Origin of the sequence: Herbaspirillum huttiense, from assembly GCF_047300815.1 — a bacterium.
GTDB lineage: Bacteria > Pseudomonadota > Gammaproteobacteria > Burkholderiales > Burkholderiaceae_D > Herbaspirillum > Herbaspirillum huttiense_A.
The window spans coordinates 4,724,220-4,780,444 of the sequence record NZ_CP178608.1 but is presented as its reverse complement, the minus strand read 5'-3'; the positions used below and the strand labels follow the sequence as shown (position 1 = coordinate 4,780,444).

The 56,225-nt window shown below is 63.4% G+C and carries 51 protein-coding genes and 1 tRNA gene (1 of these 52 only partly in view); 28 read left to right on the top strand and 24 right to left on the bottom strand.

What is annotated here, in order from left to right; genetic code table 11:
- The first annotated feature begins 198 nt into the window (after nt 1-198).
- From ACLRDN_RS21910 to otnI, 6 genes are all read left to right on the top strand, one after another.
- Nucleotides 199-900, top strand: a complete 702-nt coding sequence (locus ACLRDN_RS21910; protein ID WP_413457987.1) for a FadR/GntR family transcriptional regulator — start codon at nt 199-201, stop codon at nt 898-900.
- 180 nt (nt 901-1,080) lie between these two features.
- The gene (gene ltnD / locus ACLRDN_RS21905) at nt 1,081-1,977 is read left to right on the top strand and encodes an L-threonate dehydrogenase (RefSeq protein WP_039783726.1); all 897 of its coding nucleotides are present in this window, start codon (nt 1,081-1,083) and stop codon (nt 1,975-1,977) included.
- Between the two features lie 37 nt (nt 1,978-2,014).
- Nucleotides 2,015-3,301 (top strand): 3-oxo-tetronate kinase, encoded by a 1,287-nt coding sequence (otnK, locus tag ACLRDN_RS21900; RefSeq protein ID WP_413457986.1) that lies wholly within the window; start codon nt 2,015-2,017, stop codon nt 3,299-3,301.
- Nucleotides 3,298-3,945 carry an aldolase gene (locus ACLRDN_RS21895; protein ID WP_413457985.1) on the top strand — a complete coding sequence of 216 codons (648 nt, stop codon included), beginning with the start codon at nt 3,298-3,300 and terminating at the stop codon, nt 3,943-3,945. The genes otnK and ACLRDN_RS21895 overlap by 4 nt, the downstream gene beginning before the upstream one ends.
- A 285-nt stretch (nt 3,946-4,230) precedes the next feature.
- The gene (locus ACLRDN_RS21890) at nt 4,231-5,544 is read left to right on the top strand and encodes an MFS transporter (RefSeq protein WP_413457984.1); all 1,314 of its coding nucleotides are present in this window, start codon (nt 4,231-4,233) and stop codon (nt 5,542-5,544) included.
- A 129-nt stretch (nt 5,545-5,673) separates the two neighbouring features.
- A complete protein-coding gene (gene otnI / locus ACLRDN_RS21885; protein WP_413457983.1) occupies nt 5,674-6,477 on the top strand; it encodes a 2-oxo-tetronate isomerase in 804 nt (267 codons plus the stop codon).
- Here otnI and ACLRDN_RS21880 read toward each other — a convergent pair.
- Together ACLRDN_RS21880 and cheD are read right to left on the bottom strand one after the other, a co-directional pair.
- Nucleotides 6,369-7,052, bottom strand: coding sequence for an addiction module antidote protein (locus ACLRDN_RS21880; protein ID WP_413457982.1), 684 nt, complete (start codon nt 7,050-7,052; stop codon nt 6,369-6,371). The two genes, otnI and ACLRDN_RS21880, sit on opposite strands and share 109 nt — an antisense overlap.
- 132 nt (nt 7,053-7,184) lie before the next feature.
- The gene (gene cheD, locus ACLRDN_RS21875; RefSeq protein ID WP_413457981.1) at nt 7,185-7,796 is read right to left on the bottom strand and encodes a chemoreceptor glutamine deamidase CheD; all 612 of its coding nucleotides are present in this window, start codon (nt 7,794-7,796) and stop codon (nt 7,185-7,187) included.
- 502 nt (nt 7,797-8,298) lie between these two features.
- On the opposite strand from cheD, the gene mqo reads away from it, so the two are divergent.
- The gene (mqo, locus tag ACLRDN_RS21870; protein WP_413457980.1) at nt 8,299-9,948 is read left to right on the top strand and encodes a malate dehydrogenase (quinone); all 1,650 of its coding nucleotides are present in this window, start codon (nt 8,299-8,301) and stop codon (nt 9,946-9,948) included.
- 101 nt (nt 9,949-10,049) lie between these two features.
- Here the strand turns inward: mqo and ACLRDN_RS21865 are convergent, their stop codons facing one another.
- Complete coding sequence (locus ACLRDN_RS21865; RefSeq protein WP_413457979.1) at nt 10,050-10,898, bottom strand: alpha/beta hydrolase; 849 nt, start codon at nt 10,896-10,898, stop codon at nt 10,050-10,052.
- Between the two features lie 73 nt (nt 10,899-10,971).
- Nucleotides 10,972-14,328 (bottom strand): autotransporter domain-containing protein, encoded by a 3,357-nt coding sequence (locus tag ACLRDN_RS21860; protein WP_413457978.1) that lies wholly within the window; start codon nt 14,326-14,328, stop codon nt 10,972-10,974.
- A 204-nt stretch (nt 14,329-14,532) separates the two neighbouring features.
- Between ACLRDN_RS21860 and ACLRDN_RS21855 the strand changes: the two genes are divergently transcribed.
- Nucleotides 14,533-15,228, top strand: coding sequence for a hypothetical protein (locus tag ACLRDN_RS21855; RefSeq protein ID WP_413457977.1), 696 nt, complete (start codon nt 14,533-14,535; stop codon nt 15,226-15,228).
- A 7-nt stretch (nt 15,229-15,235) separates the two neighbouring features.
- Nucleotides 15,236-16,000 carry a flagellar motor protein MotB gene (locus tag ACLRDN_RS21850; protein ID WP_413457976.1) on the top strand — a complete coding sequence of 255 codons (765 nt, stop codon included), beginning with the start codon at nt 15,236-15,238 and terminating at the stop codon, nt 15,998-16,000.
- Nucleotides 16,001-16,090: 90 nt separating this feature from the next.
- Here ACLRDN_RS21850 and ACLRDN_RS21845 read toward each other — a convergent pair whose 3' ends face one another.
- On the bottom strand, nt 16,091-16,435 hold the full coding sequence (locus ACLRDN_RS21845; RefSeq protein ID WP_413457975.1) for a DUF1493 family protein: 345 nt from the start codon (nt 16,433-16,435) through the stop codon (nt 16,091-16,093).
- Nucleotides 16,436-16,458: 23 nt separating this feature from the next.
- The gene (locus ACLRDN_RS21840; protein ID WP_413457974.1) at nt 16,459-17,262 is read right to left on the bottom strand and encodes an STM2901 family protein; all 804 of its coding nucleotides are present in this window, start codon (nt 17,260-17,262) and stop codon (nt 16,459-16,461) included.
- A 55-nt stretch (nt 17,263-17,317) separates the two neighbouring features.
- Between ACLRDN_RS21840 and ACLRDN_RS21835 the strand changes: the two genes are divergently transcribed.
- Nucleotides 17,318-17,848 carry a type I restriction endonuclease subunit R, EcoR124 family gene (locus tag ACLRDN_RS21835; RefSeq protein WP_413457973.1) on the top strand — a complete coding sequence of 177 codons (531 nt, stop codon included), beginning with the start codon at nt 17,318-17,320 and terminating at the stop codon, nt 17,846-17,848.
- A gap of 367 nt (nt 17,849-18,215) precedes the next feature.
- Here the strand turns inward: ACLRDN_RS21835 and ACLRDN_RS21830 are convergent.
- Nucleotides 18,216-18,291, bottom strand: a tRNA-Phe gene (locus ACLRDN_RS21830).
- A gap of 85 nt (nt 18,292-18,376) precedes the next feature.
- On the opposite strand from ACLRDN_RS21830, the gene ACLRDN_RS21825 reads away from it, so the two are divergent.
- The gene (locus ACLRDN_RS21825; RefSeq protein WP_413457972.1) at nt 18,377-19,609 is read left to right on the top strand and encodes a UbiH/UbiF family hydroxylase; all 1,233 of its coding nucleotides are present in this window, start codon (nt 18,377-18,379) and stop codon (nt 19,607-19,609) included.
- Nucleotides 19,610-19,791: 182 nt separating this feature from the next.
- Nucleotides 19,792-20,559, top strand: a complete 768-nt coding sequence (locus ACLRDN_RS21820) for a DsbC family protein (RefSeq protein ID WP_413457971.1) — start codon at nt 19,792-19,794, stop codon at nt 20,557-20,559.
- Nucleotides 20,560-20,633: 74 nt separating this feature from the next.
- On the opposite strand, the gene pth is transcribed toward ACLRDN_RS21820, so the two are convergent.
- On the bottom strand, nt 20,634-21,212 hold the full coding sequence (pth, locus tag ACLRDN_RS21815; RefSeq protein WP_413457970.1) for an aminoacyl-tRNA hydrolase: 579 nt from the start codon (nt 21,210-21,212) through the stop codon (nt 20,634-20,636).
- 242 nt (nt 21,213-21,454) lie between these two features.
- On the opposite strand from pth, the gene ACLRDN_RS21810 reads away from it, so the two are divergent.
- The 3 genes from ACLRDN_RS21810 to ACLRDN_RS21800 all read left to right on the top strand — a co-directional run bounded on the left by ACLRDN_RS21810 (nt 21,455) and on the right by ACLRDN_RS21800 (nt 25,086).
- Nucleotides 21,455-23,806, top strand: coding sequence for a Tex family protein (locus ACLRDN_RS21810; RefSeq protein ID WP_413457969.1), 2,352 nt, complete (start codon nt 21,455-21,457; stop codon nt 23,804-23,806).
- A 443-nt stretch (nt 23,807-24,249) separates the two neighbouring features.
- On the top strand, nt 24,250-24,606 hold the full coding sequence (locus tag ACLRDN_RS21805) for a hypothetical protein (protein WP_413457968.1): 357 nt from the start codon (nt 24,250-24,252) through the stop codon (nt 24,604-24,606).
- Between the two features lie 36 nt (nt 24,607-24,642).
- The gene (locus ACLRDN_RS21800) at nt 24,643-25,086 is read left to right on the top strand and encodes a hypothetical protein (RefSeq protein WP_413457967.1); all 444 of its coding nucleotides are present in this window, start codon (nt 24,643-24,645) and stop codon (nt 25,084-25,086) included.
- 66 nt (nt 25,087-25,152) lie between these two features.
- Here ACLRDN_RS21800 and ACLRDN_RS21795 read toward each other — a convergent pair whose 3' ends face one another.
- From ACLRDN_RS21795 to ACLRDN_RS21760, 8 genes are all read right to left on the bottom strand, one after another.
- Nucleotides 25,153-25,908: a DUF5610 domain-containing protein gene (locus tag ACLRDN_RS21795; RefSeq protein WP_413457966.1), complete on the bottom strand. Its 756-nt coding sequence runs from the start codon at nt 25,906-25,908 to the stop codon at nt 25,153-25,155.
- Between the two features lie 460 nt (nt 25,909-26,368).
- The gene (locus ACLRDN_RS21790) at nt 26,369-27,520 is read right to left on the bottom strand and encodes a deoxyguanosinetriphosphate triphosphohydrolase (protein ID WP_413457965.1); all 1,152 of its coding nucleotides are present in this window, start codon (nt 27,518-27,520) and stop codon (nt 26,369-26,371) included.
- Between the two features lies 1 nt (nt 27,521).
- The gene (gene aroKB / locus ACLRDN_RS21785; RefSeq protein ID WP_413457964.1) at nt 27,522-29,321 is read right to left on the bottom strand and encodes a bifunctional shikimate kinase/3-dehydroquinate synthase AroKB; all 1,800 of its coding nucleotides are present in this window, start codon (nt 29,319-29,321) and stop codon (nt 27,522-27,524) included.
- A gap of 199 nt (nt 29,322-29,520) precedes the next feature.
- Complete coding sequence (gene pilQ, locus ACLRDN_RS21780; RefSeq protein ID WP_413457963.1) at nt 29,521-31,560, bottom strand: type IV pilus secretin PilQ; 2,040 nt, start codon at nt 31,558-31,560, stop codon at nt 29,521-29,523.
- Nucleotides 31,557-32,204, bottom strand: a complete 648-nt coding sequence (locus tag ACLRDN_RS21775; RefSeq protein ID WP_413457962.1) for a hypothetical protein — start codon at nt 32,202-32,204, stop codon at nt 31,557-31,559. Before ACLRDN_RS21775 ends, pilQ begins: the two co-directional genes overlap by 4 nt.
- A complete protein-coding gene (gene pilO, locus ACLRDN_RS21770) occupies nt 32,201-32,788 on the bottom strand; it encodes a type 4a pilus biogenesis protein PilO (RefSeq protein ID WP_413457961.1) in 588 nt (195 codons plus the stop codon). Before pilO ends, ACLRDN_RS21775 begins: the two co-directional genes overlap by 4 nt.
- Entirely contained in the window at nt 32,785-33,363 is a 579-nt protein-coding gene (locus ACLRDN_RS21765) for a pilus assembly protein (RefSeq protein ID WP_413457960.1), read from the bottom strand. The genes pilO and ACLRDN_RS21765 overlap by 4 nt, the downstream gene beginning before the upstream one ends.
- Nucleotides 33,364-33,371: 8 nt before the next feature.
- The gene (locus ACLRDN_RS21760) at nt 33,372-34,166 is read right to left on the bottom strand and encodes a pilus assembly protein PilM (RefSeq protein ID WP_413457959.1); all 795 of its coding nucleotides are present in this window, start codon (nt 34,164-34,166) and stop codon (nt 33,372-33,374) included.
- Between the two features lie 338 nt (nt 34,167-34,504).
- Here ACLRDN_RS21760 and ACLRDN_RS21755 point away from each other — a divergent pair, with 338 nt between their 5' ends.
- Nucleotides 34,505-36,820 (top strand): penicillin-binding protein 1A, encoded by a 2,316-nt coding sequence (locus ACLRDN_RS21755; RefSeq protein ID WP_413460433.1) that lies wholly within the window; start codon nt 34,505-34,507, stop codon nt 36,818-36,820.
- Nucleotides 36,821-36,967: 147 nt separating this feature from the next.
- Here ACLRDN_RS21755 and ACLRDN_RS21750 read toward each other — a convergent pair whose 3' ends face one another.
- The 4 genes from ACLRDN_RS21750 to ACLRDN_RS21735 all read right to left on the bottom strand — a co-directional run bounded on the left by ACLRDN_RS21750 (nt 36,968) and on the right by ACLRDN_RS21735 (nt 41,134).
- Nucleotides 36,968-38,155, bottom strand: coding sequence for a serine hydrolase domain-containing protein (locus ACLRDN_RS21750; protein ID WP_413457958.1), 1,188 nt, complete (start codon nt 38,153-38,155; stop codon nt 36,968-36,970).
- Nucleotides 38,156-38,193: 38 nt separating this feature from the next.
- On the bottom strand, nt 38,194-38,943 hold the full coding sequence (queC, locus tag ACLRDN_RS21745) for a 7-cyano-7-deazaguanine synthase QueC (RefSeq protein WP_413457957.1): 750 nt from the start codon (nt 38,941-38,943) through the stop codon (nt 38,194-38,196).
- A 119-nt stretch (nt 38,944-39,062) separates the two neighbouring features.
- Nucleotides 39,063-39,833, bottom strand: coding sequence for a DUF3108 domain-containing protein (locus ACLRDN_RS21740; RefSeq protein ID WP_413457956.1), 771 nt, complete (start codon nt 39,831-39,833; stop codon nt 39,063-39,065).
- A gap of 158 nt (nt 39,834-39,991) precedes the next feature.
- Nucleotides 39,992-41,134, bottom strand: coding sequence for a DUF3108 domain-containing protein (locus ACLRDN_RS21735; protein ID WP_413457955.1), 1,143 nt, complete (start codon nt 41,132-41,134; stop codon nt 39,992-39,994).
- A 110-nt stretch (nt 41,135-41,244) separates the two neighbouring features.
- Here ACLRDN_RS21735 and ACLRDN_RS21730 point away from each other — a divergent pair, with 110 nt between their 5' ends.
- The 4 genes from ACLRDN_RS21730 (at nt 41,245) to rfaE2 (ending at nt 45,050) form a co-directional block, all read left to right on the top strand.
- Complete coding sequence (locus ACLRDN_RS21730; protein ID WP_413457954.1) at nt 41,245-42,549, top strand: branched-chain amino acid ABC transporter substrate-binding protein; 1,305 nt, start codon at nt 41,245-41,247, stop codon at nt 42,547-42,549.
- Between the two features lie 29 nt (nt 42,550-42,578).
- Nucleotides 42,579-43,451: a PhaM family polyhydroxyalkanoate granule multifunctional regulatory protein gene (locus tag ACLRDN_RS21725; RefSeq protein WP_413457953.1), complete on the top strand. Its 873-nt coding sequence runs from the start codon at nt 42,579-42,581 to the stop codon at nt 43,449-43,451.
- Nucleotides 43,452-43,588: 137 nt separating this feature from the next.
- Nucleotides 43,589-44,443 (top strand): ferritin-like domain-containing protein, encoded by an 855-nt coding sequence (locus ACLRDN_RS21720; RefSeq protein ID WP_209584517.1) that lies wholly within the window; start codon nt 43,589-43,591, stop codon nt 44,441-44,443.
- Between the two features lie 124 nt (nt 44,444-44,567).
- Entirely contained in the window at nt 44,568-45,050 is a 483-nt protein-coding gene (gene rfaE2 / locus ACLRDN_RS21715) for a D-glycero-beta-D-manno-heptose 1-phosphate adenylyltransferase (protein ID WP_034331294.1), read from the top strand.
- Between the two features lie 78 nt (nt 45,051-45,128).
- Here rfaE2 and ACLRDN_RS21710 read toward each other — a convergent pair whose 3' ends face one another.
- On the bottom strand, nt 45,129-45,647 hold the full coding sequence (locus ACLRDN_RS21710; protein WP_413457952.1) for a copper chaperone PCu(A)C: 519 nt from the start codon (nt 45,645-45,647) through the stop codon (nt 45,129-45,131).
- Between the two features lie 88 nt (nt 45,648-45,735).
- Nucleotides 45,736-46,122, bottom strand: coding sequence for a DUF2946 family protein (locus ACLRDN_RS21705; protein WP_413457951.1), 387 nt, complete (start codon nt 46,120-46,122; stop codon nt 45,736-45,738).
- Between the two features lie 211 nt (nt 46,123-46,333).
- On the opposite strand from ACLRDN_RS21705, the gene ACLRDN_RS21700 reads away from it, so the two are divergent.
- The 4 genes from ACLRDN_RS21700 (at nt 46,334) to ACLRDN_RS21685 (ending at nt 50,268) form a co-directional block, all read left to right on the top strand.
- Nucleotides 46,334-47,314 (top strand): ABC transporter substrate-binding protein, encoded by a 981-nt coding sequence (locus tag ACLRDN_RS21700; protein ID WP_034331297.1) that lies wholly within the window; start codon nt 46,334-46,336, stop codon nt 47,312-47,314.
- Between the two features lie 150 nt (nt 47,315-47,464).
- Entirely contained in the window at nt 47,465-48,436 is a 972-nt protein-coding gene (locus tag ACLRDN_RS21695; RefSeq protein WP_187697720.1) for an ABC transporter substrate-binding protein, read from the top strand.
- Between the two features lie 142 nt (nt 48,437-48,578).
- Nucleotides 48,579-49,472, top strand: a complete 894-nt coding sequence (locus ACLRDN_RS21690) for an ABC transporter permease (RefSeq protein ID WP_413457950.1) — start codon at nt 48,579-48,581, stop codon at nt 49,470-49,472.
- 1 nt (nt 49,473) lies between these two features.
- Nucleotides 49,474-50,268 carry an ABC transporter ATP-binding protein gene (locus ACLRDN_RS21685; protein ID WP_034331301.1) on the top strand — a complete coding sequence of 265 codons (795 nt, stop codon included), beginning with the start codon at nt 49,474-49,476 and terminating at the stop codon, nt 50,266-50,268.
- Between the two features lie 61 nt (nt 50,269-50,329).
- On the opposite strand, the gene ACLRDN_RS21680 is transcribed toward ACLRDN_RS21685, so the two are convergent.
- Nucleotides 50,330-50,812 (bottom strand): tRNA (cytidine(34)-2'-O)-methyltransferase, encoded by a 483-nt coding sequence (locus ACLRDN_RS21680; RefSeq protein WP_088756819.1) that lies wholly within the window; start codon nt 50,810-50,812, stop codon nt 50,330-50,332.
- Between the two features lie 37 nt (nt 50,813-50,849).
- Nucleotides 50,850-51,701, bottom strand: coding sequence for a ComF family protein (locus ACLRDN_RS21675; RefSeq protein WP_286865193.1), 852 nt, complete (start codon nt 51,699-51,701; stop codon nt 50,850-50,852).
- Between the two features lie 136 nt (nt 51,702-51,837).
- Between ACLRDN_RS21675 and ACLRDN_RS21670 the strand changes: the two genes are divergently transcribed.
- From ACLRDN_RS21670 to ctaD, 4 genes are all read left to right on the top strand, one after another.
- Complete coding sequence (locus tag ACLRDN_RS21670) at nt 51,838-52,782, top strand: methyltransferase domain-containing protein (RefSeq protein ID WP_413457949.1); 945 nt, start codon at nt 51,838-51,840, stop codon at nt 52,780-52,782.
- Between the two features lie 426 nt (nt 52,783-53,208).
- Nucleotides 53,209-53,679, top strand: a complete 471-nt coding sequence (locus tag ACLRDN_RS21665; protein ID WP_413457948.1) for a DUF2244 domain-containing protein — start codon at nt 53,209-53,211, stop codon at nt 53,677-53,679.
- Nucleotides 53,680-53,701: 22 nt separating this feature from the next.
- Nucleotides 53,702-54,862 carry a cytochrome c oxidase subunit II gene (coxB, locus tag ACLRDN_RS21660; RefSeq protein WP_413457947.1) on the top strand — a complete coding sequence of 387 codons (1,161 nt, stop codon included), beginning with the start codon at nt 53,702-53,704 and terminating at the stop codon, nt 54,860-54,862.
- An 18-nt stretch (nt 54,863-54,880) separates the two neighbouring features.
- Nucleotides 54,881-56,225 carry the 5' portion of a cytochrome c oxidase subunit I gene (gene ctaD, locus ACLRDN_RS21655; protein WP_034332709.1) on the top strand. It continues 275 nt past the right edge of the window, so only the first 1,345 of its 1,620 coding nucleotides appear in the window; the start codon lies at nt 54,881-54,883; its stop codon lies off the right edge, out of view.

Here is a 56,225-nt window from a genome sequence, read left to right as displayed (position 1 = left end):
CGCAGCCTTTGCTGAGATATTCGTATTCTTGATGTCTGGAGCGAACTGCTGCATATATCACGCCAAGTTCTGCCAAATGCGCATATTGTTTGCCAAAAGTGGGTGTTACTCCGCGTAAAGAGAAAAAATCGGATTGCCCCGTTCAAAATAAATTTGTATGATGACCGGATAACCTTACGATAACGACCGCGAGACAGCATGTTTCAGAAGATCCCCGCACAGGCGCTCAGCGACACTGTGGCCAGGCAATTGCTGGAAAACATCGACGCCGGTGCCTTCCCCCGGGGCAGCAAGCTGCCCACCGAGGCGGTGCTGGCGCAGCAGTTCGGTGTGAGCCGCACGGTGGTGCGCGAAGCGATTTCGCGCCTGAAGCATGAAGGCGTGGTCGAGCCGCGCCAGGGTAGCGGTGTGTTCGTGACCGAGCAGGCCGGCATCAAGCCGCTGCGCATCGATTACACCGAGGTCAGTTCGCCCGATGCGGTGCTGCAGATCGTCGAGCTGCGCCGCGCCATCGAGGCCGAAGTCGCCGCACAGGCCGCCAAGCGCCGCAGTGCGGAAGACCTGCAGGCCATTGACGCGGCCCTGGTGCAGATCGGGGTCGATGTGGCTGCAGGCGGTGATGGCGTGGCCGCCGATGTGGCCTTCCATCGCGCACTGGCGCAGGCCACGCGCAATCCGTACTTCATCAAGACGCTGGAGTTCCTGTCCCAGTATCTGGAAGCGGCCACGGCGGTGACGCGTGGCAATGAAGCGCGCTATGAGGATTTCTCGCGCCAGGTGCGCGAAGAACATGAGGCCATCGTCGCAGCCATTCGCGCCGGTGATGAAATGGCGGCCCGCAATGCCGCCCAGACCCACATGTTCAACGCGGCACGGCGCTTGAGCCAGGGACAGTCCTGAACAGGGTGTCCCGGCTTGAATGGCAGCAAATGATTTGAATGTTTTAAACGATTTAAACGATTTATAAGTTTTACGAAATTTCAAATTCTGACGCCGGCCTTGGCCGGCGTTGCATCATCAACCCGGCGCAATGTCCTGCCCGTCGAGAGCGGCAGCGGCGTCATCAATGCGGAGGCAATTATGTCCAAGAATGTAGGTGTGATCGGTTTGGGTGCCATGGGTTATGGCGTGGCCAGCTCGCTGTTGCGTGCCGGTTTCAACGTGCATGCCTGCGACGTGCGCAAGGAAGTCCTGGACAAGTTCGCCGCCGCCGGTGGCGTGGCCTGTGCCAATCCGGCCGAGCTGGCCGCGAAAGTCGATGTGGTCATCACCCTGGTGGTCAATGCCGCCCAGACCGAGATGGTGCTCTTCGGTGAGAACGGTGCCGTCTCCGCCATGAAGCCGGGCAGCGTCGTCATCTCCAGCGCGACTGTCGCGCCCGACTTCGCCGTCGAACTGGGCAAGCGCCTGGCCGAGAAGGACCTGCTGCTGCTGGACGCACCGGTCTCCGGTGGTGCCGCACGCGCCGCTTCCGGCGAGATGACCATGATGACTTCGGGCCCCGCCGAGGTCTACGCCAAGATCGAAGACGTGCTGGCCGGCATGGCCGGCAAGGTCTATCGCCTGGGCGACACCCACGGCATCGGCTCCAAGGTCAAGATCATCAACCAGCTGCTGGCGGGCGTACACATCGCTGCCTCCGCTGAAGCCATGGCCCTGGGCCTGCGCGAAGGCGTCAATCCGGATGCGCTGTATGACGTCATCACCCACAGCGCCGGCAATTCGTGGATGTTCGAAAACCGCGTGCCGCACATCCTCAATGGTGACTACACCCCGCTGTCGGCCGTGGACATCTTCGTCAAGGACCTGGGCCTGGTGCTCGATACCGCCCGCCGCAGCAAATTCCCGCTGCCGCTGTCGGCTGCTGCGCACCAGATGTTCATGATGGCGTCCACCGCCGGCCATGGCGGCGAGGATGATTCGGCCGTCATCAAGATCTTCCCCGGCATCGACCTGCCGCCGGCCAAGGCCAAGTAATCCAGCGTCGTCCCTGCATCTGATTCGAGGAGTTTTCATGTCCACATCCCGTCCCTTGCTCGGTTGTATCGCCGACGATTTCACCGGCGCCACCGACCTGGCCAACATGCTGGTGCGCGGCGGCATGCGCACCGTGCAGACCATCGGCGTGCCCAGCGAAATGCCGGCCGTGGCGGCCGACGCGCTGGTGATCGCACTGAAGTCGCGCACCATTCCCGCTGCCGAAGCCATCGAACAATCGCTGGCCGCACTGCGCTGGCTGCAGCAGCAGGGCTGCACGCAGTTCTTCTTCAAGTACTGCTCCACTTTCGATTCCACCGATGAAGGCAACATCGGTCCGGTGACCGATGCGCTGATGAAGGAACTGGGCGAGGACTTCACCATCGCCTGCCCGGCCTTCCCGGAAAACGGCCGCACCATCTATCGCGGCTACCTGTTCGTGGCCGATGCGCTGTTGAATGAATCGGGCATGGAAAACCATCCGCTGACCCCGATGACCGATGCCAACCTGGTGCGTGTCCTGCAGCGCCAGACCGAATCCAAGGTCGGCCTGGTGCGCTACGACACCGTGGCACGCGGCGCGGCCGCCACCCAGGAGCGCTTCACCGCCCTGCGCGCCGACGGCGTCAAGATGGCCATCGCCGATGCGGTCTCCGACAAGGACCTGTTCACGCTGGGCGAAGCCTGCGCTGAACTCAAGCTCATTACCGGTGGTTCCGGCGTGGCCCTGGGCCTGCCCGAGAACTTCCGCCGCGCCGGCCTGCTCACTGCTGCTGGTGAAGCCGCGCAACTGCCCAAGGTCGATGGCCTGTCGGTAGTGCTGGCCGGTTCCGCCTCCAAGGCGACCAATGCGCAAGTGGCTGAATGGAAGGCCAAGCGTCCCGCCTTCCGCATCGACCCGCTGGCCCTGGCCCGTGGCGAAGACGTGGTGGCCCAGGCGCTGGCCTTTGCCGATGAACGCATCAAGAACGAGCCGGTGTTGATCTACGCGACGGCTACCCCCGATGAAGTCAAGGCCGTGCAGAAAGAACTGGGCGTGGCCAAGGCCGGTCACCTGGTCGAGCAGGCGCTGGCAGCGATCGCCGCTGGCCTGAAGCAACGTGGCGTGCGCCAGTTCGTGGTGGCCGGTGGCGAGACCTCCGGTGCGGTGGTGCAGGCGCTGGATGTGCGTGCGCTGCGCATCGGCCCGCAGATCGATCCGGGCGTACCGGCCACTGCCACCCTGGATGAGCAACCGGTTGCGCTGGCCCTGAAGTCGGGCAATTTCGGCAGCGTCGATTTCTTCGAGAAGGCATTGCGTTATCTCGACGGGAAGACGGCATGAGCCGCAATACCAACGAAAGCGCGCTGCGCGAAGAGATTTGCCGCATCGGTGCCTCGCTGTACCAGCGCGGCTATACCGTCGGTTCGGCCGGCAACATCAGCGCGCGCCTGGATGACGGCTGGCTGATCACGCCGACCGATGCCTGCCTCGGTTTCCTCGATCCGGCGGCCATCGCCAAGGTCAATGCGGCCGGCGAATGGGTCTCGGGCGACAAGCCGTCCAAGACCCTGGTCCTGCATCGCGCCATCTACGACAACAACCCCGAGATGCATGCGGTGGTGCATACGCACTCCACGCATCTGGTGTCGCTGACCCTCAATGGCGTCTACAGCGAGCAGGATGTCTTGCCGCCCATCACCCCGTATTACGTGATGAAGGTCGGCCACATCCCGCTGATCCGCTATGCCCGTCCGGGTGCGCCGGAAGTGGCCGAGCAGGTGGCGAAGATCGCCACGCAAGTGCGTGGCGTGCTGCTGGAGCGGCTCGGTCCGGTGGTGTGGGAAAGCTCGGTCTCCAAGGCCGCCTTTGCCCTGGAAGAACTGGAAGAAACCGCCAAGCTGTGGCACCTGGCCGGTGGCCGTGCCACGCCGCTGGAAGAGCCCGCGCTGCAGGACTTGCGCGACACCTTCAAGGCGCGCTGGTAGCAGTAACGGTAGCGCTCAGGCAGCTTCAGCAACCCATAGCAACAACGCGTCATGGCGGCCGATTTCGGCACCGCCGTGCCCCGCTTGCGCCCAACGGAAGGTGGTGGGTGTGAGCAGCAGCCAAGCCGGCACAAGACCGGCCAATCAATGCCGGCCTGCGTGCCGTTCCCCAAGGGACGGCACGCGGGTCCGATTGAATCCATAAATTGCCCGTCAGACCACGGGCACCAAGCAACCAGCGGCCGTGCATAGACAGCCGCGACACTCTTAGGGAGATGTAACACCATGACCACCGCAAGCACTTCCGGCGTCGGACTCGACGTCAACGACAAATCCAAGGACGGACTGTACAAGAAAGTCTTCTGGCGCATCATGCCGTTCCTGATGCTGTGCTACGTGATCGCTTATCTGGATCGCGTCAACGTCGGCTTTGCCAAGCTGCAGATGTCGCAGGACCTGGGTTTTTCCGAGACCGTCTTCGGTCTGGGCGCTGGCCTGTTCTTCATCGGCTACTTCCTCTTTGAAGTGCCCAGCAACATCCTGATGCACAAGGTCGGCGCGCGCATCTGGATCGCCCGCATCATGATCACCTGGGGCATCCTCTCGGCGGCCTTCATGTTCGTGCAGAACGCCACCCAGTTCTACGTCCTGCGCTTCCTGCTGGGCCTGGCCGAAGCCGGTTTCTATCCCGGCATCATCCTGTACCTGACCTACTGGTTCCCTTCGCACCGCCGTGCCAAGGTGATCGCGGTCTTCATGTCCGGCATTCCGGTGGCCGGCATCCTGGGCAACCCACTGTCGGGCTGGATCATGGATGCGTTCCACAACAATGGCGGCCTGGAAGGCTGGCAGTGGATGTTCCTGATCGAAGCCATTCCGGCAGTCCTGATCGGCGTGGCCACGGTGATGTACCTGGACAACGACGTCAAGAGCGCCAAGTGGCTCTCCGACGAAGAGAAGGCCAGCCTGCAAGCCGATATCGACGGCGATGCCAAGGGCAAGGAAAGCAAGCACGGCTTCGGCGCCATCATCAAGGATGCGCGTGTCTGGCTGATGTGCCTGATCTACTTCTCCTTCGTCATGGGTCAATACGGCCTGACGTTGTGGATGCCGACCCTGGTCAAGGCCACCGGCGTGAAGGGCAACCTGGAAATCGGCCTGCTGTCGGCCATTCCGTTTGGCTGCGCCATCATCGCCATGAACCTGATCGGCCGCAGCGCCGACCGCATGCGTGAGCGCCGCTGGCACCTGGTGATCCCGGCCCTGATGGGTGGCGTGGGCTTCGTGGGTGCGGCCCTGTTTGCCGACAACACCGCGATCTCGATCGCTTCGCTGTCGCTGGCCGCGGCTGGCGTTCTGACCTGCGCACCGTTGTTCTGGTCGCTGCCGACCGCCTTCCTGTCGGGTGCTGCGGCGGCCGTCGGTATTGCTGCCATCAACTCGGTGGGCAACCTGGCCGGCTTCGTCAGCCCCTACCTGATCGGCTACCTGAAGGACCTGACCCACAACAACGCCACCGGCATGTACATGCTGGCAGTGATGCTGGTGGTGGGTTCGGTTGCCACGCTGGCTACCAAGCCGGGCATGGTCAACAAGTAATGTGATGTCCCGTTCAAAGCCCGCATGCCTGTGCCTGCGGGCTTTGACGTTTTCTGCACCTTCTGCCTGTGTGGACGCACGCAAGAGCGTTCGCGCTACACTGGCCCCTTCGTTACCAAGGAGAATCCGATGCTGCGTTTTGCCGCCAACCTGAGCATGATGTATGTGGAACACGATTTCCTGGACCGCTTCGCCGCCGCCGCCAAGGATGGCTTCTCCGGCGTCGAGTTCCTGTTCCCCTACGACTATCAGCCGGAAGAGATCAAGTCGCGCCTGGAGGCCAATGGCCTGACCCAGGCGCTGTTCAATGCGCCCCCGGGTGACTGGGCCGCCGGCGAGCGCGGCATCGCCTCGCTACCGGGCCGCGAAGACGAATTCAAACGCAGCATCGAGACTGCGCTGAAGTACGCTTCCGTCATCGGCAACAAGACCCTGCACGTGATGGCCGGCCTGATCAAGCCCGACCAGGATCGCGCGCGTCACCGTGCGGTGTACCTGGACAACCTGTCGTATGCGGCACACCAGGCTGAATCCGCCGGGCTGACCGTGGTGATCGAGCCGATCAACACCCGCAACATTCCGGGCTTCTTCCTGAACCGCCAGGACGATGCCCAGGCCATCTGTGCCGAAGTGGGCGCGCCCAACCTGAAGGTGCAATTCGACTGCTACCACTGCCAGATCGTCGAAGGCGACGTGGCCGTGAAGTTGAAGCGCGACATGCCCGGCATCGGCCACATCCAGATTGCCGGTGTGCCCGAGCGCCATGAGCCGGATGTGGGTGAGCTGAACTATCCGTATCTGCTCAAGCTGATCGATACCCTGGGTTACCAGGGCTGGATCGGTTGCGAATACAACCCGGCCGGTGCTACCTCTGCGGGCTTGGGTTGGTTGAAGGCGCTGGCTGAGCAGGGCCTGACCACGCTGAAGAAGTGATGGCTTGACGGCTCCGGAACCGCAGCTGGCGGAGATGTGAGAATGCCGTCCGGTGTTGAACCGGACGGCATTTTCTTTGATTGGGCAGGACTCAAGCGCAGATCTGGCTGCCTTGTTTTCCGCTCTTGGCGGTGCGCGTCGTGCCGGGCTTTTTCACCGGTGTCATCTTGGTGATGGCGGCGCGCCGTGGTGCCTGTTTCTTTGTTGCAGGAGACTGGGCGGATAATGTCTTTACGGTGCCGGATCGTTTTGGTTTGCGCCCCCCCTTGAGGTGCGGCAATGCTCAAGCGCAGGTCGAGTGCCCCGAGCAAACGAAGGACGGTGCCCAGCCTGGGCTCCGCACCCGGCTTGAGGGTCTTGTAGAGGCTTTCACGCCCCAAGCCTGCTTTGCCGGCGACCTCCGCGATACCCTGCGCGCGGATGACGTCATTGAGTGCGGCCATCAGGAAGTCAGGATCATTCTCTTCGAGCGCAGTCTGCAGATAGGCTGCCATGGCCTCTTTGCTGTCGAGATAGTTCGCCGGATCAAAGGTGGAGATGTGCGCTTCTTTTCTATGGAATTTTCGGTTGGTCATTGAAGCCCTCCTTTAGAGAGAGCAATCATTGTATCCACATGGATACAGAGGACAATACGCCGAGGTTTTCCTTGGACGAATTTCGTGAATGTACGAAAGGGTCAGCAATGGCGAGTCTCGGTCCCGAGTGAATCAGAACAAATCAATTTCCCCACCCACCGGCTTGGCCTGCAGCTTGGACGCATATTCACGTTCACGGCTGGCCAGATCGGCAGCCGCATCCTTGATCTTCTTGACCAGCACCTTGCCCGTGCGCGGGAAGAAATGGACCTTGCGCGGCCAGATGTCGTTGAGGTCTTCGGCCACCACGCGGATCTTCTCGGCCGAGAGGTAATTCTTAACGAAGGCGGCATTGCGTTCGCCCACGTTCATGGCGTTCATGCCACGCAGCACCGCGCCACCGCCGAAGACCTTGCATTCCAGGTTCTCGCGCCGGGCACCGGCCTTGAGGACGTCGTTGATCAAGACTTCCATGGCATAGGTGCCATAACGCATCGAGGCCGAGACCGGGCTGTCGGCTTCGCCGCCGCCATCGGGCAGCATGAAATGGTTCATCCCGCCCACGCCGCTGACGCGGTCGCGCAGGCAGGCCGAGACGCAGGAACCCAGCACGGTGACGATCATGATGTCATCACCGGTATAAAAATATTCGCCCGGCAGGATCTTGGCGGTGTCGCAATTGAAGGCCCGGTCGTGATACCGATACGACGCGAAATTTTCCGGCTTGTTGATGACGGTTTGCATACGGGCCCCTGATCGTTCTTGTGTGCGCCCCAATGAGGGACGGTGAGTGTTGGCGGTCCATGCATTGTCAGTCAGGCACAGCCCACCCGATATCGGGGAATTCCCTATCCGAGAACAGGCTTGTGCGCCATCGTTAATAGGGGATATCCGCAATCGCCTTGGGCTCCCGTCCCGTGGTACGCTGCGCCCCCTCGACATGACCCGATCCCGGTCCGCTCTGACGGAGACGATTTGTACAGGCATTCCCCAAATGCCGGAGACAGGCATCGGACAGGCAGTTGAAACCGGCAGGCACCACTCAGGCTACAGGCCCGTGCGTGCGCCGTGGCCCCGCGCGGCCACGCCCGGCTGGGCTTGCATTGATCCGCAAGGCCCTCATGACACAGCGCTTTCGCGCCCGCCCTCCACGGCAGGCGCTGCGGCCTGTGGCATGCACCGGTTGTCCGACTCCCCGCCACCGTGCAGGGGAGGCAGCCCTCTCTCATCACAAACGGATTAGACAATGTTGAAAAAATCCTTCCTGGCCTTGCTGGGATTCGTAGTTGCGTTGGTCGTCACGCCCGCTTCGCAGGCGGCCGACGTCAAGAAGGTCGACGTGCTGCTGGTCGGCGGCGGCATCATGAGCACCACCCTGGCGGTCTGGCTCAATGAGCTGGAACCGGGCTGGTCGATGGAAATGGTCGAGCGCCTCGATGGCGTGGCCGAAGAAAGCTCCAACGGCTGGAACAACGCCGGCACCGGCCACTCGGCCCTGGCCGAACTGAACTACACGCCCGAAGACAAGGACGGCAAGATCCAGATCGCCAAGGCCATCGAGATCAACGAAGCCTTCCAGATCTCGCGCCAGTTCTGGTCGTGGCAGGTCAAGAGCGGCGTGCTGAAGAACCCGCGCTCCTTCATCAATTCCACCCCGCACATGAGTTTCATCTGGGGCGATGACAACGTGGCCTACCTGAAGAAGCGCTACGAAGCCCTGCAGGCCAGCCCGCTGTTTGCCGGCATGCAGTATTCGGAAGACCACGAGCAGATCAAGAAGTGGGTGCCGCTGATGATGGAAGGGCGCGACCCCAACCAGAAGCTGGCCGCCACCTGGACCCCGCTGGGCACCGACGTCAACTTCGGCGAAATCACCCGCCAGTTCGCCGCCTACCTGCAGACGCGCCCCAACTTCGGCCTGAAGCTCTCCAGCGAAGTGCGCGACATCACCCGCAACGGTGATGGCACCTGGCGCGTGGTCTACAAGAACCTCAAGGATGGCAGCACCACCGAGACCGATGCCAAGTTCGTCTTCATCGGTGCCGGTGGCGGTGCCCTGAAGCTGCTGCAGAAGTCCGGCATCCCCGAAGCGCGTGACTATGCGGCCTTCCCGGTGGGCGGCTCCTTCCTCATCACCGACAACCAGGATGTCGCCCTGCGCCACCTGGCCAAGGCCTATGGCAAGGCCTCCGTGGGCGCGCCGCCGATGTCGGTGCCGCACCTGGATACCCGTGTGCTGGATGGCAAGCGCGTGATCCTGTTTGGCCCCTTCGCCACCTTCTCGACCAAGTTCCTGAAGCAAGGCTCGCTGTGGGACCTGTTCTCGGCCACCACCACCCATAACGCCTGGCCGATGGCCCGTGTCGGTATCGATGAATACCCGCTGGTGGAATACCTGGCCGGCCAGCTGATGCTGTCGGACGACCAGCGTTTTGCCGCACTCAAGGAGTATTTCCCCAACGCCAAGAAGGAAGATTGGCGCCTGTGGCAAGCCGGCCAGCGCGTGCAGATCATCAAGCGTGATGAGGCCAAGGGCGGCGTGCTCAAGCTGGGCACCGAAATCGTGGCCTCGGCCGACGGCAGCATCGCCGGTCTGCTGGGTGCCTCGCCTGGTGCTTCGACGGCCGCGCCGATCATGCTGAGCGTGCTGCAGAAGGTCTTCAAGGACAAGCTGGCCACGCCCGAATGGCAGCAGAAGGTGCGCCAGATTGTGCCCAGCTATGGCACCAAGCTCAATGACCACCCCGACCAGGTCGCCAAGGAATGGGCCTATACCGCAGAAGTGCTGCAACTGATGCCGCCGCCGGTGATCGCTCCCAAGGCGGCAGGCCAAGCCGGCAAGGGTGGCAGCCTGGAAAAGCCGAAAGCCAACGCATCGGCCGATATGGCGCTGTGATGGCGGGGTTGCCTGTTTTTTAGGCAACCCGGAAATGAAGTTTTCTTAAAAAAATGGGTAGTCCGGTTTGCGCCGGCTACCCATTTTTTCATGGCCCATGCTCAAGGCTGCCGGCCAGTGCAGGGCAGCGGCACCTGCAGCAGGGCGGGCCAGCGGCTTGACCAGTCGCTCTCGTGCGCCATGCCCGGGATGATCGCCAGCGCCGCGCAAGGTCCTGCCTTGGCGACGAAGCTGCGCGTGATGGCGGGGGGGATGACGGCATCCTCGGCACCGCTCACATGCAGTTGCGGGATGCGTGCCACCTGCGCCGCCACATCGATGGGATTGAGCGACCCCGGCATTTGCGAGACCTTGTGCCATTCGTTCATGGCCACGTGATCGAGATTGCCGGCCACCGTGCGGATGGCGCTCACATCCTTGCGCCGCGCCGCCAGCAGTACGGCGATGGCGCCGCCGCCCGAATAGCCGACCAGCTCCAGCCTGGCCGGCTGCAGTTGCGCCACATAGCGGCTCAGGGCTTCATCCATGGCGTTGACCACTTCCGGGGAATAGCGCAGGCCGGCCCAGTAGGCCGGCTGGCAGACCGGGTTGCGCGCCATGGGCGTGAACTGGCAGGGGCGCGCCAGATACACCACGTCACCGCCATCGCTGGCGGCCAGGCGCAGGCCCATGGCCGTATGCGGTGTCGGATCGGGTGAGACCTGAGTCCGCGTGATCCAGGCGCGGCCGTCGCCTTCCAAGTAGACGCGCAGCAGCGGCGCTTTCGTGCGGGCGTGTACGTAGGCCGTCAGCACGAAGGGGCCGCCGCGCACCTCTTCGCGCTGCAGGCCGGACGGCGCAGCCAGCGCATCGGCGCGCTGTACCAGGTCGCTGGCGCAGCCGGCCAGCAGGGCGAGGCTGGTGAGGGCGAGGGCAGGCGGGCGGAATCGGAAGAGGAAAGAGGATCGCATCGCGCGATTGTCGCCGGAGTAAAAAGAGCCCGCAAGCGCAAGCTGCGGGCCCTGTCTCATGGGGGCTGCAAGCTCAGAACAGCCAGCCCACGCGAGCGGTCAGTTGATGCATGAGCGAACGGTCGCGTACTTCGGCGTCATAGCCCAGCGTGCCATAGCTGCCCTGGGCGCCATTGAAGCGATAGCTCACGCCCAGTTGCACGGCGTCGCGATTGGGCGCGGTGCTGGCGGTGGTGAAGCTGGGGCCGCCGGCCACGAAGCTGGCGGTGACATCCGGATTGCTGGCCAGCTCATGCAGGTAGCGCGCACGCAGTTGCAGGCGGTCGCCGTTGTCGCTCAAGCGATTCAATTCCACACCCAGGGTCGGCTGTACCGAATTGGCGCGGCTGGAGGCCACATTCTGCGCCAGCGCCGCATTGCCGCTTTCGGTGTAGCCCTCATTGCTCAGGTGCGACAGCCGCAGTCCGGCCAGCCAGCGGCCGGACCAGCGCTGGCTGACCGCAAAGGGCAGACCCGCTTCCACGCGCGCGCCGACCTGCCAGCCGTTGTAGCTGCCGTTGACGTGCTGGCCGACGAAGTTGATGGCGCGCTGGCTGCTGTAGTGATTGCCGCCCACCATGAGTGCGCCGTCCAGCGTCCAGCCGTCCATGTCCAGACCGACATAGCCGCCCACGTTTACGGCATCGACATTGACGTCATTGCCGCTGGCATTGTCACTGCCGCGTGTTCCGGCACGGGTATAGCCCAGGGTGAGGCCGGCCACTTCGCGTGCCGAGAGGTCGGTTTCCATCCCGGCGGCCATGCCGTAGGCATTGACGTCGTAGCCGTCGGCACCGGCGCGGGCCTGCTGCCGGCCCCAGGCGCCCAGGCCTTGCAGCCAGACGCGGCCGCGTGCGGCGGCTTCGCCGGTGGCCACGCCGCTGCCGTCCTGGCGGGCCACGGGCGCATCACCGCGTGCGCTGTCCACGCGCCCTGCCACGGCCGAGAAGACGCTGCCCATGGAGACCTGCGCCGCCTGCTGGCTGGCGCGATTGGTTTCCGGTTGCAGCTGGCGCACCGCGCTGCGATAGGCGGCAGTCGTCGGCAGGGCATCCAGCGCGGCCAGCAGGTTCTGCACCTGGGTGTTGCTGCTGTTGTTGCCCAGCGCGTCCAGCGCGCGGCCCAGCGGACTGCCGCTGACGTCGCTCACGCTGGCGGTACGCTGGGCCGTGAGGATCAGGTCGTTGCCCGAGACTTGCAGACCGTAATCCAGCGTGGCGGTGCTGGCCAGCTGGATCTTCGACACATCCAGCGACAGGCCGCCGGCGGCCGAGAGGATGGTCCAGCGTGCGGTATTGGGGACATAGGTCTTGACCACCGGCTGCAGGGTCGCACCGTTGGCCAGCGTGGCGCTGCCGGCGGCGTTGATGCGGTCGGCCTGCGGACCGGCCACGCCGACTTGCAGGGTGCCGCCGCTGCCGACGGAGAGATTGCCGCCGACGTTGATGGTGCGGGTGGCCGTCCCCTGTGCGGCCTGGAATACGCCATTGACGGCGAGGTTGCCGCTGGTGCCGAAGGCCCCGTTGACTTGCAGCACTGCACCCTGGTTGACGGTCATGTTGCTGACGGTGCCGAGGTCATAGTTGAAGCGCGTCACGCCATCACGCACGATGTAGTTCTCGAAACCCGACAGCACGCCCGCCGCGAAGGACTGCGTGCCGCCGGTGGTGAGGGTATCGATGCCGGTGCCGCCATTGATGGTGCCGATCACGGTGCCACCCAGCAGCTGCAGCGAGTCGTCGCCGTCGCCCATGTCGATGGCCATGCCGTTCTTGCCCTCGATGCGGCCGTAGTTGATCAGCGTATCGTTGCCACCGCCCATCTGCACCGCCGCCCCCGGCACGGTGCTGCCGCCCTGGCCGGTGAGGGTGGCCTGTGCACCGCCGGTGATGACGCCGCTGGCGTTGTTGATGACGGTATCGTCGTAATTGCCGACCAGCCCGATGGCGATCCCCGTGTTGCCGGTGATGCTGCCATCGTTGACGATGTACGCCTTGGCACCGTTGACACCGGTGCTCCCCCCGGTGCCGCGTCCGGTGGTGTTGCCAGTGTTGTAGGTGATGCGCGGATTGCTCGGGTCCTTGGACCAGTCATTGCCATCGTCGATGAGGATGCCATGGGCTTCGCCATAGATCACTGCGCCCGCGTGGTTGATGATGGTGCCGCCACCGGCGGCGATGCCATCGGCGCCATTGGGCTGACCGCTGGAATCGAGGCCGCCCGCGCCATTGCCTCGGATGGTTCCCCAGTTTTCGATGTAGGCGGTGCCGTCGATATCGACGCCGTCGCCATCGCCATTGCTGGTGGTGGCGCCGTTGCCGAGGACGTCATACACGCGTCCGCTGCCGGCATAGTTGCCGATGATGGTGCCGTAGTTGAAGACCACGCCGTGGCTGTCGAAGCCCACGCCCGAGCCGTTGTTGCCGGTGATGACGCCGCTGGCCTGGTTGATCACCACGTTGTTGCTGATGGCCACGTTGCTGCGCGTGCTGCCATCGGCATAGGTGGCATCGAAGGTGATGCCGGTGGCGCTCAGGCGCGGCGTGAGAGCGATGGCATTGGCCAGGTTGCTGTCCGGGGTGGCGGCCACCGGGTCGCCGCCGTCGATGCCGTGGCGCGCACCGGTGATGCTGCCGTAGTTGACGATGACCGCATTGCGGATGCCGTCGTCGATGGAGATGCCATCGGCTGCTTTCGGCGGCGAGCCGCTGGCGCAGGCCGACAGGTAATCCGGGCAGGAGGTGTTGACCGGGCTGGTGGTGAAGATGCGTCCGTAGTTGGTCAGCAGGATGTTGGAGCCCATCTTGATCGCGCTCGAGCTCGACGAACTGATGGTGGCGCTGCTGTTGCTGGCCGAGCCATTGACGATGGTATTGCCGGCGGTGGAGTAGTCGCCGTTGGCGTTGATGGCGTAGTTCTTGCCGTTGTCCGCATTGGTGGGGGTGGGACCGGTTTGCGAGATGGTGCCGAGGTTGACGATGGAGAAGGTATCGCTGCCTTTGCCGATCAGGATGGTCGGTGTCTTGGCGCTGCTGGAGGAACTGGTGATGACGCCGCCTGCGGCGTTGTTGAGGATCAGGTTGACCTTCTTGTGGTTGATGCTGATGGCTGTCAGGCCGCTGTTCTGGCCGATGGTACCGGCGTTGTTGATGGTGACGGCGCTGAGGTTGTCGTTGTCCTGCGAGGTGCGGATGGTGGCCGCGCTGCCGGAAGCCAGGGTGCCGCCGGCATTGACGGTGATGGTATCGGCGCCGTTCTTGGTCAGGGTCTTGGCGCTGGTGTCGGTCGTGCCGTTGGCCACGGTGTAGTTGGCCGCCTGGGCAGGGGCATGGATGGCTTGCAGGGCCAGGGCCAGCGGAAGCAGGCGAAGAGGTAAAGAAGAGCGGGCCATGTGCAAAGAAATTGGTAGCAAGTTGTCAAGACCTGAAAGTTTGCTGACAACTTGTGACCGGACCATTACATCGGTCGGCTGCGCGGGGCTTTTCGTCCCTCAGTGTGGTCTTTCTGATAATCTCCTGTCGTGACAAGACGCTGACAATGTAAAGAAGAAGGGGAGCAAGGATGGGAAGGTTCGTCATGCAGACAGGGGCAGTTCATGGATAAATCGCTGTGGAGTTTCCTGCTGCCGCAATGGGATGGCACGGCCTATGGCGGCCTGCAGTGGGTGTTTGCGCTGGTGTTGCTGTTGCTGGTGATCGCACTGCCGCTGCTGCTTTCACGCCGCGCCCGGCCTGCGCAGTGGCAGGCGCGGTTGCAAGCGCTGACCGGTGAGCGCGGGCCTCTGCCTGCGACGACCACACCGGACGAACTGAGCCAGGCCGTGGCCACTGCGCCGGAACGCTGGGCTACCGCGATGCCGGGCTTGATCCTGATGCTGGGTTTGCTGGGTACTTTCATCGGCCTGGGCCTGGCCTTGACGGCGACGGCCGGCGTGCTTGGACCACAGGCTGCACCGGGTGCGCTGGGAGCGGTGATCGATGCACTGGGCAGCAAGTTCAAGATTGCCGCATGGAGCATGCTGGCGTTTCTGATTCTGAAGTCCTGGATGATCTTGCGCGGGCATGAGCAGGCGCGGCTGGCGTGGAGCATCGGCATTCTCAAGGATGCGGCCACTGCGGCTGCGCAAGCGCAGGCGGTGCAACACGCAGAAGAACAGCAGCGTCTGGTCGACGCCATCAAGCAAAGCGGACAAGCCCTGCTGGCGGCACAACAGGCCGAGGCACAGCGCGCGCATCTGCGCCATGGCGAGTGGATGGAAGCGCTGCAGCGCCAGTCCGGACGTTCATCCTGAGGCGGCGATGAGTCAATCCGATCACGAATGGGTCGCGGCCACCGGGCTGCTGGTGGCGCTGGCGGGGGTATTGATCGTCCTGCTGGCGGTGAGCCGGGCGGGTGGTCCCGAGATTGCGCAGCTGCGTGCGGAGGCACCCCAGGTGGCATCCGCTTCCACCCCGGCACCGCCACCGGCTGCCCCCTTGCCCGCTGCAGCACCCGCCCAACCGGCGCCTGCAGCGGCTGAAGCTGCACCACCGCCAGCCGCGCCGGCGACGGCCCGCCGCGAATCCGACGGACCGGGATTGACGGTCGTGTTGCGCCAGGTGCAGACGGTGTTTGCGCAGCAGGGCGCTTCCAACCTGGTGGCGGTCGATACCGAGGCGGGGATGATTACGCTGAAAGAGGGGGCATTCCGTCGCGGCAGTGCTTGTGTGGAGCCGGAAGCGCGGGCCGCGTTTGCGCAGGTCGAGGAGCGGATTGCGGAGTATTTGCAGCAGCACCCCGCGGGCCGCATCTATGTGGAAGGCCATACGGATGACAAGCCGGTGAAGGCTCCGGTGACTGATGTGCGCGCGTATTGCACGGTCTACGATGACAACTTCACACTGTCGGCGGCGCGTGCCCGCGAAGCGCGCTTGCTGCTGATCGGACGCAGTGCGCCGGAAGCGGCGCGCCGCGTGATCGTGGCGGGGTATGGGGATTCGCAACCGCTGCAGGGGCTGGCGGCCAGTGATGAGCGTAACCGGCGGGTGGAGGTGCGGTTCGTCAATGGCGGGGAGAGGAATTGAGCTGAGGTCGTGATGTTGCGCACGTTGCGATCAGCTCGGTTTTGTTTTTCTGTTTTTGTATTATCAGCTGGCGTGATGGGTCGTGTCGATTCAAGTCTGTGAAAGTGATGACAGTGAATCCAGGCGGGCGCAATCCCATCGGCCATCAAGGGCGGCCTGGTGGAGCATGCCCAGGGTGATTGGCGGCCTGTCGTAGGAAGCCCGCTTTTTCTTCGAGATCAGGAGCAGGAAAATCTCAAGCGGGCTGAAGCCTTCGGGGACAAAATAGTGATCAAAATTGTAGTCCCCGAAGTCGATGGAGAATTCTTCAAAGAAGTGCTCCATGAAATCTTCAGCCTCATCGCCGGTAACATCAAGATCGTCGGCAAGTTGAGTATCGCGGGTCAGTTGCTTTTTAGGACTGGTGGCATTTTCCTTGCGGACCCAAGCTTCCAATCTTTCCCAAGCGATAGCGCGTATCACAAGACCTTGTCTTCCGTTCTGACCCGGCGATTATAGTTCGCAACGGAACGGCTCTTGATCGACGCGACGTTATGGGCCGACACCGCATACCCAACCAGGGGAAGCGCACGACCCACGCATTTGCCGATATTTTTTGTCATCAGCATGTTCAGCGCTTTGATGCTTTTCTCATTGAGCGTGGGAAGAATCTTCCTTTTCAAATCGCAGTCGAGAGACCTGCGGCCCATGATGGACGCCACCGATGCCTGCTTCGTGGCGCCGGAAGGCTTGGTTCTAGCGGGAATCCGATGTCGGCCGGTGAGCGCAGCGGCTGCGGCGCTGACATTGTCTACGCCAAACTCTTTGCACGTTTCATCGATGAAGACGTAGAAGAGCAGCTCGTTAGGGGAAAGTTTGGTATGCAGGCCAAAGCTGTAGGTGTTGTTCATGATTGTTGATTTGCTCGCAGATTTGACCCTCTCCATTTGACCCACCTTCCATTGCCTGCTGAAGGCAGCCACCCGGTCATACGACCCCTCGTATCCCAGCTCTCTTAAGTCCAGGAACATCTGTTTCAGGGTCCTTCTTTGCTTCCGAGATTTGACCGCCTCTGCGCTGAGCCAAGCGGAGAGCCTGGCGGTGAAGTCATCGAGCGAGCTTGGCGAACGCCTTGCTGGATAAGCAGGTTCGCTGACATCGGATCGGATGTAGCGGCGAACTGTGTTGCGGGATATGTCGAGCCTGCGGGCGATTTCCCGAATTGAGATGCGGTCTCTGATGTACCAGCGTCGAATAATTCCAAGTAGGGCCACGTCTATCACTCCGTTCTCCCGCTCGCTGTCATGAGCAGGATTGTGGTCTAAACATGGGTCAACTTTGGATGCAAATTTCCTGGGAAAGTGGGTCAGTTTTCAATGCAAATCAACAGTCGATCTGCTCAAGTCACAGGAAATCAATCTGGACTACATCCTGGAACTGATTTTTGAACATAACAAAAAGACCAAGAGCAAATCCGAGCTGGTAGATGAGGTACGCCGGGTCATTCGCGGCAGCCTCGGCCATCGCGCTAAGGAAGGCTTGCTGGTGGACTTTATCAATCAGACCGATCTGAACAAGATTGGCGACAAGGCCAGTGTGATCGATGCCTTCTTTGTTTTTGCCCAGGCTGAGCAGAAGCGCGAAGCTGATGAACTCATCCGCGAGGAGGGCCTGAACAACGAGGCTGCCCGCCGATACATCACGACCTCGCTGAAGCGTGAATTTGCGAGCGATAGCGGTACTGAGCTCAACACTATCCTTCCCAAAATGAGCCCCCTTAATCCGCAGTATTTGACTAAAAAACAGAGCGTGTTTCAGAAGATTGTTGCGTTTGTGGATAAGTTCAAAGGGGTAGGGGGCACGGTTTGACGGTAGCACTCAGTCTGAGTTTTACAACATTTTCCCGAATTGAGTTTTGAAGGGCGAGTACATTTGGGACGAGGGGTGTTCTCGCTGCGCAGCATATTGAGGGCGCGACATTTAGCCCGAAATACAGTGAGGAGTCTGACTTGACGACTGCGACCTAAATATTAACGGCCGTGCAGTCGGATTGTGATGCAACGGGGAGCTGATGTAGGTAGCTTGGTAGTGCGCTAACCCTGTGGTTGGCGCACCTCCCTTTTTTTTGGGGGCGGGGGAAGTGTTAATCCGGCCACAAAACCGAAAATCGACCGTAAGAAAACAATTGCCGCAGAAACGAAAAACGCCAACCCGAAGGTTGGCGTCTTCTATAACTTGGTGGCCCGGGGCGGAATCGAACCACCGACACAAGGATTTTCAATCCTCTGCTCTACCAACTGAGCTACCAGGCCAAGACGGACAAGTATAGACACTTTAAAAAATTATGCAAGTCCTTTTTGAAAAATAGTTTTCGCCACCCCGTTTATAATCGCCAGCATGACTACCCAAGCACACACCCATACTTCTTCGCCGGCCGCGGCTGGCACTGACATTTGCATCGTCGGCGACGGCGCGGTCGGCAAGACGGCGGCGCTGGGGCTGGCCCAGGCGGGCTTCAAGGTGACCCTGCTGGCTCCACCGCCTGCGACTACCGCGCCCGATCCCGCCAGCTGGGACGTGCGCGTCTACGCCCTCAACCACACCGCGCACCGCCTGCTGTCGTCGGTGCGCGTCTGGGACGCCATGGATGCCGCCCGCATCGCGCCGGTGGACAACATGACCGTGCACGGCGATGGCCTGCCCGAGAAAGCCCGCCCCGGCCTGCTTTCCTTCGATGCCTACGCCGCCCGCACCGATGCCCTGGCCTGGATCGTCGAGGATCGCAACCTCGACCAGGCGCTCGACGCCGCCCTGCGCTTCGCCCCCAACGTGCGCGTGCTGCACGGCCGCGCCACCGCGCTGGCAGTGGCCGGCGAGACCGCCACCCTGACGCTGGACTCCGGCCAGTCGCTGTCGGCCGCGCTGGTGGTCGGTGCCGACGGCGCCAACTCCTGGGTGCGCGGCCAGTGCGACATCGGCCTCGATTACCGCGCCTACGGCCAGAACGCCATCGTCACCAATTTCTCCTGCGAGCAGCCCCATCGCGGCGTGGCCTACCAGTGGTTCAGCCCGACCGAAGGCGTGATCGCCCTGCTGCCGCTGCCGGGCAACCGCGTCTCGCTGGTCTGGTCCGCGCCGCAAGCGCTGGCCGATCAATTGCTGCAGCTGCCCTTGTCGGCCCTGGCCGAGCGCCTGGCCCAGTGGGCCAAGCCAGTGCTGGGTGCGCTCACGCCGCTGCAGCCCGAAGTGGCCAAAGCCTTCCCGCTGCGCCTGATCAAGCCGCACGCGATGATCGCCCCGCGCGTAGCCCTGATCGGCGACGCCGCCCACGTCGTACACCCCATGGCTGGCCACGGCATGAACCTGGGCTTTGGCGATGTGGCCGCGTTGATCGACATCCTGCTCAAGCGTGAACCGCAGTACGACTGCGGCGACGAGCGCGTGCTGCGCCGCTATGCCCGCGCCCGCAAGGAAGAAGTGCTGCTGATGCAGATCGCAACCGACGGCCTGCATCGCCTCTTCTCCACCGAGGCCGAGCCGGTGCGCCTGGTGCGCAACCTCGGCATGAGCCTGGTCAACCATCTGCCCATCCTGAAACGCCGCCTCATTGCCCATGCGCTCGGGCAGTAAGGGACGGTGTTTTCAGGTAAGGTAGGGCCTCTGGCGAAGCGCGGCCGTATCCACGGGTGTCTTCGCCAGCACGACACCTTCCCCAGACATTGTTGAAAGACATGTGCGAACCCAGTCCCGGCGCGGCTTTGCGGCCGACGTTCCGAAGATTGGGCGCGCGTTTGATTTGAATCAGGACGAGTATGAAAAAATTTTTGACCGCAGGTGCGAGCTCCTTGCGCCATCTGAGCATGGCAGCAGTGCTGCTGGCTACCACCGTCGCGGGCGTGAGCGCCCATGCGCAGGCCGAGGCCGCCGACAGCACCGAGGCCACCATCAAGAAGCTCATCGAGCCGCGCCTGGGCAAGGATGCCAAGGTCGATGCCGTCACCAAGACGCCCTATGCCGGCCTCTATGAAATCCAGGTCGATGGCGACGTCATCTACACCGATGCCAAGGCCCAGTATCTCTTCATCGGCCGCGTGGTCGATTCGCAGAGCTATCGCGACTACACCAAGGAAAAGATCGATTCGCTGAACCAGACGCCGTTCTCGGCCCTGCCGCTGGACAAGGCCATCAAGACCGTCAAGGGCAACGGCAAGCGCGTGATCGCCATCTTCGAGGATCCCAACTGCATCTACTGCAAGCGCCTGCACAAGTCCCTGCAGGAAGTGGACAACATCACTTACTACACCTTCCAGTACAACATTCTCTCGCCGGATTCCATCGTGAAGTCGCGCAACATCTGGTGCGCACCCAACCCCAGCAAGGCTTGGAACGAGTGGATGGTCAGCGGCAAGGAAGCACCGGCTGCCGCCGCGTCCTGCAATGCCCCGCATGAAGAGGTGCTGGCCCTGGGCAAGAAGCTCAAGGTCACCGGTACGCCGACCATCTTCTTTGCCGATGGCTCGCGCATTCCTGGCGCGGTCGATGCCAAGGGACTGGAACAGAAGCTGTCCTCGCTGAAGTAAGCGGACAAATAAAAAGGGCGCTCGCATGTCGAGCGCCCTTCGTTCATCTGCCTTGGTTTTTCCCCTGCAGGGGATTACTTCCCGGTATGCAATTCCATCATGGCCTGTTCGAACTTGCCCTGCACCAGCAGGGGGATGACGTTGAGGCTCTTGTCCAGCGCCTCGTTGATCAGCGCCTGCTCTTCCTTGCGCGGCCGGTGCAGCACGAAGTCGGCCACCGGCTGTTGCAGCCCCAGCGTGCGCGGATGGCCGATGCCCAGGCGCAGGCGCCAGTAATCTTGCGTGCCCAGGGCCGCGGTGATGTCCTTCAAACCGTTGTGCCCGCCCGAGGAACCGCCTTTCTTGATCTTGGCCGCGCCCGCCGGCAGGTCCAGTTCGTCATGCACCACCAGCACTTCATCCGGATTGATCTTGTAGAAGCGCGCCAGTGCACCGACCGACTGGCCGGACCGGTTCATGTAGGTCTGCGGTTCCAGCAGCCAGACCTCACTGCCGGCGATGCTGGTCTTGCCCGCCAGCGCGTTGAAACGCTGCTCGCGCGCCAGGCGAACCGGGCCGGCGAGATTGTCGACCAGCCAGAAGCCGGCGTTGTGGCGGGTTTGTTCGTATTCCGGGCCGGGGTTGCCGAGGCCGACGATGAGACGGATGGACATGGTGCTAAAGGACGAGAACGCGCAATGCGAAAGCGCCGATTATCCCGGCTTTGCGGCCGCGCGTCCAATCCGCGTGCAGCCCCGCAGGGGGCGGCGAGGCCCGTGCCAAGGCACTTTGGCGTGCAATCACACAATGTCAAGATTGGCTTGGCTGCCTGAATTGCGTATCATCCAACGCTTGTTTTTCTTCACTGCATAAACGCTTAACCGCTTAATTGCTCAACTGTTGACTGGGTTTCACCATGCTGCCTTCTATCGAACAACGACTCGCCCTCGAACTCGCCGCCAAGCCGGTTCAGGTCGCTGCCGCCATCGCCTTGCTGGACGAAGGTGCCACCGTTCCCTTCATCGCCCGCTACCGCAAGGAAGTCACCGGCGGCCTGGACGATGTCCAACTGCGTCTGCTGGAAGAACGCCTGCGTTACCTGCGCGAGCTGGAAAGCCGCCGCGCCGCGATCATCGCCTCCATCGAAGAGCAGGGCAAGATGACGCCCGTGCTGCTGGACGCCATCACCCACGCGGAAGACAAGACCCGCCTGGAAGACCTCTACCTGCCCTACAAGCCCAAGCGCCGCACCAAGGCCCAGATCGCCGCCGAAGCCGGCCTGACCGAGCTGGCCGATGCGCTCCTGAATGACCCGACCCTGAACCCGGAAGAAGAAGCGGCCAAGTTCCTCAAGCCCGCCTTCACCACCGACAACGGCGACAACCCCGGCGTGCCCGATACCAAGGCCGCCCTGGATGGCGCGCGCCAGATCCTCATGGAGCGTTTCTCGGAAGATGCCGAGCTGCTGCAGAGCCTGCGCGAATACCTCACCGAGCATGGCGTGGTCGAATCCAAGGTGATCGAGGGCAAGCAGGATGCCGGTGAAAAATTCGCCGACTATTTCGATTACTCCGAAACCTATTCCACCATCCCCTCGCATCGCGCGCTGGCACTGTTCCGTGGCCGCCGCGAAGAGATGTTGAACGTCATCCTGCGCCTGGATACCGAAGAAGAGAAGCCGAAGTGGGATGCTCCGCACAACCCCTGCGAAGGTCGCATTGCTTCACGTTTCGGTGTGTCCAACAAGGGCCGTCCGGCCGACAAGTGGCTCTCCGACACGGTGCGCTGGGCCTGGCGCGTAAAAGTCTTCATGCACCTCGAAACCGAGCTGATGACCAACCTGCGCGAGAAGGCCGAGGCCGAAGCCATCAACGTCTTCGCCCGCAACCTGAAGGACCTGCTGCTGGCCGCACCGGCCGGCCCGCGTTCCACCATGGGTCTGGATCCGGGGCTGCGTACCGGCGTGAAGGTCGCCATCGTCGACGCCACCGGCAAGGTCGTGGCCACCGATACCATCTATCCGCACCAGCCGCGCAATGACTGGAATGGTTCGCTGCATACCCTCTCGCAACTGGCCGAGAAGCACAATGTCTCGCTGATCTCGATTGGCAACGGCACCGCCTCGCGTGAGACTGACAAGCTGGCCCAGGATCTCATCAAGCTGCGTCCGGAACTCAAGCTCACCAAGATCGTGGTTTCCGAAGCGGGTGCGTCGGTGTATTCGGCTTCCGAATTCGCCTCCAAGGAATTGCCGGACCTGGACGTGTCGCTGCGTGGCGCGGTCTCGATTGCGCGGCGCCTGCAGGATCCGCTGGCCGAGCTGGTCAAGATCGATCCCAAGTCCATCGGCGTGGGCCAGTACCAGCACGATGTGAGCCAGTCGCAACTGGCGCGCTCGCTGGATGCCGTGGTCGAGGACTGCGTCAACGCGGTGGGGGTCGATGTGAACACGGCTTCCGCACCGCTGCTGGCGCGCGTCTCCGGGCTCAACGCCAGCGTGGCGCAAAGCATCGTGTCCTATCGCGATATGAAGGGCATGTTCAATTCCCGCGCAGCGCTGCGCGAGGTGCCGCGCCTCGGCGACAAGACCTTCGAGCAAGCCGCCGGCTTCCTGCGTGTGATGAATGGCGAGAACCCGCTGGACGCCTCGGCGGTGCACCCGGAATCCTATCCGCTGGTGGAAAAGATCCTGGCCGACATCAAGAAGGATGTGAAGAGCGTGCTGGGCCAGACCTCGCTGCTGAAGGGCCTGTCGCCGGCCAAGTATGCCGATGAGAAGTTTGGCGTTCCTACCGTCACCGACATCCTGAAAGAGCTCGACAAGCCGGGCCGTGACCCGCGTCCCGAGTTCACCACGGCGACCTTCAAGGAAGGCGTGGAAGAGATCAAGGACCTGCGCGTGGACATGATCCTGGAAGGCGTGGTCACCAACGTGGCGGCCTTCGGTGCCTTCGTCGACATCGGCGTGCACCAGGATGGCCTGGTTCACATCTCGGCGCTGTCCAACAGCTACGTGAAGGATCCGCACACCGTGGTCAAGGCCGGTCAGGTGGTCAAGGTGAAGGTGCTGGAAGTGGATGAGAAGCGCAAGCGCATCGCCCTGACCATGCGTTTGAACGACACCGCGCCAGCCCCGGGTGCGCGCAATGAACAGCGCGGCGATCGCAACGATTCGCGCCGTTTGTCGCAACACCAGAACCAGCGCGGCCGTGAGCAGTCACCGGCGAACAATGCGATGGCCGCCGCGTTTGCGAAGTTGCGTGGCTAATGCGCTGGCCTCGTGCGTGCGGGTTGGACATTCGCGCTGGCGGATGTCCAATCGTACTCAAGCCTGATCAAGTCTGATTAAGCGTACCGAAGCGTACTGAAATGTTCAATGATGGCTGTTCCTTGCGGGAGCAGCCATTTTTTTTGACCGTACTCACCGTCCTCATCCCGCACTCACCGCAGTGTGCGCGGCGCTCATGTTCTCCAACTATTTTTAGTTCTGCCCTGTAAAGCGCCACGTTTGCCAGCGCTCGTCCACTCTTTCATTACCATGGCTGCCTTCTTCTGCGGGTCTTTCTCGCAGGCGCACACAAGCTTGGCCGCTCTCATCCGGACCGGGCATCGCGATCATGGAAAGGAATCGAGGATGAATGCATACGCAGGAGAGCGGGAGGGGGCATCGCAGGATGGTGTCAGCGTCCGCGAACATCCCAAGAGCTGATGATGAGCAAGCGCCTCAAACATCCTGAGCTGCTGTTTGCCGCCATCTTGTTCGCGGCTTCCTTGTTGTTCCGGGGGCTGGTGCTCTCCAGTGGCTACACGCTGCTGTTGATCGTTCCGCTCTGGATGCTGATCTGGCATTACGCCTTGCCGACCCGCACGGGATGGATCCTCATCCTCGTCTTCCTGCTGCTGCCTTATTTCCTGGTGCTGCAAAACCTATGGCAGCGAGCGGGTTTGCGCCTTGATCTGGACAGCGTCGGCGTTGCCCAGCGGTTTCTGTCATATGAACTGGGCTGGTCGGCGGCATGGGGGATCTTCACTGCCTATGCGAGTCAGGTCACCCGCGAGGATGCGTGACAGCGAGTCTTTTTTTCATGTAACCAGGAGCATGATTTGGAATCAACACCGGCGTATCAACTCACTCACCCCCGCCTGCTGAAGGCCCTTCTCGCCCTCATCACCTTCGGCACTTTCAATTCCATGGTGCGCCTGATTGCCAGTTCGCGCGGTGTGTCGATAGGTGCCGAACTGCTGGTGCTCGTCGTGACTGCCCTCATCCCGTGGATTCATTATCTGTATCCCAGCGGCATCGGGGCCAAGGTGATGAAGCTGCTCAGCGTGGTCCAAGGCGTGGTCAGTGCGGTCCAGCTCTTTCTTGTCTTCGAGCCGGAATTTCAGTTTTCCACTGGACCGGGAAAATGGCTGCTGTTTTTCGGGGCCGAGATCCTCTCTCTTGTCATTCACGTTCTGATGTACAGGGCCTCCAGTGTCCACGTGGAAGAGAGTGGCTTCCGCGAGACCGTCGAATGGCTCGACGGCATCGCCAAGGACAAATGAAAATCGGCCGCCCGTGGGCGGCCGTTGGCGGCATTGATGACCAGCCTTGTGCTGGCGCGTATCGCATCAAGCGCTGGTACTGATCCGCGTCTGGCTCACCGATACCGAAATGCTCACCGTCGTCTCGCTGGCCGTGATCGTACCGCCCTGGCCATCCGCATTGCCTTCGCTGCCCGATCCATCCTCACCCTCCTGCTTGCCACCCTTGACCTTGTTGATGAAGTCGCCCAGCGCCTTCTGCACCAGGTCATCGGTCTTGTCGATGTTGCTGGCGATATCGCCTTGCAGCACGTTCAGGCTCTCCAGGATACCGCGTGCTTCCTTGAAGCCCTGGTCGACACCCTTGAAGATGAGGTTCATGTAGTCGTCGATGTTGCCGGCGTCATCCTTGTTCGGATTGTTCTTCTTGTAGAGCTCGAACATGTTGGTGATGAAGGAGACGATGCGGCCCGCCGTTGCCTCCGGTGAATTGTCCTGGGTCGATGCGGTCTGGATGGCGTTGTCACCCAGTTGCGGACGCAGGATGTCGTTGATATTTTCGATGGCCGTTTTGTAGACCAGCGAGAGCGGATCGTTCTGGGTCTGCAGCGATACCTCCAGCGAGGATTGCACGATGGAGAGATTGAACTGGGCCTTGGCACCGCTCACGGTGAGCAGGTTGGCTTGCTTGGCCTGGGCGATCTTGTCGCCGCTGCCGCTCTCGCCAGTGGTGGCGGGCAGCTTGTCGTTCTCTGACGCTGCTGCAGAGGTCGACGAAGCGGAAGAAGGGGTGACGGGCAGCAAGGACTTGTTGTCCACGCCGGTGGTGTTGCCGATAGCCATGACGGTCTCCTGAAAAAGAAAGGGGATCCGGGCATCAAGGGGGAGACGGATCCAGGGAAGCGGAACTGCGCACCATGCGCACTCACTCCATTCCTGCATAACGGCCCGTTCGACGCGGACTTGATATTGACAGAAATTTACACCTGTCAGTTTCGATGGCGGTTCGTTGTCATGTCGCCATTGCACTTGTGAAATATCCTGGAAACGCAGTCCCGGAGCGGTTTTGCGGCGAGACTGGGCGTGCCGCAAGAAAGCGTGCTGGCGATGTCGAGGCAAAGAAAAAAATGTAACGGAGTGTGTTCAAGCGCGTGGCAGCAGGATTTCAATTGCATCCTTGCAATGAAATTGCGCTGGCAGCCCGATGCGAACCGTTTAGCGATGAGCTAAGAAAAAACGCAGCGTCTCGAAACGCTGCGTTCAACGCGGGCCTTGCACCCGCATGCCTTCAGGCATCACTCCATCATTCCATCACGAACAATCGCCGATGCTCACGGATGGCATAGCGATCGGTCATGCCGGCGATGTAGTCGGCGACTTTGCGCGCCTGCTTGTCGAGACGCTGGGTTTCATCCGTGATGCCCTTGACCTGATAGTCCGGCGGCAGCAGGCTGGGTTGGCCGATGAAAGCCTGGAACATCTCGGCGATGATGCGTCTTGCCTTGGCCGTCATGCGGTTGACCTGGTAATGCCGGTAGAGCTTCTCGCGCAGGAATTTTTTCAGTACTGCCGCTTCGGCCGCCATGGCGTCAGAGAAGGCGATAAGCTGCGGCGCATTGCGCACATCCTCGATGTCGCGCGGGGCGATCTCGGCGATGCGGTTGCGCGAGGTCTGGTTCAGGTCGACGATGAGCGCATTGATCATGCGGCGCACCGTCTCATGGATGACGCGGCGACCGGTGATGCCGGGATAGGTCTGTTCGACTTCGCGCAGATGGCGCGCGAAGAAATCGACTTCGCTCATCAGCTCCATGGTCAATAGTCCGGAGCGCAGGCCATCGTCGATGTCGTGATTGTTGTAGGCGATCTCATCGGCCAGGTTGGCCAGCTGTGCTTCCAGCGAGGGCTGCTTCTTCTCCAGGAAGCGCACGCCGATCTCGCCCAACTGGCGGGCATTGTGCAGGGAGCAGTGCTTGAGGATGCCTTCGCGCGTTTCGAAGGTGAGATTGAGGCCATCGAAGGCAGCATAGTGCTGCTCCAGCTCATCGACCACGCGCAGGCTCTGCAGGTTGTGCTCGAAGCCGCCGTGATGCTTCATGCAGTGGTTCAGCTCATCCTGTCCGGCATGGCCGAAGGGCGTGTGGCCGAGGTCGTGGGCCAGCGAGATGGCTTCCACCAGGTCTTCGTTCAGTTGCAGGTTGCGCGCGCAGGAGCGGGCGATCTGGGCGACTTCGATGCTGTGGGTCAGGCGGGTGCGGAACAGGTCGCCTTCATGATTGACGAAGACCTGCGTCTTGTATTCGAGACGGCGGAAGGCGGTGGAGTGGACGATGCGGTCACGGTCGCGCTGGAATTCACTGCGCGAGCCCGGTGGCGTTTCACTGAAGCGCCGGCCTCGCGAACTTGCCGGGTGGGCGGCATAGGGGGCGAGATGGTCGGGCGCTTCAGTGTACATGTCATTCTCCGGTGAAGGCCGCCAGGGTTTGCAAGAGCAGTTCCTGCGGCGCGTTGGTAATCAGGGGACTGCCCAGCGGCTTGATCAGGATGAACTTGATCGCGCCGCCTTCGTTCTTCTTGTCCACTTCCATCAGGTCCAGCCAGCGTTCGGTGCCCAGGTTCGGGGCCACCGTGGGCAGGCCGGCAGCGGCGGTCACGGCGCGGATGCGTTCGCGCGTGGCGGCATCGATGTAGCCCAGGCGCTGCGACAGATCGGCCGCCATCACCATGCCGCAACCGACCGCCTCGCCATGCAGCCACTGGCCGTAGCCCAGGCCGTTTTCGATGGCGTGGCCGAAGGTGTGGCCGAAGTTGAGGATGGCGCGCAGGCCGCCTTCGCGTTCGTCCTGGCGCACCACCTCGGCCTTGATCTCGCAGGAGCGCTGGATCGCGTAGGCCAGGGCGGCGTCATCCTTGGAGACCAGGCGCGCCATATTGGTTTCGATCCAGTCGAAGAAGGGCGCATCGATGATGGCGCCATGCTTGATGACTTCGGCAATGCCCGCCGCCAGTTCGCGCGGGGGAAGGGTGTGCAGGGTGGCGGTGTCGGCGATGACGGCTTGCGGCTGGTAGAAGGCGCCGATCATGTTCTTGCCCAGCGGATGGTTGATGCCGGTCTTGCCGCCGACCGAGGAATCCACCTGCGACAGCAAGGTCGTGGGCACTTGCACGAAGGGCACGCCGCGCATGTAGGAGGCGGCCGCGAAACCGGTCAGGTCGCCGATCACGCCGCCGCCCAGGGCGACGAGGGTGGTCTTGCGGTCGCACTTGTCGGCCAGCAGGCGATCGAAGATCTTCATCAGGCTGGCCCAGTTTTTCTCTTCCTCGCCATCGGGCAGCACGATCTCGGTGACCTGCTTGCCGGCCGCGCGCAGCGCTTGCGCCACCTTGTCGAGGTAGAGCGGGCCGACCTTGTCGTTGGTGACGATGGCCACGCGCTTGCCCTTGACGTATTGCGGCAAGAGGCTGGCGTCGTCCAGCAGGCCGCGCCCGATGTGGATGGGATAGCTGCGCTCGCCCAGGTCGACGTTGAGGGTGAGCGAGGCGATGGTGGTAGCGGCGGGTGCGGTGTTCGGGTTCATGCTGCGAAGAGTCGGTTCGGCGCTGGCGGCGCCATGGAAGATCTGGGTGGAATGACTGCGGGAAATCGTGGTGCTGCCATCGGCGCCCTGGGTCAGGACGGCGCTGCGCGTCTCAAATACGACGGTTTCGTCAGGTTCCGGCGCGCTCTGCCAGGCGCCTTCCTTGGGCGAGAGTTCCAGGTGGCTGATGATGGTCTGCACCAGGAATTGCACATTGGGCCGGTTGGTCTCGACCACGAAATCAGCCACTTCGCGATACAGCGGATCACGCTGGCGCGAGAGCTCTTCAAGCTTGCGGCGCGGATCGGCCGTCTGCAGAAGCGGGCGGTTCTTGTCGCGCCCGGTACGTTGCAGGATCTGGTTGATGCTGGCGCGCAGGTAGACGACGGTGCCGCCCTTTTTGAGGTTCTCGCGATTCTCGGCCCGCAGGACAGCGCCGCCGCCGGTGGCCAGCACGATGTCGGGCTGGGCCGCGAGCTCGCGGATGACTTCGGCTTCGCGGCGACGGAAATTTTCCTCGCCCTCGATCTCGAAGATCACCGGGATGGTGGCGCCGGTCCGCGCTTCGATCTCGTGGTCCGAATCGACGAAACGCTTGTTCAGCTTTTTGGCCAGGGCCCGGCCTATGGTGGTCTTGCCGGCTCCCATCAGGCCGACAAGGAAGATGCTTCCCGTCATATCTAAGAATTCTGCGCTTTGCGCTACTGGCCAATGTCATGGCGCCGCACGTCTGCCGGCACGGTCGCCTGCCGCCCGGTGGACGGCTGTGCTGCCCGCTGCTGGCGGGCTCGCGCCCGGCGCCACGGGCCTGGAACAGCGATTTTACCGTTCTTTGCCCCGGCACCGGGGAAAATTCCCGTGGCCGGGGCCTTGCGGCTCAATATGGGCGCGGCGCGGCGACGATGCGCGGGGTCAGGAAGATCAGCAGCTCGGTCTTGTCCCGCACCTTGCTCCGGCTGCGAAAGAGCGCCCCCAGCACCGGGAGCTCGCCCAGCAGCGGCACCCGCGTCTCATGGTCATTGTCGGTCTGGGTATAGATGCCGCCGATGACCACCGTGCCGCCATCCTCGACCTGGACCTTGGTCTTGATGTGCTTGGTGTTGATGGCCAGCCCGCCTGGCGTGACGCTGCCCCGGCTGTCCTTGTTGACGTCCACCTCCAGGATGACGTTGCCGTCCGGGGTGATCTGGGGCGTGACTTCCAGCTTCAGGTTGGCTTTCTTGAAGGCGGTGGCGGTGCTGCCATTGCCGGCAGCTTGCTGGTAGGGAATTTCTTCGCCCTGCTCGATCAGCGCGACCTGCTGGTCGGCCGTGATCAGGCGCGGACTGGAGACGATCTTGCCGTGCCCGTCGGCTTCCAGTGCCGACAACTCGACGTTGAGGAAGCGCTGGGCTGCTGCGTTGAAGAGGGTGAAGGCAAAGCTGCCCGGCGTGGCGCCGCTGAGGCCGTCGGCGCGCAGGTTCAGAGCCGGTTCGCGCAGGGTGAGGTCGGGCGTGGGCGGGGTCTGGCCGCTTTGTTCGCCGATGGCGGCATAGCCGTTGCCGATGGCCGCGCCGCGCGTGGTGGCGGCCAGCCCCAGCTTGACGCCGAGATTGCGCGAAAAGCTGTCATCGGCCTCGACGATGCGGGCTTCGATGAGCACCTGGCGCGAGGCCACGTCGATGCGCTCGATCAGCTTGCGCACATTGGCCAGCACGGCCAGCGTGTCGGTGACCAGCAGCTGGTTGGTGTGGCTGTCGATCATGGCGCTGCCCCGGCGCGAAAGCAGGGCATTGCGCCGGTTGGCCTGGGTGCTCCCGTCTTCGCCGATGCCCAGCGCCTTGCGCAGGGTGTCGGCGCGCTGGTAATTGAGCTGGAAGCTCTCGGCGTGCAGGGGTTCGAGGTCGGCGATCAGGGCCTTCTGCTCCAGCTCCAGGCGCTCGCGCGCCAGCATCTCGTCGCGCGGCGCGATCCACAGGACGTCTCCATGGCGGCGCATTTCCAGGCCTCTGGCCTGCAGGATCAGGTCCAGCACCTGGTCCCAGGGCAGGTCCTTCAGGCGCAGGCTCACCTGGCCCGTGACCGTATCACTGGCCACGATGTTCACGCCGCTGTGCTCGGCCAGCACTTGCAGGGCGGTACGCACCTCGATGTTCTGGAAGTTCAGCGACAGCCGTGGGCCGCCGTAGGTCTTGCCTTCCTGCAATCCGCCGGCGGCCATCCCGGTGGGCGCTGCCGATTTGACCGGCACGACGTCGATCATCAGCCGGCGTTTGCTCTGATAGGCCTGGTAGCGCCACTGGCCCTGCATCTCCAGGACCAGCCGCGCGCCGTCCTGATGGCCATGGGCGCGATATTGCAGGACCGGCGTGCCCATCTGTCCGGTCTCGACCAGCCGTCGCAGGGCCAGCGGTAAGGTCGCACCGGCGATGTCGGCGACCAGGCGGCCGCCCAGCTGGCGTACCTGCACGGTGTGTGCGTGGCTGCCCATGTCCACCGTCAGGTGTGCCTCGCCCTGTGGGCCACGGCGCAAGTCGATCGCTTGCAGCGCAACGGGCTCCGGAGGCGGCTGCAGCGTCAGGTCCACCAGCAGGCGGTCTTCTTCGGCGCGCAGTTGATAGATGGCGGCGTGCTTGAGCAGCACCTGCAGGCGCAGGCGTTCATCATCTTCGGCGACCTGGATGCGCTTGACCGGGCCGCTGCCCTTCAGGGACCGTTCGAGCGTTGCCGCAGCCGTGCTTCGGGGCAGGTCGAGGACCAGTTGCGGCGGCTCGATCAACAGGAAGTTCTGGACCCGTGCAGGGTCCACCGCTGCCTGCAACTGCAGTTCCAGGGTCGTACCGTCTGCACGGGGATGGAGGTGGATGGCCAGCAGGCGGTTTTCCGCCAGGGCAGCGTGGCTCGCCAGCAGGGCCAGCAGGAACAGGATCATCTTCATGGCGACACTCCGGGACGGATCAGGCGGCGACGTGCGTTGCGCTGGGACGTTCGCGCCGGGACCTTGCGCGCAGGGGCGAGGGCCATCGGGCTGGCCGCCGGGAGGGCGGCCATGGAAATGGTCTGTGCGGCAGCGTCTTCCTGGCCGATGTCGAGGGCGTCTTCGCGAACCGCCAGCACACGGCCCAAGCCGCCAGGCAGCGCGTCCCCGGCTTGCAATTGCCGGGTGCTGCCCTCCAGTTCAACGATGGCGATCCACTCCTGGTCACGGCGCAGCGTGCCCAGCAGGCGCGGGACGGGCGTCGGGAGCGGGGCAGTCGGGGCGGCGGCCGGGACCGGACTGTTTTCTTCATCCTCCTCATCTTGCGCGCGAACCCGTGAGGCGGCCGGTCGCGTCGGACTGGCGGGCGCAAGCGCTCCGAGCCGGAAGGGATCGGGCAACTCGCTGTCCTCGCCGGGGAGGCTGTCATCCGTCGCCGTCTCGGCGAGGGCGGCAGCAGGAAGGGGCAGGGTGGAGGCGGGCCGGGCTTGCGCGATCCATATCCGTGTGGCCTGGACTTCATCGGGATGGTTGAGCGCCATCATTGCGCCCATCACCAGGCCTGCCAGCAGGACCGGCAGCGCTGCCAGCCAGAGCGGGCTCATGGCGCGGTCTCCTTCGTCCCGATGCCGGACAAGCTCGCCGTCACCGGCGCGCTCACGGAGGCATTCATCTGCAACTCGCTCTGCCCGTCCTTTTCGACGACATTGACATCGAGCCGCTCGAACATCACCGGCAAAGGCAAGCTGCTGACCAGTTCCACAAAGCGCAGCAGGCCGCTGTGACTGCCACGCAGCACGATGGCCGCAGCTAGCCGGCCGCTCAAGGGTTTGAAGGAGGACAGGGTCAGCCCGCATTCACTGGCGCGGCGGGCCAGCTTGGCTTGCAGCAGTTCCGGCTGCAACTGGTCGGCCGGCCACAACTGGCCCTGCTGCGCGGCCAACTGAACCGCAAGTGTCCGTTGGCGTGATTGCAAGGCGGGCAGTTGCGCCTGCTGCGTCAATGCCGCCTGGTATTGCACGCGCAGGTCCTGCTGCCGCTGGCGCGCGGACCGCCGCACTTCATCCAGTTCGTTCACGGCCAGCAGCAGGCCACTGCCGGCACACACCAGCAGCGCCAGCAAACACAAGGCCAGCCGGGGCAGCAGCGGCCAGTGCGCGGGATGGGTCTGCCAGCGCGACTGGCTCACGGCGCCGCTACCTTGGCTGCGGTTGCGGGGGCGGAGGACGTGCCCGTCTGCAAGGCGGGCAAGGGAATGGCCAGGATGAAGGCATAGGCACCCTCTTCGGCGTGCAGGTCATGCAGGGTGGCCCCCTCCAGACCGGCAGCACCCAGCGCGGCGGTGAAGTCGCGGACTTCCTGGGCGCTGGCCGCCTGGCCGCGCAATTCGCCGCGATCGCCTTGCAGCAGCAGGCGGTGCAGCCGGATCTTGCCTGCGCTCGCCTGCGCCGCCTGGGCGGCAGCCCGCAACAACTGCGCCGACTGCTGGCGGCGTTTGCCCAGCTGCTGGTGTGCCGTGATCTGCTTTTCCAGCGCGGCGATCTGGCTGCGCAACTCGGCGGTTTGCCTGGCCTGAGGGACCAGGGTCTGCAACTCGCCGGTCAACAGCACATTGGCTTTTTCCAGTGAGGCCGTGTGCAAGGAAACGCGCCAGCCGGGGACGGCCACCAGCGCGACGCCCAGCAGCAGGACGAAGACCAGCACCCGATAGAAATTGCGTTCCCGCGTGCGCCGCCGTTGTTCCGGCGACTGGGAGAAATCCATGTCGCATCTCATGCCAGTCCCTCCCACGCCAGGGCCAGTGCCAGATGGTAGTCCGGCGGCATCAGCGCCGCGATTTGCGGCGTCAGCACCAGCGAGGAGGGCGGCGCGGCCACCCGGGCCTCCAGTCCCCCGTACTTGACGAAGGCGCGGGCAATCGTGCCGAGGGCGGGATGGTCGCCAGTCAGGAGCAGGCGACGCGGCAGGGGTTTCAGCAAGGGCGCGGCGTGGGCCAGCAGGGCCAGGTGCCCGCCGCGGGCGCTGACCTCGGGCAAGGCGTGGCTGGGACCCTCCCCATGCAGCAGCCAGCGTGCGCTGCGATCCAGGCGCAGCACGGCGGTCTCGGCGGCAAGCCGGTCCTCGCGCAGCCAGGCGGCCAGGCACAGGTCTTCCGGTGCCAGGGTGACCAGCGGCCGGCCCACCGCCGCAGCCAGCGACAGCCGGTCTTCGATGATGAGCCGGGAGGCGGCCACCGCCAGTACCTGCTGGTCCGAGGGCGAGCCCGGCGGCGGCCCCAGTTCACGGTAGTCCATGGCGTGATCGTCAGCGCCGATGCCGTGGGCCGCCAGTTCGGATTGCACTTGCCGCCAGCGTTGTACCGGGTGGCTGCCGGCCGGCAGCACCAGGCGGCGTCCGGTGAGGCCCTGCACCGGGACCGCCAGCGCCAGGGCGGCACCCTGGCAGCCGGGCTCGTCCAGCAGGGAGCGGCAGATCAGGGTCAGGGCCTCGAAGTCGGTGATCTGTCCGGCCCGGCAGATCACCCCGCCGGTGAGCCGCTGTGTGAGCCTGTCATATGCCGTTCTCATGCCGAGGGAAACCCGGATTTTCCGGCCTGCGCAGCGCGGCGTGAATCGCTGAAACTTGAGGAATGCCCGTCAATTTGCAGCAATTTGCGCCCAATGCCGCACTTCCGCGCTGCCACCCCGGAACCGGCCTCCTGCCCTTTGGTCTATTTGCAACACCCGGCCGCGCGGCGGCTCAGGGCGAGCCGCTATAATGCGGGCTTGTTTCTTCCACTCCGGCTTTGGCCTGCAGCTTCGGCCTGCTTTAACGCTTAATTCGAATGTCTTCATCTTCCAACGGCGGCGATCAACCCAAACCGGCATCGGCGGATGCCCCCGCAGAAAAGGCGCCCCGCAAGCGCATGCACTGGTCGCTGCGCATCCTCCTGGGTTTGTTCGGTACCGTGCTGGGCCTGGTGGTGATGGTGCTGCTGGGCGTGACCTTCATCGTCGCCCTGACCTATCCCAAGCTGCCCGACCTCGATACGCTGACCGACTATCGTCCCAAGATCCCGCTGCGCATCTTCTCCGCCGATGGCGTGCTCATCGGCGAGTTCGGTGAGGAACGCCGCAACCTGGTCCACTTCAAGGACATCCCGGACATCATGAAGAAGGCCGTGCTGGCCATCGAGGATGACCGTTTCTACGAACACGGCGGTGTCGATTACCAGGGTATCGCCCGCGCCACCTTCTCCAACCTCTCCGGCGGCGGCGGCGGTGCCTCCACCATCACGCAGCAGGTGGCGCGCAACTTCTTCCTGACCAGCAACGAGCCGACCTTCCTGCAGAAGGCCACGCGCAAGTTCTTCTACGAGATCCCGCTGGCCTGGAAGATCGAGAACAACCTGACCAAGGACCAGATCCTCGAGGTCTACATGAACCAGATCTATCTGGGCCAGCGCGCCTACGGCTTCGCCTCGGCCGCCCAGATCTATTTCGGCAAGCAACTGAAGGACCTCACCATCGCCGAAGCGGCCATGCTGGCCGGCCTGCCCAAGGCGCCCTCGGCCTACAACCCGGTGGTCAATCCCAAGCGCGCGCATGCGCGCCAGCAGTACATCCTCTTGCGCATGCGCCAGCTGGGCTACATCACCGATGCCCAGTACCAGGATGCCAAGGATGAGGAATTGCGGGTCAAGGGCGACAGCTCGGCCTTCGGCATGCACGCCGAATACGTGGCCGAAATGGCGCGCCAGCTGGTCTATGCGCAGTACAAGGACGAGACCTACACGCGCGGCCTGAATGTCTTCACCACCATCACCAAGGCCGACCAGGACGCCGCCTACATCGCCCTGCGCCGCGGCATCATCGACTATGAGCGCCGCCATGGCTATCGCGGTCCGGAAGGCTACATGGACCTGCCCGAGAAGGCCACCAAGGACGCCGTCGAAGATGCGGTCGAAGTGGAACTGGCTGATCACCCCGACAGCGACGACATGGTCGCCGCCGTGGTGCTGGAGGCCAAGCCCAAGGAAATCACGGCCATGCTCTCCACCGGCGAAGAGATCAGCATCTCCGGCGCCGGCCTGGGCTTTGGCGCCAACCTGCTCTCGGACAAGGCCCCGCCGCAGAAGAAGATTCGCCGTGGCGCCATCATCCGCGTCTTCCAGGATGGCAACAGCTGGATCATCACCCAGATGCCGGAGGTGGAATCGGCCTTCGTCTCGGTGAACTCGCACGATGGTGCGATCCGCTCGCTGGTCGGCGGCTTCGACTTCAACCGCAACAAGTTCAACCACGTCACGCAGGCGTGGCGGCAGCCGGGTTCGTCGTTCAAGCCCTTCATCTATTCGTCGTCGCTGGAAAAGGGCTTGTCGCCGGCCACCATCATCAATGATGCGCCGCTGACCTTCACCCAGACCGGCGGCCAGGTGTGGCAGCCGAAGAACTATGGCGGCAAGTTCGAAGGCCCGATCTCGATGCGCCGCGCCTTGCAGAAGTCGATCAACCTGGTCTCCATCCGCATTCTGGAGCGCGTGGGTGTGAAGTATGCCCAGGAATACATCACCCGCTTCGGTTTCGATGCCGACAAGAACCCGCCCTACCTGACCCTGGCGCTGGGCGCGGGCAACGTCACGCCGCTGCAGATGGTGGGCGCGTATTCGGTGTTCGCCAACGGCGGCTACAAGATCAATCCCTACCTGATCACCAAGGTGACCGACAGCAATGGCGAAGTCCTCTCGCAGGCCAAGCCGGCCACGGCCGAGGACGAATCCAACCGCGTCATCGATGCACGCAATGCCTTCATCATGGACAGCATGCTGCGCGACGTGGTGCGCCATGGCACCGCCGTCAAGGCCTTGTCGTTGAAGCGCACCGACCTGGCCGGCAAGACCGGTACCACCAACGATTCCATGGATGCCTGGTTCGCCGGCTATCAACCGGGCCTGACTGCGATTGCCTGGATCGGCTACGACCAGCCCAAGAGCCTGGGCGACCGCGAAACCGGTGGCGGCCTGGCCTTGCCGGTGTGGATCAGCTACATGTCCAAGGCCCTCAAGGATGTGCCCAACGTGGACCGCAAGGTGCCGGATGGCGTGATCGAATCGGGCGGCGAGTACTACTATGCCGAGTTCCCGCCCAGCGCCATGGTGCGTGACCTGGGTATGGGTGATCGCGGTGGACTGACGCCGGAAGAAGAGAAAGCCAAGACGCAGATGAAGAACGAGCTGTTCTGATTTCTGATTTCTGAATTCCGATGAGCCGGTAAAAATATAAACGATTTATATCATTTAAATTATTTTTGCGATTCGTCGCTGCAAATGAAAACCGCCTGTTGCAAGACAGGCGGTTTTTTCATGGGCATCGATATTGCGCCGGCAGGATCAATCCTTGCCCGACACCACATGGCTGATGCTGCGCATGGCCAGCAGGGTCAGCACTTCATCCTGCTCCGTGCCGTAGTCGCTGAGTTTGACGATCACCGTGCGGGTGGCCGGGTTGACGTAGATGTATTGGCCGAACACGCCGATGGCCGAGAAGTCGCGGTCATTGGCGTTGCCCGGCGGGATCCACCAGCCATCGCGATAGTCCAGTGCGTTGCCGGTATTGACCGGCTGGCGCGGTTCGGCGGCCCAGGCGGGGCTGACGATCTGTTGCGCGCCGATGCGGCCGCCATGCAGATAGAGCAACCCGAGCCGGGCGAATTCGCGGGCCGTGGTGTTGAGGCAGCAGAAGGCCTTCTCCACGCCATGCTGGCGGCTGTCCACGCTCCAGCTGGCATCCTGCTCCATGCCCAGCGGCTCCCACAGCGCCTGCTGGGCAAAGTCGGACAGGCGCATGCCGGTGGCGCGTGCCAGCACCCGCGACAGGATCAGCGTATCGACGCTGCGATATTCGAAGCGCGAACCGGGCGCGAAGCGCAGGCCGCTGCGGCGGGCGATGAAGCGCTGCAGGTCGGTGCTGACGAACATGCGCACCACCGGCGAAGCAAGAGAGCCGCCGTAGTTCTCATCGACATCGATGCCCGAGCGCATGTCCAGCAACTGGCCGACGGTGATGTTGGCGTACGCCGGTGAAATCTCATCGGGTTTCAGATAGCGGCCAATGGGATCATTGAGCGAGTTGATCTTGCCCTGTTTCAGCGCCACGCCGGTCAGCGCCGAGACGAAGGATTTGGCCACCGAGAAGGAAGTAAAGCGCGAATTGGCATCGTAGCCATCGATGTAGCGCTCATAGACCACGCTGCCGTCCTGGATCACCACGAAGGCGTGCGCCGCCGTACCCTTGAGGAAATCGAGCAGCGGCAGGCGCTTGCCGTCCTTCCAGGGTACGTCGATGTTGAGCGGGCGCAGCGCCGTGGGCAGCGGTTGCGGATGCGAGGAGCGCGCAATCGGATGATCCTCGAACACCTTGTAGCTCTGGCTGCGCGGGGTCAGGTCGAATTGCAGGTCGATCAGCGCGGGCAGGCCGGGCAGGTCGGCGAGGCGGCGGCCGATCTCGGCGCCGGCCAGCAGCACCAGCAAGGCGGCGGCGCTGCGGGCGAGCAGGGTAGTCGTGCGGGCGTAGGGCATGAGGCTCGTTCTTGGAATGGTGAGCCTATTGTGCCCGATTACCCGGCGCTTTTGCGTGCTGCGTACTGTTGATAGCCACGGGCGCGCAGTTCGCAGGCCGGGCACTTGCCGCAGCCATGGCCCCAGTCATGCAGCTGGCCGCGTTCGCCCAGGTAGCAGGTGTGGGTATCGGCGCGGATCAGGTCCACCAGCGTGGTGCCGCCCAGTGATTCGGCCAGGGACCAGGTCTCGGCCTTGTCGATCCACATCAGCGGGGTTTCCACCTTCAGTTGCGTGGCCATGCCCAGGTTGAGCGCCACTTGCAGGGCTTTCATGGTGTCGTCACGGCAATCGGGATAGCCAGAAAAATCGGTCTCGCACATGCCGCCGACCAGCACGTTCAAGCCACGGCGATAAGCCAGCGTGGCGGCCACGGTCATGAACAGCAGGTTGCGGCCGGGCACGAAGGTATTGGGCAAGCCGTTGTCCTGCATGGCGATGGCGACGTCGCGCGTCAAGGCCGTATCGGAAATCTTGCCAATCAGCGACAGGTCGATCATGTGGTCTTCGCCCAGGCGCGCTTGCCATTCGGGCGAGAAGGCTTTCATCTTTTCCAGCAGGGCCGGACGCACTTCCAGTTCGATGGCATGGCGCTGGCCGTAGTCGAAGCCGATGGTCTCCACCCGTTGATAGCGGGACAGCGCCCAGGCCAGGCAGGTGGTGGAATCCTGGCCGCCGGAGAAGAGCACCAGGGCGCTCTGGGTGTTGAGGGTCGGGGTGATGGCGGGAGTGGCAGGAATGGCGGACATGGTCGGGCTCAGCAAGTCAACGGAATCGGGGGAATCAGGCGCGTGATGGGGGCGAAAACGGACGCGGGGCCGGGCGGCATCGCTGCCGGCCGGGCCCCGCGCCTGCAATAGCGGCAAGCTTAGTTGGTTTTCTTGACCGAATCCAGCACCTGCTCGATATAGTCGCCATTGGGATCGGTGAACTTCAGGCGCACCGGATACCACTCCATCTTGGGGGCCAGCCAGATGTCCAGTTTCTGGGCCTGGTCGTCCGGGGGCGGATTGCGGAACAGGTGCAGCGCCTCCGTCTCGCCCTGGGCAGTCTTGATCTTTTCGCTGCCGACCACCTTGAAGGTCCATTGCTCCGCATCACGCGGCCCGGCCACGAAGAAATTCCACACCGAACCCGGCTTCATCTTGGCAGCATTGGCGCGGGCGATCGCCACGAGCTGCCAGGTGATGCCGGTGCGGTCCTGCTCGCCGCCCTGTAGCGGGAAGCTCTCGGCCGACTCGGTGAAAGTGATCTTGTTCTGTTCGCGATTGAAGGTGGTGGTGGTCGGTTCGCGGCGCAGGCGCTTTTCGACGAAACGCGACGGCGCCAGGCCATAGGCGTCGATGCTGCCTTCACTGCCGGTTTCCAGGATCTTGCCCAGCAGCATGGCGCGGGTCTCGGTGTTGACGCTGTAGGCGGTCTTGCTCTGCGTCCACTTCACCAGGCCTTCGCCCTTCAAGTCGAGGCCGCTTTGCTTGGCGGTGATGGCGTAATGCAGCTCGGCCGAGGGCGGCAGGTTGAAGGGACGCTTGTCCACCGGATGCGGGCCGTCGGCGGCCAGGGCCGGGGCTGCGGCCAGCACGGCGGCCAGGGGCAGCGCAGCGAGGGTGGATTTGAGGCGATATGAAAGAAATGTCATGGCGAGCTCTTCGTGTTGGTCTCTGTGGGGCTAGGCGATGAGGCAAGGCCGAGCCATATGAAGGAATACGACCAAAATGCCGGGTCGCGGTTCTGCCGTCCGGGCGCGTAATTGTGCGCAATTGTTTCCGATTTTGACAGGGCTTGCAGGATCTGGTCTTACGGGGCCACCGGTTTGAGGCCCGACAAGTCCAGTTGGGTGTAGTCACCATTGGGCCGCAGGTCGGTATAGCGCACCCGCACCGGATACCACTCATGCTGCGGGGCCAGCCAGATATCGACGCGGTCGTCGTAGGAGCCGGGCTTGGGCTGGCGCACCACGTGCCAGGCCTGGACGGTGCCGACGGGCAGGGTCAGGCTTTCCTGTCCCAGCACCTGCACGCGCCAGATTTCGCCATCGCGCACGCCGGCCACGAACAGGTCGATCACCGCGCCCGGCTGGAGTTGTCCGGGATCGCCCCGGCCGATGGCGGCCAGTTGCCAGATCAGGCTGGAACGGTCCTGCTCGCCGCCCCGGCGCGGGTAGCTGGTGGTGGAGGCGGAAAAACTGACCACGTTGCGTTCGCGGTTGAAGTGGGTGTTGGTGGCCGACTTGAAGCCCTTCTGTTCCGTATAGAGCTCGGGCGAGACGCCCCAGGCATCAAGCTCGCCCACGCTGGTGAAATTGAGGAGCGTGAAGAACAGCGCCTTGGCCTTGCCTTCCACCTTGTAGTGATCGCCCTCGTTGTGCCAGGCGATGCTGCCGCGGCCGTAGGCCGGCTGCTGGTCCTTGGTACCGGTGACGTCGTATTCCAGCAGCACGCTGGGCGGGGCGCTGGTCTGGTATTGCTTGCCGGTGGCAGCCTCGGGCGCGTCGCCGCTGCCGGTTGGGGTGCTGGCGGTGCTGGCGGTGCCGCTGCCCTCTCCGTTGCCTGGCGAGGCCGGGCCTGTAGTCTCTGCAGGGGAGGGCGCTGCGGCCGTTTGCGGCGCTTCCGGGGCGGGCGTGGTGATGCGTTCGACCGTCTCGCGGATCGGTTCGTCAGGCGGTTCGACGGAGGGCTCGGGGGCGCGCCGTGGCTGCGGTGTCGCACGAGGGAGGGTGGCAGCCGGTTTGGCCCTCTTCGGTTGCACCGGCAGCGCCACCGGTTGTTCGGGCGGCGGCACCGGGCGCAGTTCCACCGTGATGGCCTGTTCCTGCGTCTGGCCCGGCATCACGATCTGGCGCCGGCCCCAGTCCACCAGTGCGGCGTGCAGGGCCAGGCTTGATGCAATCAGGATCAGCAGGCGCGGCCAGCGCCGGGTGGGACGGGAAACTTCGCTCATGCCCGCCAGTGTATCGGATCATGCAATGAGCGTCGTGGGGGCGCAGGGTAAAGGAGGGCCATTTCAAACAACGTACAATGCGGTTTTTGCCGCTGTCTCTTGCAGAATCGATGAACCTGTCCCTGTCTTCCCGCCTGCCCCTGCGCATGTTCCCGGCCGCCCTGCTGGCGCTGGCCGCCGTGTCCACCCCTGTTTCCAGCGTTGCCGCGCCCTTGCCGCCGGTGCGCATCGGCATGATTGATGGGCTCTCCGGTCCCTTCGCCAATGCCGGTGAAGCGGTGGTGCGCAACATCAGTTACGCCATCGAGCGCGTCAATGCGCGCGGCGGCGTGAACCTGCCCGATGGCCGGCATCTGCTGCAGCTCTCCACCTTCGACAACAAGCTGGGCGTGGAGGATTCGCTGGTGCAGTTCCGCCAGTTGACCGACGAGCGCATCCCCTTCCTGATCGAGGGCAACAGCTCGGCCGTGGCCGCCGCGCTCATCGATGCGGTCAACAAGCACAACCAGCGCGAGCCGGACCGGCGCGTGCTGTTCCTGAATTACTCGGCGGTCGATCCGACGCTGACCAACGAGAAATGCAGCTTCTGGCATTTCCGCTTCGATGCCAGTGCCGACATGCGCATGCAGGCCTTGACCGAAGCCATCAAGGCCGATCCGGCGACCAGGAAGGTCTACCTGATCGGCCAGGACTACAGCTTCGGCCGCCAGGTTGCCAAGGCCGCGCGCGAGCAGATCACGGCCAAGCGCCCCGATATCGCCATCGTCGGCGACGAGCTGCATCCCATCGGCAAGATCAAGGATTTCGCCCCCTACATCGCGAAGATGCGCAGCGCCGGGGCCGACGCCGTCATCACCGGCAACTGGGGCAATGACCTGACGCTGCTGGTGAAGGCTGCACGTGATGCGGGCTTCAAGGCCAAGTTCTACACCTTCTATGCCAACAGCCTGGGCGCGCCTGCGGCCATTGGGGACGCGGGTGTGGGCGTAGTGCGTGCGGTGGCGGAATGGCATCCCAATGCGGGCGGCAATCCGGGCTCGCCCAGCGACGCCTACTACCAGGATTTTCGCAAGCGCTACCCGCAGCCCAAGGATGATTACCTCTACCTGCGCATGCAGGTGATGATCGACATGCTGGTCAAGGCCATCGAAAAAGCGAAGAGCACCGATCCCAAGGCGGTTGCATATGCATTGGAAGGCGCGCATTATCAGAACGCCTTCCACGAGGCGACCTTGCGGGCCGAGGATCATCAGCTGATCCAGCCGCTCTACCTGATGCAGATGCAGCGCGCCGACAGCGGCGGCATCCGTTTCGACAATGAGGGCAGCGGCTTCGGATTCCGTACCGAGCGCTTCATCCCGGCCGAGCAGACCGCATTGCCGAGCACCTGCCGGATGCAGCGCCCGCCACGCTGAGCACGACACCACAACAAGAGGAGCGATCAATGTTGAACCATGAGCAGATGCCGGGCGCAGGCTCGGTAGCCGATACCATCGATTTCATGAAGAAGATGTGGAGCAGCATGGGCGCCCCCGCCATGGCCACGCCTTCGCTGTCGGTGGAGGACATCAACAAGAAGATCAGCGACCTGAAGACCGTGGCCTCCTGGCTGGAGCTGAACCTGAACATGCTCAAGGCCACCATTCAGACCCTGGAAGTACAGAGCGCCACCCTCTCCACCCTGCAGGCCATGAGCGAGATCATGGCCTCGCGCGGCACGCCCCAGGCCGAGGCCCCGGCGGAGGAAGAGGGCAGCGCGGCCCCGGCTTTCCCCTTCGGTTTCCCGATGTGGCCGGGAGCAGGTGCCCAGCCAGAGGAAACACCTGAAGAAGAGGAGCAAACGGCTTTCGCTCCTGAAGTTGCAGAGGAGCAAGCCACCGCACCGCAGGCCGATGCCGAGCCCGCCGCAGAAGCCGAGGGCAGCGCCCCGCCGGCCCCGGATTTCCAGTCCGCCATCGCCAATCCCAATGCCTGGTGGAATGTGTTGCAGGAGCAATTCAAGCACGCCGTCGGCAACGCCCTTGCCGGTGGCCTGGCTGAGCAGGAGCCGCTGTTGAAGCCCGCCAAGCCGCCCAAGCCCGAGAAGGCCCCCAAGCGTAGCGAAAATAAGACAGTTGCCCCCAAGCCCAAGGCAGGCGTCAAAGCCAAGCCTGCTGGCGCTCCCAAGCCGGCCAAGGGGGCCAAGACGGCACCGAAGAAGCCACCGGTCAAGAAAGCGCCCAAGCGTGCGGAAAATACGAGCGCGCCGGCCCGGACGGCTGTTGTACAATCCCGGCAAAACAAGAAGCCAGCCTCCCGCAAGCCAAATTCCCCCTGATCCTCGCCATGGCAGAGCCTGGCCCTGGGCGCAGCCGCGCCGGGGCGCTGTCATATTGCTGAAACGTGGCCGTTTTAGTATGGATCGGGAAAATCTTGTTAAAATCAAACACTTAACGCATATAGGCACATACTGAGATGCTGTACCCAGAATTGTTCAAATCGCTAGAGCAGGTCCGTTGGAATATGGATAAGGATATTCCCTGGGACAAGTTCGACGCTTCCTTGCTCACCGACGAACAGGCGCAGACCATCCGCATGAACGCCATCACGGAATGGTCGGCCCTGCCGGCTACCGAGATGTTCCTGCGCGACAATCGCGGGGACAGCGATTTCTCGGCATTCATGTCGGTATGGTTCTTCGAGGAACAGAAGCACTCGCTGGTGCTGATGGAATACCTGCGCCGCTTCCGTCCGGACCTGTGCCCGACCGAAGAAGAACTGCACAACGTGCGCTTCGAGTTCGATCCCGCCCCGCCGCTGGAAACCCTGATGCTGCACTTCTGCGGCGAGATCCGCCTGAACCACTGGTACCGCTGTGCCGCCGACTGGCACACCGAGCCGGTCATCAAGCAGATCTACAAGATCATCAGCCAGGACGAAGCCCGCCACGGCGGCGCCTACCTGCGCTATATGAAGAAGGCCCTGAACGAAGTGGGCGACAAGGCCCGTGCCGCCTTCGCCAAGATCGGCGTATTGATGGCCTCGGCGCGCCGCACCGAAAAGCCGCTGCACCCGACCAACCTGCACGTGAACCAGGCGCTGTTCCCCAACGACACCGTCCAGAGCCGCCTGCCGGATCCGGAATGGCTGGAACGCTGGCTGGACAACCAGATCAAGTTCGACGGCGAGTGGGAAAAGAAGGTCGTGGACCGCATCCTGCACAACATGTCGCTGCTGTTTGAACGTACCTTCAGCAACGTCCAGGAACTGAACCGCTACCGCAAGGAAGTGACCCAGCGCATCCTGCCGCCGGGCGCGGCGGCCGCCTGACAGGGAAAAATCCTTCACAGGCAGCAAGGCAGTACAATCACGAAAGCCGCAACCCAGGTTGCGGCTTTTTTCATCCTGCACTCTGCAATCAATCACCCGCTCACCCGAACCGATCCCGATCAAGATGGCCGACTTCGAATCCAAACTCTGCACCCGCGACGAACTCCAGCAGCGCGTAGCGCAATTGCCCAAGCCGGTGGTGATGACCAATGGCGTCTTCGACATCCTGCATCGCGGCCACGTGACCTACCTGGCGCAGGCCCGCGCCCAGGGCGCTTCGCTGGTGGTGGCGGCCAATACCGATGCCTCCGTCAAGCGCCTGGGCAAGGGCGATGACCGCCCCATCAACACCTGCGAAGACCGCATGGCGGTGCTGGCGGCGCTGGAATCGGTCTCGCTGGTGGTCCCCTTCGATGAAGATACGGCGCTGGAAGCCGTGCAGCAGGCGCGTCCGGAGATCTACGTCAAGGGCGGCGACTACGACATGCACGCCATTCCTGAAGGCCAGGCCGTGGCGGCCTATGGCGGCCAGGTGCTGTCGATTGCCTTCGAGCATGACCGCTCCACCACCAAGCTGCTGGCCAAGGTGCGCAAGCTGGCGGGCTGATCGCGGTACGCTGCAAACGACAAGGCCGGCAGGAGCATCGCTCGCTGCCGGCCTTGCCGTTTCAGGCTGCCCGGTGGATCAGTGGTGCATGTGGCCCTTCATGTCCTTCATGTCATCCTTGCCCGCCGCTGCCGCATTGCGGTCTTCGACGTTGAAGGTCACGTCGACCTTGCCGGCCTTCTCGAAGATCAGCGTGGCCGGCACCTTCTCGCCTGTCTGCAGCGGCTTGGACAGGCCCATCAGCATGATGTGGTAGCCATTGCCCGGCTGCATGGCGATCTTCTGGCCGGGTTTGACTTCCAGGCCGCCCTCGAGCTCGCGCATCTTCATGACGTTGCCTTCCATGGCCATGGTGTGGATTTCACCGGACTTGGCCACCGGCGAGGACACGCCCACCAGGCGATCCGGCGCGCTGCCCTTGTTCTCGATGCTCAGGTAGGCACCGGCGGCCGGTTGTCCCGGAACCGTCGCGCGGGCGTAGGGATGGCCGATTTCCAGCTGGCCCAGCTTGTATTCATGGGCCTGCGACAGCGGAGCGGCAGCCAGCAGGGCGGAGGTGATGGCCAGGGTGGCCAGCTTTTGGACGAAATGCTTCATATCAGTGATTCCTGGTTGTTCTGTTCATGTCTGGAGTGCGGGCGTACAGCCCGCAGGGGTAGGCGCAAAGGCCCGGGGGACGGCGGGTTCAGGCCGGTGGCGCACGGGCCCGGGGCGAACCCGGTGCCAGGCTGAGCGAACGCAGGCGTAGCGCGGTGCCGGCCAGCGGATAGCTGATGCCCGGCAGGACCGTGGTATCGAAGGAAGCCTCCGGTGCCGGCGTGGCCGCCTGGCCGCCGCAACACAGCGGGCAATGGCTGGCCGCCAGATGCGGCGGTGCATTGCCGGAAGCGCCGCCGCCTACGCTGCAGATGGCCATGGCTGGACTGTCCCGCAGGGTGCGCGCGGCGGCCTGCTGCCACCAGGGCGCGGCCACCATCGCCAGCAGCAGCGCCAGGCTGGTCCACACTTGCAGGCGCAGCCAGGGGCGGCGCAAGGCAAGTCGTGTGGAGGAGGGGCGCAGGCGGGAAGACATGGGGCCTGATTATAGCGCCCGCGTCCCATTTTGCCCGGCGCGCTGTTTGATCCCGATCAGGGGATGTCCCGCAATGCGAGCCGCCCGGCCCGCCTGCCAGCGCGGGCGGCAGCGGGCCTTCATGCAAATTGATTGTTGACAGGCGCTAGGCTAGACTTAGCGTCTTTTCGGGGTTTTGGTTTTTCGTTCACATTTTTCCAAGGGAGACTGCATGTCCTACACCAACAAGCTGACACTGCGCGCGATGGTCGCCGCCCTGTCCCTGGCTGCCGTCTGCGCAGCCCCGGCCATGGCTGCAGACAAATCGGTTGCCGTGACCGCCATCGTCGAACACCCGGCCCTGGACGCCGTGCGTGACGGCGTGAAGGACGAGCTGAAGGAAGAAGGCTTTGAAGCCGGCAAGAACCTGAAGTGGGAATACCAGAGCGCCCAGGGCAACACCGGCACCGCCGCCCAGATCGCCCGCAAGTTCGTCGGCGACAAGCCCGACGTCATCGTGGCCATCGCCACCCCCTCGGCCCAAGCCCTGGTGTCGGCCACCAAGAGCATCCCGGTGGTTTATTCCGGCGTGACTGATCCGGTCGCAGCCCAACTGGTGAAGGACTGGAAAGCCTCCGGCACCAACGTCACGGGCGTGTCCGACCTGCTGGAACTGGACAAGCAAATCGACCTGATCAAGCGCGTGGTCCCCAACGCCAAGCGCGTGGGCATGGTCTACAACCCGGGCGAAGCCAACTCCGCCGTGGTGGTCAAGGCCTTGAAGGAACTGCTGGCCAAGTCCAACATGACCCTGGTGGAAGCCGCTGCGCCCCGTTCGGTGGACGTCGGTTCGGCTGCCAAGAGCCTGATCGGCAAGGTCGACGTGATTTACACCAACACCGACAACAACGTGGTCTCGGCCTATGAAGCGCTGGTCAAGGTCGGCAACGACGCCAAGATCCCGCTGGTGGCCTCCGACACCGACAGCGTCAAGCGCGGCGCCATCGCTGCCCTGGGCGTGAACTATTACGACCTGGGCCGCCAGACCGGCAAGGTCGTCGGCCGCATCCTCAAGGGTGAAAAGCCGGGCGACATCGCCTCGGCCACCAGCAGCAAGCTGGAACTGTTCGTCAACACCGCCGCTGCCCAGAAGCAGGGCGTGACCCTGTCGCCGGAACTGGTGAGCTCGGCCAAGACCGTCATCAAGCAATAAACCAGGTATCGCCCGAAGATCCCGCTGCCATGCGGGATCTTCCGTATCTGGCCGCAACGACGCAACAACGCAGCAAGATCTGCCCATACGCATAACGGGCCCGGTCGAGAGGAACGCCGAGGCCTGACCACCATGAACGAGGAGAGGACCATGTTTGCAGTATCGAAGTCATTGCGCGCCATCGCCGGCGCGCTCGCCCTGAGCGCCATCTGCGCGTCGGCCCTGGCCGCCGAGAAGGTGGTGGCCATCACCTCCTTCGTCGAACACCCGGCGCTGGACGCCGTGCGTGACGGCACCAAGGACGAACTGATCGCCGAGGGCTTCGAGCCCGGCAAGAATCTGAAGTGGGATTTCCAGAGCGCCCAGGCCAACGCCGGTACGGCCGGCCAGATCGCCAAGAAGTTCGTGGGGGACAACCCCGACGTGATCGTGGCCATCGGCACCCCCTCGGCGCAGCCGATGGTGGCCGCGACCAAGAGCATCCCCATCGTCTACTCGGCCATCGCCGATCCCATGGCCGCGCAGCTGGTCAAGGACTGGAAGCCGTCCGGCACCAACGTGACGGGCCTGTCGCACATGCTGGACCCGGTCAAGCAGGTCGAGGTCATCAAGCGCGTCGTGCCCGAGGCCAAGCGCGTGGGCGTGGTTTACAATCCGGGCGAAGCCAATTCCGTGTCGGCCCTGAACAACCTCAAGGGCGAGCTGCAGAAAGCCGGCCTGACCCTGGTGGAAGCCGCCGCCCCCCGTTCGGTGGACGTGGCCCCGGCCGCCAAGAGCCTGATCGGCAAGATCGACGTGATGTACACCACCACCGACAACAACGTGGTCTCGGTCTTCGAGTCGCTGGCCAAGGTCTGCAACGATGCCAAGATCCCGCTGATCGCCTCCGACACCGGCAGCGTCAAGCGCGGTGCCGTGGCCGCCCTGGGCGTGAACTTCTACGACATGGGCCGCCAGACCGGCAAGGTCGTGGCCCGTATCCTGAAGGGCGAGAAGGCCGGCGAGATTGCCTCGTCGCCGGTCAAGAATCTTGAGCTGTACGTCAATACCTCGGCGGCGCAGAAGCAGGGCGTGACCCTGTCGCCGGAGTTTTTGAAGTCGGCCACCAAGGTCCTCAACTGAAACTGAGCATGACCGCAGTCTGATTCGTCGGCCATGCACCGCCGGCGCCGCACCACCCGTGCAGCGCCGGCGCCACGCAGAAGACATTCGGCATTGGCGTACCGCGCCGTGCCGAATGTGTTTTTTTTAGAAAGTCCTTTTTATGTCGCTGTATACCCTCCTGGGCGCTCTGGAGATCGGCCTGATCTTCAGTCTGGTGGCCCTCGGCGTGCTGATTTCCTTCCGCATCCTGGTGTTCCCTGACCTGACCGTCGACGGCAGCTTCCCGCTGGGCGGTGCCGTGGCCGCCACCATGATCGCAGCCGGTTTCAATCCCTTCCTCGCCACCTTCGTCGCGTTGCTGGCCGGTGCACTGGCCGGTTTCATCACCGCCTGGCTGAACGTGCGCCTGAAGATCATGGACCTGCTGGCCAGTATCCTCATGATGATCGCGCTGTACTCGATCAACCTGCGCGTCATGGGTAAGCCCAACGTGCCGCTCATTTCCGAGCCGACCATCTTCAGCATCCTGCAGCCGGACGCTATCCCCGACTACGTGGCCCGACCGCTGATCCTGCTGGTGGTAGTGACTGGCGCCAAGCTGCTGCTGGACTGGTTCTTCTCTTCCGAGATCGGCCTGGCCATGCGCGCCACCGGTGCCAATGCCCGCATGGCGCGTGCCCAGGGCATCGCCACCGGCCGCGCCACGCTGGCCGGCATGGCCCTGGCCAATGCCCTGGTGGCACTGGCCGGCGCCCTGTTTGCACAGACCCAGGGCGGTTCCGACATCTCCATGGGCATCGGTACCATCGTCATCGGCCTGGCCGCCGTCATCATCGGCGAGAACATCCTGCCGGCGCGCCGTCTGGTGTGGACCACGCTGGCGGTGATCCTGGGCGCGATCCTGTATCGCTTCTTCATTGCCCTGGCGCTCAACAGCGACTTCATCGGCCTGCAGGCGCAGGACCTGAACCTGGTGACGGCCGTGCTGGTGATGCTGGCCCTGGTGCTGCCCATGGGCAAGCGCAAACTGAAACTGCTGAGAAAGGGAGCCTGAAATGTTGAAAGCCACCGATCTCAAGATCACCTTCAATCCCGGCACGCCCATCGAGAACCCGGCCTTGCGCGGCCTCTCGCTGGAGATCCCGACCGGCCAGTTCGTGGCCGTGATCGGCTCCAACGGGGCCGGCAAGTCGACCTTCCTCAACGCCATCTCCGGTGACCTGCTGGTCGATACCGGCAAGATCGAAATCGACGGCACCGACGTCACCCGCAAGCAGGCGTGGGATCGCGCCGGCATGGTGGCGCGCGTGTTCCAGGATCCGATGGCCGGTACCTGCGAGGCGCTGACCATCGAGGAGAACATGGCGCTGGCAATGGCCCGTGGACGCCGCCGCGGCTTCAACTTCGCCATTCGCGGCAAGATGCGCGAGCTGTTCCGCGAGAAGCTGGCCATCCTCAACCTGGGCCTGGAAAATCGCCTCACCGACCGTATCGGTCTGCTCTCGGGCGGCCAGCGCCAGGCGGTGAGCCTGTTGATGGCTTCGCTGCAGCCTTCGCGCATCCTGCTGCTGGATGAACACACGGCCGCGCTGGACCCGAAGACGGCCGCCTTCGTGCTGGAACTGACGGCCAAGATCGTCTCCGAGGCCAAGCTGACCACCATGATGGTGACCCACAGCATGCGCCAGGCGCTGGACTACGGCGACCGCACCGTGATGCTGCACCAGGGCCGCGTGGTGCTGGATGTCTCCGGCCCCGAACGCGCCGGGCTGGACGTGCCGGACCTGCTCAAGATGTTCGAGCAGACGCGCGGCGAGAAGCTTTCGGACGACGCCCTGCTGCTGGGCTGACCGGCGCAACCAACGAAAACGGCTCCCTCGGGAGCCGTTTTTTCATACATGCAGCGGATCGTCAGCTGCCACCGTCATAGCCATTCTGCCGCCAGGCTTCATACACCACCACCGCCACCGTATTGGAGAGGTTGATGCTGCGATTGCCCGGCCGCATCGGCAGGCGGATGCGCTGTGCAGTGGGGAAGGATTCTCGCCGCTCCGGAGCCAGTCCGCGCGTTTCCGAGCCGAACACGAAGGTGTCGCCCGGACGGAAGGCCAGGCCGGCAAAGGGCGTGGAGCCATGCGTGGTCATGGCGAACATGCGTGTTTCATCGAATTGCGGATCCTGGCGGCGATGGGCCAGGAACTGGTCCCAGTCCTTGTGCACCTGCATGTTGGCGTATTCGTGGTAATCCAGCCCGGCACGCCGCATCTTGGCGTCATCGAGCGGGAAGCCGAGCGGCTCCACCAGGTGCAGTTGCGCGCCGGTATTGGCGCACAGGCGGATGATGTTGCCGGTATTGGGGGGGATCTCCGGCTCGACCAGGACGACGTGGAACAAAAAACTCTCCTGCAATAAAAAGGACGGCCGACCCGCTTCAGGTCGGCAGGGTGCGCGCAAAGACCAGGTTGGTCACGCGCCGGGCGCCGTGCCGCTTGAGCACGATCGCCACTTCATTCAAGGTCGCGCCGGTGGTCATGACGTCGTCGACGATGCCCACATGCAGCCCGCGCACCTGGTCCATGGCCGCGAAGGGCAGGGCGAAGGCCGAACGCACGTTGCGCGCGCGTGCCCCCACCGGCAGGGCCGACTGGGCCTCGGTTTCCTTCTTGCGTTCCAGCAGACGCGGCTGCACCGGGATGTCCATCAGCTTGCCCAGCGGCCGGGCGATTTCCAGCGCCTGGTTGAAACCGCGTTCCTGCAACCGCGCCAATCCCAGCGGCACCGGGGCCAGCAAGGTTGGCATCGGCAGCTGCACGTCGCTGCCCGGCACCGGATTGCGCCGCGTGGCATCGAAGATCAATCGCGCCAGCAGCGGTGCCAGGCGCAGGTCGCCGCCGAACTTCAGGGCCAGCGCCAACTGGTCGGACGGGGCGAAATAATCGGTGGCCACGATGGTGGCGTCGAAAGCCGGGCGATCCTTGAGGCAGGCGCCGCAGCGCAGTTCCTTGCCGGTCACCGGCATGGGCAGGGCGCACTGGATGCAGCGGCGGTGCTGGCGCGTGTAGAAACGCTTGTGGCAGGGCGCGCAAAGAGTCTCGCGTCCGGCCGCGCCGCACAGTGCACAGGAAGACGGCAGCAGTTGCGGCACATGCGCCAGCAGGCGCTGCAGCCAGCCGGGGCCGGATGGCTTGCCCGGCCGGGCCGGCTTGCCGCCGACGGCGCGATAGGCGGTGCCAGGCTTGGCCTGGGGCGATGCGGCAGCGGGTTTGGAGGATTTGAGATCCATGCGAGGTGCGCCCGGGAAAAATGGATTTCGACTAAACTACGCGCATTATCGCATCAGCCCCGTGGATCGGCGGCCCTCTGCTGGCCGCCCGAGCTTGCCACGCTGCTGCGCAGTCCATCTTCCTGTTCCGTTGCCCATGTCCCTGCCGCCGCCTTCTGCCAGCGCCAAGCTGAGCGCTCCCATCGACCTGCCCCTGGTGCGCCGCCGTTTCGGCCAGCCCCAGCGCGTGGCCGAATCCGATTTCCTGCGCCGCGAAGTCTCGGCCCGCATGCAGGAACGCCTGGCCCTGGTGAAAATCGCCCCGCGTGAAGTATTGGACGCCGGATGCGGCGAAGGGGCCGACCTGCCGGTGCTGCAGAAACGCTATCCCGAGGCGCAGGTGATCGGTTTGGACGGCGCTTACGGCATGCTGGCCAAAGCCGCCGACCACCAGCGCGGCGCGCAGACGGCCATGAACCGCCTGTTCGGCTCCATCAACAAGTGGCTTGGCTCCGGGCCGAATGCCGGCGGGCCGGAACTGGCCTGTGCTGACTTCGCCAGCCTGCCGCTGGCGGCCAATGCGCTGGACCTGGTCTGGTCCAACCTGGCCCTGCACTGGCATCCCCAGCCCGACCGCGTGTTTGCCGAGTGGCGGCGCGTGCTGCGGGTGGAGGGCCTGCTGATGTTTTCCTGCTTCGGCCCCGATACCCTGCGCGAAGTGCGCAGCGCCTTCGAACAAATCGATCTTGCACCGCACACCTTGCCCTTCGTCGACATGCACGACTTCGGCGACATGCTGGTCAATGCCGGTTTTTCCACACCGGTGATGGACATGGAAACCATCACCGTCACCTACGAGACGCCCCAGCGCCTGCTGGAAGACGTGCGCGCCTGGGGTGGCAATCCGCTGGAATCGCGGCGCCGCAGCATGATGAGCCGCAGCCAGTACCAGCGCCTGCTGGCGGCCTTCGAGGCCATGCGCAAAGCCGACGGCAAGATCCCGCTGACCTTCGAGGTCGTCTACGGCCACGCCTTCCGTCCGGTGCCCAAGACCACTGCGGCTGGCGAGAGCATCATTCGCTTCGAGCGCCCGCCGCGATAGTCGAAACTTCATATAAGGCTTAGTCGCCCAGCCCTATCTGGCCTGCCAGATAGTTGCTGTATCGTTACGCCCTGCCTGTTCCTGCGCAAGCCTTCATATCGCCGCAAAGCCGCGCCCCTGGCGGCTCTGCTGCCGCTATCCCGGCCCGCCGGACAGCCCGGAAGCGCCATCGTTGTCAATGCGGCGGTGCGTGCTTGATCCATGGCGACGTTAGCCCTTATACTCAAATGGGTAAAAAAATTCACACAAAGAAATTCCAGTACGAACGAATAGCAAGAATAAATAAAGACCGCAAAACGGATAGCCACGGATAGCGCCCCACGCAAGACGGCCCCCGGCAAGAACGGGCTGGCCCGCATCCAGTGAGCCTCCCCTGCGGTAAGAGACAGAGACACGCTCGACCGACAATCATGCTGGCGAGGTGCCATGGAGACGCGGGAATGGATATTGAAGCGCAATTGTTCGATTGCGCCACGCCAGCTGGCGTGGGTCTTCGCAGTCCTTTGTACGGTTTCACTCACGGTCGCGCTAGGCTTCACGCTGCGCGGCGCTTGGATCATCCTGGTTTTTTCATGCATTGAACTGGTGGCGGTGGGCGCGGCCATGCTGGTCTACGCCCGTCACGCCACCGATCGCGAAGTGCTGGTGCTGGCCGATCATGGCCTGGAGGTGGAAGTCATCCAGGGCAGCCGTTCGCGTCGCAGCAGCTTGCAGTTGCATGGCATGCGCATCGCTTTTCCTGTGGGCCGGCAGTCGCTGGTGGCCCTGGAAAGCCGGGGGCAGCGCGTGGAAATTGGCCGGTTCATGAGCTTGTGGCAGCGCCGCGCCTTGGTGCAGGAGCTGCAACAGGAACTGGCCGCCAGGGGTGGCGAGATGGCAGCACTCTCATTCTTATAATTTTGGGCTTTTGAGGAAATCCATGAAACTTGCGAAGCGCCTTCAATCCTTGACCCTCGGTGCCTCGCTGCTGGCGGCCGGCTTGCCGGCCTGGGCAGTGGTGGATAGTCCGGGCGGACCGGCCGTGCTGCAGATGAATTTCCAGCCGCCGGTGACCAAGATCGCCGAGCAGATCTATGACCTGCACATCCTGATGCTGATCATTTGTCTGGTCATCTTCGTGGCGGTCTTCGGGATGATGTTCTATTCCATCATCAAGCACCGCAAGTCGGTCGGCCACAAGGCCGCCTCCTTCCACGAAAGCACGACCGTGGAAATCGCCTGGACCGTGGTGCCCTTCCTGATCGTCATCGGCATGGCCTTGCCGGCCACCAAGACCGTGGTGGCCATGAAGGACACCTCCAACGCCGACCTCACCATCAAGGTCACCGGCATGCAGTGGAAGTGGGGGTATGACTACCTCAAGGGCGATGGTGAAGGCATCTCCTTCCTCTCCAGCCTGGCCACGCCGCGCGAGCAGGTCACCGATCCCACGCTGAAGAAAAACGACAACTACCTCATCGAAGTCGACAACCCGGTGGTGGTACCCGTCAACAAGAAGGTGCGCATCGTCACCACCGCCAATGACGTGATCCACTCCTGGACCATCCCCGCCTTCGGCGTGAAGCAGGATGCGATTCCCGGCTTCGTGCGCGACACCTGGTTCCGCGCCGAGAAGATCGGTACCTATCGCGGCCAGTGCGTGGAGTTGTGCGGCAAGGATCACGCCTTCATGCCCATCGTGGTCAACGTGGTCAGCGATGACGACTACAAGAAATGGGTCGAGGGCAAGAAGAAGGAAATGGCCGCCAAGGCCGATGATCCCAGCAAGGTCTGGACGGTGGACGAGTTGAAGCAGCGCGGCGAGAAGGTCTATGCGGCCAACTGCGTGGCCTGCCACCAGGCCAATGGCAAGGGTGTGCCGGGTGCCTTCCCGGCGCTCGATGGTAGCGCGATGGTCAATGGTCCCAAGGATGGCCAGATCCACATCCTGCTCAACGGCAAGAACGCCATGCCGGCCTGGAAGGGTGTCTTGAACGACACCGAAATCGCCGCCGTGATCACTTATACGCGCAACAGCTGGTCCAACAAGGCCCAGGAAAACATCGTGCAGCCGGCCGAAATCCTGGCCGCCCGCAAGTAATCGTTTGGAGAACCGGACATGACTACCACCGCCGATCACGCCCCCGATCATTCCCACGATCACGGGCATGGGCACGCTCACGATGACCACGCGCACGACCATCCGCACGGCTGGCGGCGCTGGCTCTTTGCCACCAACCACAAGGACATCGGCACGCTCTACCTGTGGTTCTCGTTCACCATGCTGCTCTCGGGCGGCGTGCTGGCGCTGTTGATCCGGGCCGAGCTGTTCCAGCCGGGCCTGCAGTTCTTCCGTCCTGAATTCTTCAACCAGTTGACCACCATGCACGGCCTGGTGATGGTGTTCGGGGCGATCATGCCGGCCTTCGTGGGCTTCGCCAACTGGATGATCCCGCTGCAGATCGGGGCCTCCGACATGGCCTTTGCGCGCATGAACAACTTCTCGTTCTGGCTGCTGCCGCCAGCCGCGCTCCTGCTGGCCGGTTCCTTCCTGGTGCCGGGCGGCGCCACCGCGGCCGGCTGGACGCTGTATGCCCCGCTGTCGACCCAGATGGGCCCCGGCATGGACATGGGCATCTTCGCCATGCACATCATGGGCGCCTCTTCCATCATGGGCTCGATCAACATCATCGTCACCATCCTGAACATGCGCGCGCCCGGCATGACGCTGATGAAGATGCCCATGTTCTGCTGGACCTGGCTCATCACCGCCTACCTGCTGATTGCCGTGATGCCCGTGCTGGCCGGTGCCATCACCATGACGCTGACCGACCGCCACTTCGGCACCTCCTTCTTCAACGCCGCCGGCGGCGGTGACCCGGTGATGTACCAGCACATCTTCTGGTTCTTCGGCCACCCCGAGGTCTACATCATGATCCTGCCGGCCTTCGGCATCGTCTCGCAGATCATCCCGGCCTTCGCGCGCAAGCCGCTGTTCGGCTATGCCTCGATGGTGTATGCGACCGCCTCCATTGCGATCCTGTCCTTCATCGTCTGGGCGCACCACATGTTCACCACCGGCATGCCGGTGACGGCGCAGCTGTTCTTCATGTACGCCACCATGTTGATTGCGGTGCCTACCGGCGTGAAGATCTTCAACTGGATCGCCACCATGTGGCGCGGCTCGATGACCTTCGAGACGCCGATGCTGTTCTCGGTGGGCTTCATCTTCGTCTTCACCATGGGCGGCTTCACCGGCCTGATCCTGGCGGTGACCCCGATCGACATCCAGATGCAGGATACCTACTACGTGGTGGCGCACTTCCACTACGTGCTGGTGGCCGGATCGCTGTTCGCGCTCTTTGCCGGCTACTACTACTGGGGCCCGAAGTGGACCGGCTTCATGTACAACGAATGGCGCGGCAAGTTCCACTTCTGGGCCTCGCTGATCACCTTCAACATCA

Excerpts from the sequence above, each read along its gene's own strand:
- ACLRDN_RS21750 (WP_413457958.1), bottom strand. The coding sequence starts at position 38,155 with ATGCCCTACGCCCGCACGACTACCCTGCTCGCCCGCAGCGCCGCCGCC.
- ACLRDN_RS21765 (WP_413457960.1), bottom strand. The coding sequence starts at position 33,363 with ATGGATTTCTCCCAGTCGCCGGAACAACGGCGGCGCACGCGGGAACGC.
- aroKB (WP_413457964.1), bottom strand. The coding sequence starts at position 29,321 with ATGACGGGAAGCATCTTCCTTGTCGGCCTGATGGGAGCCGGCAAGACC.
- ACLRDN_RS21805 (WP_413457968.1), top strand. The coding sequence starts at position 24,250 with ATGAGCAAGCGCCTCAAACATCCTGAGCTGCTGTTTGCCGCCATCTTG.
- otnI (WP_413457983.1), top strand. The coding sequence starts at position 5,674 with ATGCTGCGTTTTGCCGCCAACCTGAGCATGATGTATGTGGAACACGAT.
- ACLRDN_RS21710 (WP_413457952.1), bottom strand. The coding sequence starts at position 45,647 with ATGAAGCATTTCGTCCAAAAGCTGGCCACCCTGGCCATCACCTCCGCC.
- ACLRDN_RS21670 (WP_413457949.1), top strand. The coding sequence starts at position 51,838 with ATGTCCCTGCCGCCGCCTTCTGCCAGCGCCAAGCTGAGCGCTCCCATC.
- coxB (WP_413457947.1), top strand. The coding sequence starts at position 53,702 with ATGAAACTTGCGAAGCGCCTTCAATCCTTGACCCTCGGTGCCTCGCTG.
- ACLRDN_RS21890 (WP_413457984.1), top strand. The coding sequence starts at position 4,231 with ATGACCACCGCAAGCACTTCCGGCGTCGGACTCGACGTCAACGACAAA.
- ACLRDN_RS21795 (WP_413457966.1), bottom strand. The coding sequence starts at position 25,908 with ATGGCTATCGGCAACACCACCGGCGTGGACAACAAGTCCTTGCTGCCC.
- ACLRDN_RS21675 (WP_286865193.1), bottom strand. The coding sequence starts at position 51,701 with ATGGATCTCAAATCCTCCAAACCCGCTGCCGCATCGCCCCAGGCCAAG.
- cheD (WP_413457981.1), bottom strand. The coding sequence starts at position 7,796 with ATGCAAACCGTCATCAACAAGCCGGAAAATTTCGCGTCGTATCGGTAT.
- ACLRDN_RS21705 (WP_413457951.1), bottom strand. The coding sequence starts at position 46,122 with ATGTCTTCCCGCCTGCGCCCCTCCTCCACACGACTTGCCTTGCGCCGC.
- ACLRDN_RS21850 (WP_413457976.1), top strand. The coding sequence starts at position 15,236 with ATGAGTCAATCCGATCACGAATGGGTCGCGGCCACCGGGCTGCTGGTG.
- ACLRDN_RS21880 (WP_413457982.1), bottom strand. The coding sequence starts at position 7,052 with ATGACCAACCGAAAATTCCATAGAAAAGAAGCGCACATCTCCACCTTT.
- pth (WP_413457970.1), bottom strand. The coding sequence starts at position 21,212 with ATGTCCATCCGTCTCATCGTCGGCCTCGGCAACCCCGGCCCGGAATAC.
- ACLRDN_RS21730 (WP_413457954.1), top strand. The coding sequence starts at position 41,245 with ATGAACCTGTCCCTGTCTTCCCGCCTGCCCCTGCGCATGTTCCCGGCC.
- mqo (WP_413457980.1), top strand. The coding sequence starts at position 8,299 with ATGTTGAAAAAATCCTTCCTGGCCTTGCTGGGATTCGTAGTTGCGTTG.
- ACLRDN_RS21720 (WP_209584517.1), top strand. The coding sequence starts at position 43,589 with ATGCTGTACCCAGAATTGTTCAAATCGCTAGAGCAGGTCCGTTGGAAT.
- ACLRDN_RS21860 (WP_413457978.1), bottom strand. The coding sequence starts at position 14,328 with ATGGCCCGCTCTTCTTTACCTCTTCGCCTGCTTCCGCTGGCCCTGGCC.
- ltnD (WP_039783726.1), top strand. The coding sequence starts at position 1,081 with ATGTCCAAGAATGTAGGTGTGATCGGTTTGGGTGCCATGGGTTATGGC.
- ACLRDN_RS21790 (WP_413457965.1), bottom strand. The coding sequence starts at position 27,520 with ATGTACACTGAAGCGCCCGACCATCTCGCCCCCTATGCCGCCCACCCG.
- queC (WP_413457957.1), bottom strand. The coding sequence starts at position 38,943 with ATGTCCGCCATTCCTGCCACTCCCGCCATCACCCCGACCCTCAACACC.
- ACLRDN_RS21775 (WP_413457962.1), bottom strand. The coding sequence starts at position 32,204 with ATGAGCCCGCTCTGGCTGGCAGCGCTGCCGGTCCTGCTGGCAGGCCTG.
- ACLRDN_RS21865 (WP_413457979.1), bottom strand. The coding sequence starts at position 10,898 with ATGCGATCCTCTTTCCTCTTCCGATTCCGCCCGCCTGCCCTCGCCCTC.
- ACLRDN_RS21700 (WP_034331297.1), top strand. The coding sequence starts at position 46,334 with ATGTCCTACACCAACAAGCTGACACTGCGCGCGATGGTCGCCGCCCTG.
- ACLRDN_RS21810 (WP_413457969.1), top strand. The coding sequence starts at position 21,455 with ATGCTGCCTTCTATCGAACAACGACTCGCCCTCGAACTCGCCGCCAAG.
- ACLRDN_RS21695 (WP_187697720.1), top strand. The coding sequence starts at position 47,465 with ATGTTTGCAGTATCGAAGTCATTGCGCGCCATCGCCGGCGCGCTCGCC.
- pilQ (WP_413457963.1), bottom strand. The coding sequence starts at position 31,560 with ATGAAGATGATCCTGTTCCTGCTGGCCCTGCTGGCGAGCCACGCTGCC.
- ACLRDN_RS21725 (WP_413457953.1), top strand. The coding sequence starts at position 42,579 with ATGTTGAACCATGAGCAGATGCCGGGCGCAGGCTCGGTAGCCGATACC.
- ACLRDN_RS21740 (WP_413457956.1), bottom strand. The coding sequence starts at position 39,833 with ATGACATTTCTTTCATATCGCCTCAAATCCACCCTCGCTGCGCTGCCC.
- ACLRDN_RS21825 (WP_413457972.1), top strand. The coding sequence starts at position 18,377 with ATGACTACCCAAGCACACACCCATACTTCTTCGCCGGCCGCGGCTGGC.
- ACLRDN_RS21685 (WP_034331301.1), top strand. The coding sequence starts at position 49,474 with ATGTTGAAAGCCACCGATCTCAAGATCACCTTCAATCCCGGCACGCCC.
- ACLRDN_RS21855 (WP_413457977.1), top strand. The coding sequence starts at position 14,533 with ATGGATAAATCGCTGTGGAGTTTCCTGCTGCCGCAATGGGATGGCACG.
- ACLRDN_RS21755 (WP_413460433.1), top strand. The coding sequence starts at position 34,505 with ATGCACTGGTCGCTGCGCATCCTCCTGGGTTTGTTCGGTACCGTGCTG.
- rfaE2 (WP_034331294.1), top strand. The coding sequence starts at position 44,568 with ATGGCCGACTTCGAATCCAAACTCTGCACCCGCGACGAACTCCAGCAG.
- ACLRDN_RS21910 (WP_413457987.1), top strand. The coding sequence starts at position 199 with ATGTTTCAGAAGATCCCCGCACAGGCGCTCAGCGACACTGTGGCCAGG.
- ACLRDN_RS21895 (WP_413457985.1), top strand. The coding sequence starts at position 3,298 with ATGAGCCGCAATACCAACGAAAGCGCGCTGCGCGAAGAGATTTGCCGC.
- ACLRDN_RS21735 (WP_413457955.1), bottom strand. The coding sequence starts at position 41,134 with ATGAGCGAAGTTTCCCGTCCCACCCGGCGCTGGCCGCGCCTGCTGATC.
- ACLRDN_RS21820 (WP_413457971.1), top strand. The coding sequence starts at position 19,792 with ATGAAAAAATTTTTGACCGCAGGTGCGAGCTCCTTGCGCCATCTGAGC.
- otnK (WP_413457986.1), top strand. The coding sequence starts at position 2,015 with ATGTCCACATCCCGTCCCTTGCTCGGTTGTATCGCCGACGATTTCACC.
- ACLRDN_RS21665 (WP_413457948.1), top strand. The coding sequence starts at position 53,209 with ATGGAGACGCGGGAATGGATATTGAAGCGCAATTGTTCGATTGCGCCA.
- ACLRDN_RS21760 (WP_413457959.1), bottom strand. The coding sequence starts at position 34,166 with ATGAGAACGGCATATGACAGGCTCACACAGCGGCTCACCGGCGGGGTG.
- ACLRDN_RS21690 (WP_413457950.1), top strand. The coding sequence starts at position 48,579 with ATGTCGCTGTATACCCTCCTGGGCGCTCTGGAGATCGGCCTGATCTTC.